General features: G+C 57.7%; 53 protein-coding genes (1 of these 53 running past the window's edge). 40 read left to right on the forward strand and 13 right to left on the reverse strand.

The window, feature by feature from the left end:
- Positions 1–177 precede the first annotated feature (177 nt).
- The 10 genes from JXO48_10195 (at position 178) to JXO48_10240 (ending at position 10,075) form a co-directional block, all read left to right on the forward strand.
- Positions 178–591, forward strand: a complete 414-nt coding sequence (locus JXO48_10195; GenBank protein MBN2284248.1) for a MarR family transcriptional regulator — start codon at positions 178–180, stop codon at positions 589–591.
- A 40-nt stretch (positions 592–631) separates the two neighbouring features.
- Positions 632–1,699 carry a 4Fe-4S binding protein gene (locus JXO48_10200; protein ID MBN2284249.1) on the forward strand — a complete coding sequence of 356 codons (1,068 nt, stop codon included), beginning with the start codon at positions 632–634 and terminating at the stop codon, positions 1,697–1,699.
- Between the two features lie 28 nt (positions 1,700–1,727).
- Entirely contained in the window at positions 1,728–2,468 is a 741-nt protein-coding gene (locus tag JXO48_10205) for an alpha/beta fold hydrolase (GenBank protein MBN2284250.1), read from the forward strand.
- A gap of 9 nt (positions 2,469–2,477) precedes the next feature.
- A complete protein-coding gene (gene thrC / locus JXO48_10210) occupies positions 2,478–3,680 on the forward strand; it encodes a threonine synthase (GenBank protein ID MBN2284251.1) in 1,203 nt (400 codons plus the stop codon).
- Between the two features lie 55 nt (positions 3,681–3,735).
- A complete protein-coding gene (locus JXO48_10215) occupies positions 3,736–4,185 on the forward strand; it encodes a DUF3795 domain-containing protein (GenBank protein MBN2284252.1) in 450 nt (149 codons plus the stop codon).
- Positions 4,186–4,239: 54 nt separating this feature from the next.
- A complete protein-coding gene (locus JXO48_10220; GenBank protein MBN2284253.1) occupies positions 4,240–4,722 on the forward strand; it encodes a hypothetical protein in 483 nt (160 codons plus the stop codon).
- A gap of 76 nt (positions 4,723–4,798) precedes the next feature.
- Positions 4,799–5,716: a hypothetical protein gene (locus tag JXO48_10225; GenBank protein ID MBN2284254.1), complete on the forward strand. Its 918-nt coding sequence runs from the start codon at positions 4,799–4,801 to the stop codon at positions 5,714–5,716.
- 1 nt (position 5,717) lies between these two features.
- Positions 5,718–7,781, forward strand: coding sequence for a formate dehydrogenase subunit alpha (gene fdhF / locus JXO48_10230; protein MBN2284255.1), 2,064 nt, complete (start codon positions 5,718–5,720; stop codon positions 7,779–7,781).
- A 228-nt stretch (positions 7,782–8,009) separates the two neighbouring features.
- Positions 8,010–9,461 (forward strand): PDZ domain-containing protein, encoded by a 1,452-nt coding sequence (locus tag JXO48_10235; GenBank protein MBN2284256.1) that lies wholly within the window; start codon positions 8,010–8,012, stop codon positions 9,459–9,461.
- 38 nt (positions 9,462–9,499) lie between these two features.
- The gene (locus tag JXO48_10240) at positions 9,500–10,075 is read left to right on the forward strand and encodes a VOC family protein (GenBank protein ID MBN2284257.1); all 576 of its coding nucleotides are present in this window, start codon (positions 9,500–9,502) and stop codon (positions 10,073–10,075) included.
- 116 nt (positions 10,076–10,191) lie between these two features.
- Here JXO48_10240 and JXO48_10245 read toward each other — a convergent pair whose 3' ends face one another.
- Together JXO48_10245 and JXO48_10250 are read right to left on the reverse strand one after the other, a co-directional pair.
- On the reverse strand, positions 10,192–10,692 hold the full coding sequence (locus tag JXO48_10245) for a hypothetical protein (GenBank protein MBN2284258.1): 501 nt from the start codon (positions 10,690–10,692) through the stop codon (positions 10,192–10,194).
- 37 nt (positions 10,693–10,729) lie between these two features.
- Positions 10,730–11,476 carry a TerC family protein gene (locus JXO48_10250; protein ID MBN2284259.1) on the reverse strand — a complete coding sequence of 249 codons (747 nt, stop codon included), beginning with the start codon at positions 11,474–11,476 and terminating at the stop codon, positions 10,730–10,732.
- Positions 11,477–11,680: 204 nt separating this feature from the next.
- On the opposite strand from JXO48_10250, the gene JXO48_10255 reads away from it, so the two are divergent.
- From JXO48_10255 to JXO48_10275, 5 genes are all read left to right on the forward strand, one after another.
- Positions 11,681–12,655, forward strand: a complete 975-nt coding sequence (locus tag JXO48_10255; GenBank protein MBN2284260.1) for a hypothetical protein — start codon at positions 11,681–11,683, stop codon at positions 12,653–12,655.
- Positions 12,656–12,829: 174 nt separating this feature from the next.
- Entirely contained in the window at positions 12,830–15,199 is a 2,370-nt protein-coding gene (locus JXO48_10260; protein ID MBN2284261.1) for a DEAD/DEAH box helicase, read from the forward strand.
- Positions 15,196–16,542, forward strand: coding sequence for a ribonuclease H-like domain-containing protein (locus JXO48_10265; protein MBN2284262.1), 1,347 nt, complete (start codon positions 15,196–15,198; stop codon positions 16,540–16,542). Before JXO48_10260 ends, JXO48_10265 begins: the two co-directional genes overlap by 4 nt.
- 102 nt (positions 16,543–16,644) lie before the next feature.
- The gene (locus JXO48_10270; GenBank protein MBN2284263.1) at positions 16,645–17,628 is read left to right on the forward strand and encodes a 4Fe-4S binding protein; all 984 of its coding nucleotides are present in this window, start codon (positions 16,645–16,647) and stop codon (positions 17,626–17,628) included.
- A 69-nt stretch (positions 17,629–17,697) separates the two neighbouring features.
- The gene (locus JXO48_10275; GenBank protein ID MBN2284264.1) at positions 17,698–18,018 is read left to right on the forward strand and encodes a hypothetical protein; all 321 of its coding nucleotides are present in this window, start codon (positions 17,698–17,700) and stop codon (positions 18,016–18,018) included.
- A 108-nt stretch (positions 18,019–18,126) separates the two neighbouring features.
- Here the strand turns inward: JXO48_10275 and JXO48_10280 are convergent, their stop codons facing one another.
- From JXO48_10280 to purD, 9 genes are all read right to left on the reverse strand, one after another.
- Positions 18,127–19,563: a DegQ family serine endoprotease gene (locus JXO48_10280; GenBank protein ID MBN2284265.1), complete on the reverse strand. Its 1,437-nt coding sequence runs from the start codon at positions 19,561–19,563 to the stop codon at positions 18,127–18,129.
- Positions 19,564–19,719: 156 nt separating this feature from the next.
- The gene (locus tag JXO48_10285; protein MBN2284266.1) at positions 19,720–21,117 is read right to left on the reverse strand and encodes a HAMP domain-containing protein; all 1,398 of its coding nucleotides are present in this window, start codon (positions 21,115–21,117) and stop codon (positions 19,720–19,722) included.
- Positions 21,095–21,772, reverse strand: coding sequence for a response regulator transcription factor (locus JXO48_10290; GenBank protein MBN2284267.1), 678 nt, complete (start codon positions 21,770–21,772; stop codon positions 21,095–21,097). Before JXO48_10290 ends, JXO48_10285 begins: the two co-directional genes overlap by 23 nt.
- Positions 21,773–21,796: 24 nt before the next feature.
- On the reverse strand, positions 21,797–22,414 hold the full coding sequence (locus JXO48_10295) for a BON domain-containing protein (protein MBN2284268.1): 618 nt from the start codon (positions 22,412–22,414) through the stop codon (positions 21,797–21,799).
- Positions 22,411–23,679, reverse strand: coding sequence for an NADP-dependent malic enzyme (locus JXO48_10300; GenBank protein MBN2284269.1), 1,269 nt, complete (start codon positions 23,677–23,679; stop codon positions 22,411–22,413). Before JXO48_10300 ends, JXO48_10295 begins: the two co-directional genes overlap by 4 nt.
- Positions 23,680–23,833: 154 nt before the next feature.
- A complete protein-coding gene (locus JXO48_10305; GenBank protein MBN2284270.1) occupies positions 23,834–24,493 on the reverse strand; it encodes a threonylcarbamoyl-AMP synthase in 660 nt (219 codons plus the stop codon).
- Positions 24,483–24,989, reverse strand: coding sequence for a 5-(carboxyamino)imidazole ribonucleotide mutase (gene purE / locus JXO48_10310; protein MBN2284271.1), 507 nt, complete (start codon positions 24,987–24,989; stop codon positions 24,483–24,485). Before purE ends, JXO48_10305 begins: the two co-directional genes overlap by 11 nt.
- Positions 24,990–25,016: 27 nt before the next feature.
- Positions 25,017–26,582 (reverse strand): bifunctional phosphoribosylaminoimidazolecarboxamide formyltransferase/IMP cyclohydrolase, encoded by a 1,566-nt coding sequence (purH, locus tag JXO48_10315; GenBank protein MBN2284272.1) that lies wholly within the window; start codon positions 26,580–26,582, stop codon positions 25,017–25,019.
- A gap of 10 nt (positions 26,583–26,592) precedes the next feature.
- Complete coding sequence (gene purD, locus JXO48_10320) at positions 26,593–27,918, reverse strand: phosphoribosylamine--glycine ligase (protein MBN2284273.1); 1,326 nt, start codon at positions 27,916–27,918, stop codon at positions 26,593–26,595.
- 534 nt (positions 27,919–28,452) lie between these two features.
- Between purD and JXO48_10325 the strand changes: the two genes are divergently transcribed.
- The 19 genes from JXO48_10325 to JXO48_10415 all read left to right on the forward strand — a co-directional run bounded on the left by JXO48_10325 (position 28,453) and on the right by JXO48_10415 (position 48,925).
- A complete protein-coding gene (locus JXO48_10325; protein ID MBN2284274.1) occupies positions 28,453–30,216 on the forward strand; it encodes a sigma 54-interacting transcriptional regulator in 1,764 nt (587 codons plus the stop codon).
- Between the two features lie 573 nt (positions 30,217–30,789).
- Positions 30,790–32,256 (forward strand): 4-hydroxyphenylacetate 3-hydroxylase family protein, encoded by a 1,467-nt coding sequence (locus tag JXO48_10330; protein MBN2284275.1) that lies wholly within the window; start codon positions 30,790–30,792, stop codon positions 32,254–32,256.
- 77 nt (positions 32,257–32,333) lie between these two features.
- Entirely contained in the window at positions 32,334–32,510 is a 177-nt protein-coding gene (locus JXO48_10335; protein ID MBN2284276.1) for a hypothetical protein, read from the forward strand.
- A 21-nt stretch (positions 32,511–32,531) separates the two neighbouring features.
- Positions 32,532–33,827 carry an acetyl-CoA hydrolase/transferase family protein gene (locus tag JXO48_10340; protein MBN2284277.1) on the forward strand — a complete coding sequence of 432 codons (1,296 nt, stop codon included), beginning with the start codon at positions 32,532–32,534 and terminating at the stop codon, positions 33,825–33,827.
- A 151-nt stretch (positions 33,828–33,978) separates the two neighbouring features.
- Positions 33,979–35,130, forward strand: coding sequence for an iron-containing alcohol dehydrogenase (locus JXO48_10345; GenBank protein ID MBN2284278.1), 1,152 nt, complete (start codon positions 33,979–33,981; stop codon positions 35,128–35,130).
- Between the two features lie 85 nt (positions 35,131–35,215).
- Positions 35,216–36,517 carry a 4-aminobutyrate--2-oxoglutarate transaminase gene (gene gabT, locus JXO48_10350; protein MBN2284279.1) on the forward strand — a complete coding sequence of 434 codons (1,302 nt, stop codon included), beginning with the start codon at positions 35,216–35,218 and terminating at the stop codon, positions 36,515–36,517.
- Positions 36,518–36,869: 352 nt separating this feature from the next.
- Positions 36,870–38,060, forward strand: a complete 1,191-nt coding sequence (locus tag JXO48_10355) for an ABC transporter substrate-binding protein (GenBank protein MBN2284280.1) — start codon at positions 36,870–36,872, stop codon at positions 38,058–38,060.
- A gap of 102 nt (positions 38,061–38,162) precedes the next feature.
- Positions 38,163–39,047 (forward strand): branched-chain amino acid ABC transporter permease, encoded by an 885-nt coding sequence (locus tag JXO48_10360; protein MBN2284281.1) that lies wholly within the window; start codon positions 38,163–38,165, stop codon positions 39,045–39,047.
- 18 nt (positions 39,048–39,065) lie between these two features.
- Positions 39,066–40,079 carry a branched-chain amino acid ABC transporter permease gene (locus JXO48_10365; protein MBN2284282.1) on the forward strand — a complete coding sequence of 338 codons (1,014 nt, stop codon included), beginning with the start codon at positions 39,066–39,068 and terminating at the stop codon, positions 40,077–40,079.
- Positions 40,079–40,816: an ABC transporter ATP-binding protein gene (locus JXO48_10370; GenBank protein ID MBN2284283.1), complete on the forward strand. Its 738-nt coding sequence runs from the start codon at positions 40,079–40,081 to the stop codon at positions 40,814–40,816. Before JXO48_10365 ends, JXO48_10370 begins: the two co-directional genes overlap by 1 nt.
- On the forward strand, positions 40,794–41,504 hold the full coding sequence (locus JXO48_10375; protein ID MBN2284284.1) for an ABC transporter ATP-binding protein: 711 nt from the start codon (positions 40,794–40,796) through the stop codon (positions 41,502–41,504). Before JXO48_10370 ends, JXO48_10375 begins: the two co-directional genes overlap by 23 nt.
- Before the next feature lie 294 nt (positions 41,505–41,798).
- The gene (gene gdhA, locus JXO48_10380) at positions 41,799–43,148 is read left to right on the forward strand and encodes an NADP-specific glutamate dehydrogenase (protein MBN2284285.1); all 1,350 of its coding nucleotides are present in this window, start codon (positions 41,799–41,801) and stop codon (positions 43,146–43,148) included.
- Positions 43,149–43,386: 238 nt separating this feature from the next.
- Entirely contained in the window at positions 43,387–44,733 is a 1,347-nt protein-coding gene (locus JXO48_10385) for a citrate synthase (protein MBN2284286.1), read from the forward strand.
- 61 nt (positions 44,734–44,794) lie between these two features.
- Positions 44,795–45,019, forward strand: coding sequence for a hypothetical protein (locus tag JXO48_10390; protein MBN2284287.1), 225 nt, complete (start codon positions 44,795–44,797; stop codon positions 45,017–45,019).
- A 10-nt stretch (positions 45,020–45,029) separates the two neighbouring features.
- Entirely contained in the window at positions 45,030–45,488 is a 459-nt protein-coding gene (locus tag JXO48_10395; GenBank protein MBN2284288.1) for a pyridoxamine 5'-phosphate oxidase family protein, read from the forward strand.
- A gap of 156 nt (positions 45,489–45,644) precedes the next feature.
- Entirely contained in the window at positions 45,645–46,520 is an 876-nt protein-coding gene (locus JXO48_10400; GenBank protein MBN2284289.1) for a pyridoxamine kinase, read from the forward strand.
- A gap of 51 nt (positions 46,521–46,571) precedes the next feature.
- Complete coding sequence (locus tag JXO48_10405; protein MBN2284290.1) at positions 46,572–46,745, forward strand: hypothetical protein; 174 nt, start codon at positions 46,572–46,574, stop codon at positions 46,743–46,745.
- Positions 46,746–47,954: a cystathionine gamma-synthase family protein gene (locus tag JXO48_10410; GenBank protein ID MBN2284291.1), complete on the forward strand. Its 1,209-nt coding sequence runs from the start codon at positions 46,746–46,748 to the stop codon at positions 47,952–47,954.
- A 59-nt stretch (positions 47,955–48,013) separates the two neighbouring features.
- Positions 48,014–48,925, forward strand: coding sequence for a GNAT family N-acetyltransferase (locus JXO48_10415; protein ID MBN2284292.1), 912 nt, complete (start codon positions 48,014–48,016; stop codon positions 48,923–48,925).
- Between the two features lie 18 nt (positions 48,926–48,943).
- On the opposite strand, the gene JXO48_10420 is transcribed toward JXO48_10415, so the two are convergent.
- Positions 48,944–50,392: a glutamate--tRNA ligase gene (locus JXO48_10420; GenBank protein ID MBN2284293.1), complete on the reverse strand. Its 1,449-nt coding sequence runs from the start codon at positions 50,390–50,392 to the stop codon at positions 48,944–48,946.
- Between the two features lie 731 nt (positions 50,393–51,123).
- Here JXO48_10420 and JXO48_10425 point away from each other — a divergent pair.
- From JXO48_10425 to JXO48_10450, 6 genes are all read left to right on the forward strand, one after another.
- Complete coding sequence (locus JXO48_10425; protein ID MBN2284294.1) at positions 51,124–52,581, forward strand: hypothetical protein; 1,458 nt, start codon at positions 51,124–51,126, stop codon at positions 52,579–52,581.
- Between the two features lie 229 nt (positions 52,582–52,810).
- Entirely contained in the window at positions 52,811–53,518 is a 708-nt protein-coding gene (locus JXO48_10430) for an NERD domain-containing protein (GenBank protein ID MBN2284295.1), read from the forward strand.
- Positions 53,519–53,561: 43 nt separating this feature from the next.
- Complete coding sequence (locus JXO48_10435) at positions 53,562–53,939, forward strand: hypothetical protein (protein ID MBN2284296.1); 378 nt, start codon at positions 53,562–53,564, stop codon at positions 53,937–53,939.
- Between the two features lie 361 nt (positions 53,940–54,300).
- Positions 54,301–55,662, forward strand: a complete 1,362-nt coding sequence (locus JXO48_10440) for a TrpB-like pyridoxal phosphate-dependent enzyme (GenBank protein ID MBN2284297.1) — start codon at positions 54,301–54,303, stop codon at positions 55,660–55,662.
- 14 nt (positions 55,663–55,676) lie between these two features.
- Entirely contained in the window at positions 55,677–55,934 is a 258-nt protein-coding gene (locus tag JXO48_10445; GenBank protein MBN2284298.1) for a hypothetical protein, read from the forward strand.
- A 211-nt stretch (positions 55,935–56,145) separates the two neighbouring features.
- Complete coding sequence (locus JXO48_10450; GenBank protein ID MBN2284299.1) at positions 56,146–57,474, forward strand: replication-associated recombination protein A; 1,329 nt, start codon at positions 56,146–56,148, stop codon at positions 57,472–57,474.
- A 10-nt stretch (positions 57,475–57,484) separates the two neighbouring features.
- Here JXO48_10450 and JXO48_10455 read toward each other — a convergent pair whose 3' ends face one another.
- Positions 57,485–57,671 carry the final stretch of a cyclase family protein gene (locus JXO48_10455; protein ID MBN2284300.1) on the reverse strand. The gene runs 599 nt beyond the window's last position, so only the last 187 of its 786 coding nucleotides appear in the window; its start codon lies beyond the right edge, outside the window — the gene reads right to left on this strand; its stop codon occupies positions 57,485–57,487.

The raw sequence follows: 57,671 nt of genomic DNA on the forward strand, positions 1-57,671 counted from the left end.
AGCCCATAACTGCTTAAAAATACTGGATTCCGTGTCAAGCACGGAATGACAAGCCAGAGCAGAATCGACTTTTTGCGAGTGCATCAAACTCCCCGTAAAAAAAGGTTGCCTTCATGGGGCAAAAAAGATAATGTGTTATCTATTAACACGTTAATGGATGGTAATATCTTGAAATCGATGGAATATTTCTATTGTTTTCGGATCGGCGCCCTGGCTCGGAAGATCTACCGGCATTACGGGACACTCTATGGACCGTATGGGGTCACCGTGCCTCAGTCATTCGTCATTTTTGATCTCCTCGCCCATGAGTACAGCAGTGTTAAGGATATCGCCGCGCGGGTCCAGCTCGACAGCCCGGCGGTAACGGGTATCGTGGACCGCCTGGTAAAAGAGGGCCTCGTAAGGCGGGAGGAAGACCCGGCGGACCGCCGCAGCCTGCGTGTGAGCCTGACGGAGAAAGGACGTGCATTGGGTGAGGAATTGGTCCCGCTTGCCGTTTCGTTCAACCGGCAGCTCCATGATGCGCTCAAGGCCGATGATACGGCGGCCTTCGAGCGCTCGCTGAAGCTGCTTGAGGAAAAACTGACCTGAAGGTCTTAAAGAACAGTCATTGTGAACGGGAGGTGCGGTTATGGATGATGTGTACCGGCAATTGCGGAAGAAACTCGACATGTATCCCATCGGGTTTCCTGAAAGTGATGAGGCCTATGCGATCCTGCAGGTTCTGTTCACACCGGAAGAGGCGGAGTTCGCCCTGAAATTGCCCATGATGGATATGAAACTCGACGACATCGCCGCGAGCCTCGGTGAGGGACCCGACGAGGTGAGAAAAAGGCTCGATGCCATGGCCGACCGGGGGACCGTCTTTGTGGCCGTCCGTGATGATATCAGGTATTACCGGCTTCTGCCGTCTGTGGTGGGTTTTTCCGAGACGCCCTTCTGGCCGGGAAAGGAGACCGACAAGACGCAAAAACTGGCGCCTCTCTGGCGGCGGTATTTTTTTGACAAGTTCGGCCGCGAGATCGGGGACCGGGCGCAGTCGATTATGCGGATCATTCCACTGAACGAAACGATCTCGAACGAGGCCCAGGTGACCCCCTATGATGATCTTACCCGGCTGCTCGAAAGGAATGAGTACTTTGCCGTTGCCCATTGCCCCTGCCGTCTCTACATGAAGGGAACCGGCCAGGAATGCGATCATTCACTTGAGGTCTGTCTTCATTTCGATGATGAGGGACGCTACATGGTGGAGCACGGGATGGCGCGTGAGATCACCCGGGAAGAAACGTTGCAGCTCCTGAAAAAATGTAACGAAGAAGGACTGGTGCACTCGACCTATAACATGAAGGGGAAGGTCTACACCATCTGCAACTGCTGTTCCTGCTGCTGCGTGTTTTTCAAGGCCATGAAAGAACTGAAGCTTCCCGGTGCCTTTGCCCGGTCGAACTATGTCAGTTACATTGATCCGGACCTGTGCTCGGCCTGCGAGGTCTGTGCCGACCGCTGTCCCGTGGAGGCCATAACCGTCGATGAGTATGCCGTTGTCGATGAAGAACGGTGCGTCGGTTGCGGTGTCTGTGTTCCCGCGTGCCCCACCGAGGCGATCGTTCTCATCGGGCGGCCGGAAGAGGCAATGGTGGAGCTGCCGGATCGAAAGACCTGGGTGGTGGACCTCCTGAAGGAAAAGGGAGTCCTCTGATAGATTCACCCCTCGATAGCGGTGAGACATGGTTCGAAGGACGGCTGCCGGGATAGTGATGTTGCTTCTGCTGCTTGCGCCGGACGGCGTGTCGGTCGCCGGTGAGGTCCACGGCCGTGAATGCGTCATTCTGCTTCACGGCCTGTTGCGCACCTCCGACTCCATGGAAAGGCTTGCCGGGTACCTCGAGGAGCGGGGCTACCGCGTGCTGAATGTGGACTATCCCTCGCGGGATGGATCGATCGGCGCCCTTGCGGAAGGATATGTAACGCCAGCGGTGCGCCGGTGCCGGGAGGAGGGCTGCGGAACGATACATTTCGTCACCCATTCCCTGGGAGGTATCCTGGTCCGGCAGTATCTGCAGAACGGGACCGTTCCCCCGGGGAGCAGGGTGGTCATGCTCAGCCCGCCGAACGGTGGAACGGAAGTGGCCGATTTCTTCGGGAATGTCTTTCTCTATCACTGGATAACCGGCCCGGCGGGGGAAGAACTGGGAACGGGGGCGGACAGCACGCCGAACCGGCTTGCCCCGATCGATGCGCCGGTGGGGATCATTGCCGGCACCCGCTGTTACAATCCCCTTTTTTCGGTGCTCATTCCCGGAACCGATGACGGTACTGTCGGGATTGAACGGATGAAACTGGAGGAGATGGCCGGTTACATCGAAGTGCCCTGCGGTCATTTCTTCATGATGAACAATGCCGCCGTGATGAGACAGACCGCGTACTTTCTTGAGCGGGGTGTTTTTGACCATGACGGCGGCCGGTAGAGGGAGAACATGAAGGATTGGAACCTGGTATGCACGGGGTGCGGTGCGGTTCTTCCCGTCGCGGATGCCCGTCCCCGGTGTGCCGTCTGCGGAGAACCTCTCGAGGTGGAGGGGGTATCACGGGGGACCGTCAGGGAGGGGAACAGGTTCGGCCAGACCATCTTTGACCGGTATGCCGATTTTCTTCCCTTTTCACCCGATGACCCGCCGGCGGGCATGCGGGAAGGGTTCACCCCGCTGGTGGGGTCAGAGAAAATTGCCGGGGAACTTCCCGTCGGCTCTCTCGATCTGAAGGATGAAAGCCGGAATCCCACCTGGTCCTTCAAGGACCGCGGAACGGCATCCGCGGTCCGGCACGCCCTGGCACTCGGATTCAAAAGGATCGGGACCCTCTCGTCGGGCAATATGGCCGCATCCGTCGCCGCCTATGGCGCCCGTGCCGGTCTTCCGGCGATCATCCTGGTCAGTGCCTCTATCCCCGTTGAAAAGCTGAATCCCATCGCCGTCTATCATCCGGTACTGCTCCGTGTCGAGGGTGATTACGGCGACCTCTATTTCAGGAGCCTCGAGATCGGTTCCCGGGAGGGCATTTATTTTATGAATTCCGATGTGCCCTTCAGGGTCGAGGGGTCCAAGACGATCGCTTATGAGATCTGTGAACAGCTTGGCTTCAATGCCCCCGATTTCGTGGTGGTGCCCACCAGTTCCGGAGGAAATCTGCGGGGAATCATCAAGGGTTTTGAAGACTTTTACCGCTGCGGCCTGATCGGAAGGCTTCCGCGCTTCATCTGTGCCCAGGCGAAGGGATGTTCTCCCATCTTCAATGCCTTCACATCGGGAGAGGAACGGGTGCGGCCGCTGGAAAAGACCGACACCATCGCCCACGCGATCGAGAACCCCTTTCCACCCAGTGGAAATGAAGTGCTCAGGCAACTGCGGGAGAGGAACGGTATCGCCCTTGCCGTCACGGATGACGAGATCCTGAGCGCCCAGGGGCGGCTTGCCGGGGCAGGGGTCTTCTGCCAGCCGGCGGCGGCGGTCCCCCTGGCGGCGGTGCGGCGTCTGTGCGCCGATGGCGTGATAGGAAAGAACGACCACGTCGTCTGCATCGTGACCGGTGGCGGGCTGAAATATACGGCGGTTCTCGACCGCCTGGGGTTCGACGTCCGGACCTGCCGGGCCGGGGAACTGGAGGAGTTGCTGGGAGAGTAAGCTGATAAGTTCATAAGTTCATGAACATGAATACACAGAGGAAGGAGAATGCCGGATGAATCAAGGACGTGAATTGGCGGCGCCATGCGGGTTGTACTGCGGGGTATGCGGAATATTGATCGCCCACCGTGACAATAATGAAAAGTTCAAGGAAAAGCTGGCGCCCGTCTACGGGGTCCGCCCCGAGGACATCAGGTGCGAGGGATGCCTGTCCGAGGATGTGTTCTTTTACTGCCGGGTCTGCCCCATAAAAAGCTGCGCCCGGGAAAAGGGTTTCGAGGGATGCTACCAGTGTGACGAGTTTCCCTGCAAAATAATCGAGGACTTCCCGATCGCCGTGGGGAAGAAGGTCATGCTCCGGGCGGTCCCGGCCTGGCGCGAGCTCGGTACGGAAAGATGGATGGAGGAAGAGGAAAAACGCTATACCTGTCCGAACTGCGGTACAAAACTCTTCCGGGGCGCGAAACGGTGCCGGAACTGCCAGGAACCGGTTGACCTGGATTAAGCGTCGATCTTTTCACCCTTGACCTCTCACGGCCTTTCATGAAAGCATATCGGCATGATCGAGATCACCTGCCGGAAGGCTCAAATTGGACAGGGTGTCGAATATCTGCGCGAGGTCTGTTTCGAATGCAGCGTCTGCAGTCTCCACTGCGTCGTCCAGAATGTGGAAGGATACGACGGGAAGAACACATTCGTCTACGACCTCTTTCAGTCGAATGAGCCCTGGGGGCACCGGGCCCTCTGGGCCTGTTCCGGTTGCCATAAATGTTATGAGACCTGTCCCCAGGATGCAGACCCCCTGCGGGTCATCTCGGTCCTTCGCCAGCAGGCCTTTGTGGAAGGAATCGCGCCCCCCTATGTCTATGACCTGATCACGCTCGTCCTGGAGACGGGGCGGGCCTTTCCGGTGACGAAAAAAACACTAAAAGACCGTGAGAAGCTGGGGCTTCGGGAACCTGAACCGACACCGGTCGATGAGATCGGTCATATTGCCGGGCGAACGGGTCTGCTTGAAAAGCTGGGGAAAAGAGAAAAATGATCCCGTCGTGCCTTCCGGTGAGCGGGCCGTGAACTGACGGTATGTGACCACGCGGGCCCGCCGGGTATGCCAGGTTATGGATGATCAGGGAAAAAGCAGCAAGCGGTTCGCCTTCTTCACGGGTTGTCTCGTGCCGTCCCGGTTTCCCCGTTTCGAGGCCATGGCCCGGGAGCTCTTTCCCGAGCTGGGGATCGAACTGATTGATATCACGGGATTTTCCTGCTGCCCCGATCCCGTCAGGGTCGGCGGCGCCGATCGTTTTACCTGGCTTGTCATGGCGGCACGAAATCTCGCCGTTGCCGCCGGCGCGGGGTTGCCCGTTCTCACCCTCTGCCCCGCCTGCACCGTGACGCTGGCATCGGCAAATGCGGAACTTGAAAGGGACGCGGGTCTCCTGGCCGAGGTGAACCATATCCTGGCAGGCACGGGCCGGTACCTTGCCGGCCCCGTTCGGGTGCGGCATTTTTTGAAGGTTTTCTGGGAGGACATCGGCCTCGACGGCCTCCGCGCCACGGTTACGCGCCCCCTTCACGGGTTTCGCCTCTCCTATCACAGCGGCTGTCATGAGAACAGCCCCCGGCCGGTCATGGAGTTCGACAATCCCTTCAACCCGCAAAAAACGGAACGGATGCTCGATGCCCTGGGAGTGACGGTTGTCGATTATCCTGAAAAATCGCACTGCTGCGGTTCCCCCCTCACGCTTGACGGCAAGCAGGACGATGCCCTGCGAGCCACGGTCCGCAAAGTGGCGGATATGAAGCGATGCGGCGCCGATGCGCTTGCAGCCGGCTGTGCCTCCTGTTTCCAGCAGTTTGAGATCGGCCAGATGATGGCCTCCCGCAAAGGTTGCCTGGAAGAGCCTCTTCCGGTCTTCCATGTTCTTGAGATACTGGCCCTTGCCATGGGGCGAAGCCTCGATGATATCGGTTTCGGCGAGCACAAGATAAAGGGGAGCCGGGAAATGCTGGAAGAAAAACTGGGAGGGACGGTCTGACGTGTTCAGGGATGTTGAGACCATATGTCCCTTCTGCGGTGTCGGGTGCCGCATCGTGCTCCGGGTCGACCGGGGACGGGTCGTCGGGCTCTACCCCGCCGAAAACGGTATAAACGAGGGTAAGCTATGCATCAAAGGATGGAGCGCGCATGAATTCATTCACCATCCGAAACGGCTGACCGCTCCCCTGCTCAGGGAGAAACGGTCCGGCACGTTCCGGACCGTTACCTGGGATGCAGCCCTTTCCCATATCCGTGAAAACCTCAGTGCCGCCCTCGATGCCGGTGGTCCGGCCGCCGTCGGCGTTCTGGGATCGGCCAAATGCACCAACGAGGATAATTACGTCCTCCAGAAGTTCGCCCGCGCCGTCGTGGGGACCCCCCACATCGACCACTGTGCCCGGCTCTGTCATGCCTCGACCCTGACCGGTCTGTCGGAGACCTTTGGAAGCGGCGCCATGACGAACAGCATCGAAGAGCTTGAAAAGGCCGACGTGATGTTCGTCATCGGTTCCAATACAACGGAGCAGCATCCCCTGATCGGCAGGCGGATACTACGGGCCATGCGCGACGGTGTGGCCCGCCTGATCGTGGCCGATCCCCGGCGGACAGACATGGCCCGGTGCGCTCATGTACACCTCGCGCACCGGCCCGGAACCGATACGGCCCTCATTAACGGTATGCTGCGGGTGATCGTCGATGAGGCGCTGGCGGACGATGAATTCATCACGGGCCGGACCGAGGGGTTTGAAGCGTTCCTGGGATCACTCAGGGAATATTCACCGGAGCGCGTTGCCGACATCACGGGTGTTTCTCCGGAGATGATAGTCGCGGCGGCCCGGATGTACGGCACCGCCGAAAAGGCCTCCATCATCTATGCCATGGGTATCACCCAGCATGTGGCCGGGACCGCGAATGTCCGCGCCCTGGCGAACCTCGCCCTGGCAACGGGCAATGTGGGAAAGCCCTCGACGGGGGTCAATCCGCTGCGCGGTCAGAACAACGTGCAGGGTGCCTGTGACATGGGCGTTCTGCCGTCCCATTACCCGGGATACCAGCCGGTGGAGGACGATGGGAACCGTGATCGTTTTTCCCGGGATTGGCGGACGGACCGCCTGCCGCAACAGGCGGGACTGACCCTCTGTGAAATGATGGACGCCGCCCTCGATGGACGGACCCGGTTTCTGTGGATCATGGGCGAGAACCCGGCCCTTTCCGACCCCGATACGGCCCACGTGCGAAGGGCCCTCGAAGCGGCTGATTTTCTCATCGTCCAGGATATCTTTCCATCGGAAACGACGGCCTTCGCTCACGTGGTCCTCCCCGGGGCGAGTTATGCCGAAAAAGAGGGGACCTTTACGTCGACGGAACGCCGGGTTCAGCGGGTTCGTGCAGCCATCGAGCCGGTCGGTTCGGCACGGCCCGAATGGGCGGTGATCGCCGAGCTCGCCCGGCTGATGGGATATGATGGTATGAACTGGCGCTCGGCGGAGGCCGTCTTCGAGGAGATCGCCCGGGTCGTTCCCCAGTACCGGGGCATGTCGTACCTCCGCCTGGGAGGTGACGGACTGCAATGGCCCTGTCCCGACGCAGCGCACCCCGGGACCCCCTTCCTGCACGAACATACCTTCAGCCGGGGAAAGGGACGTTTCATTCCCGTCGAACATGTTCCGCCGCCGGAGCAGCCTGATGAGGAATATCCCCTGGTATTGACCACGGGCCGTTCCCTGTTCCAGTTTCACACGGGTACCATGACCCGCAGGTCTCCGATCCTGAAGGAGCGGCTCGATGAGTCCTACGGAGAGGTCAATCCCGCCGACGCCGTGCGAGCGGGGATCGAAGACGGTGACCCCGTGGTGATACGGTCACGGCGGGGTGAGATCGTCACTACGGCGCGGGTCACGGAAACCGTCCCCGAAGGGACCGTCTTCGTGCCGATCCATTTCGCCGAGGCCGCCGCCAATATGCTGACCCTGCGGGAACTGGATCCCCTGTCGAAGATCCCGGAGCTCAAGGTATGTGCCGTTTCCCTGAAGAAAAGGACGCGGAGTCAGGGTGAGGCGTGAGACGTGAAGCGTTAAGCGTGAGGCGATTTCCCGAAGCATCCAGGACCCCGATTCCACTAATCCACGTAATCCGTAATCCCTAATCCCTAATCCCTAATCCGTAATCCGTAATCCCTGATCCCCGGAACCCGTGGGTTTTTTACGGAGTTTCCCCTTTTATGGCTTGACAGAATGTTCACGACATGCTTTGTTGACCGGCAGGGTCGGGGGTGGGGAAGGGATTCCTTCATGTATAAAAATCGTTGCATTCTGCTTGCCATATTTCTGTTCATATGGTCCATCTTCATTGTGTCCTGCGCGTCGTCTGTCCGGGAGACGAAAAAACCCTGTGACGGCCTGATGGTCCTGACCAATGCTTTTAACCTGATCGAGGAAAATTATATCGATCCCGTCGATACGTCTCTCCTGGCGAATGAGGCGGTCCTCGGCATGGAGGAGCACCTGAAATCACGCAGCAAGTTCGTTTCGGCCAATCACGGCATTAATTTTTACAACAGCCGGAGCGAGCGGGCAAAGGCCCTTGGGTATCTTTCATCCTCATTCAATTATTACGTTTCCGTCGCGGACGGCGACCCCTTTGAACTGCAATATGCTGCCATCGAGGCCATGGTCAAGAGCCTCGATCCCTACTGTTCCTATCTGACGCCTGAGCTGTACGAAGACCTGAGATCGTTCACGCGGGGGAATTACTGCGGCATCGGCATCGAGGTGGCCATGATCGATGGCGTGATCACCGTCGTTTCTCCCATAGACGATACCCCGGCCTATCACGCGGGGGTCGAAGCCGGCGACCGGATCATCGCGATCAACGGTGAGCTGACGGCGGGGTTCACCGTGAACGATGCGTTCCGGGCCCTTCGGGGGCCGGCGGGAACGACGGTCACCATCACGATAGACCGCAACGGCGATCGGCAGAGGAAATTCATCATTCAGCGGAAGGATATTACCATCCAAAGCGTCAAACACCGGATCATGGAGGGCGGCGTCGGCTATGTCAGGGTTGCCGCCTTTCAGGAAACGACGACGACCGAACTCCGAAACGCCCTGCGGGACATACAGGCGGCGGGTACGCTCAGGGGGATCATCATCGACCTGAGAAATAATCCCGGGGGACTCCTTGATGAAGCCATAACCGTGTCCGATATGTTCCTGGCCTCGGGGGTGATCGTGCGGTCCGAGGGGCGGGCGGATTATACGAACCGGACCTACCAGGCGACCCGTGACGGTGAAGAGGCGCTCTGTCCCATGATAATCCTCGTGAACAGGGGAACGGCCAGTGCATCCGAGGTTGTTGCCTTTGCCCTTCGTGATAATGATAAGGCCCTGCTCTTCGGTTCACGGACGGCGGGGAAGGGAACCATTCAAAGCGTGACGGAGCTCTGTGATGGTTCAGCACTGAAGCTGACGATGGCGAAGTATTATTCGGCCAAGGGACGGGCGTTTCAGGAAACGGGCATTATTCCCGACCTGTATGTGGGTGATCGGAAGGAGAGGGAAAAATGCGGTGTTGCCGGAGACGGGGCAGGTGCACCGAACGGGGACGGGCCGGTCTTCATTCTCTATGAAGGGGGCAGTCTCGATCTACCCCTTATGATCGCCCATGCTGCTCTGTCCCGGGGAAAGGGACTTCCCGGGACGGAGGAACTGAAAATGCTTGCCGGTCAGGTCCTGAACCGGTAGGCGCTGTTCAATGACGGTCATGGGGGAGGAAAAACGCCGTGATTTCAAGGATTGACCACGTATCGCTCGCGGTCCGGGACACTGAGTATGACCGGGCCGTTCATTTTTTCCGCGATATCCTGGGCGCCGTGCCCGGTGTCGGGTTCGATGATGAAGGAATGCGGTTTTTCTGGCGCATCTATTCACTCGGTGACCTGTCGCGTATCGAATTGATGAAGCCCACCGGTGAAGGAAGTTTTCTTGATAATTTTCTCGGCGATAGGAACGGCGGTGTTCATCATATCACCCTCGAGACGCCGGATATCGAAAAGGCCCGGGAGATCCTGGACGGGAACGGCATTCCCTATTTCGGATTTCACGATCTCGGGGCGATATGGAAAGAACTCTTCATCCACCCGAAAGACGCCTTCGGCGTTCTCATACAGATCGCCCAGTTCAATCCCGATGACTGGGTCGATGATTCCGTCAAGCTGCCTCCGGGAAGGAAGTTCGAGGTCACGAAAAACGACACCGGATGCATCCTGACCGTCGCCCATCCGGGCGGCGGGACCGCCCGCCTTAAACTCTCACGGGATGAAATGACCATGCTGGCCGGGGAACTTACCGACGGATAAATCCCTCTCGGCCTCCCTTTACGAAAGGGAGGTGAAAAACCTTATCCATAATCCTTCTAATCCCGTAATCCGTAATCCGTAATCCGTAATCCGCAATCCGTAATCCCGATCCCCCCTCATTCCCGCAGCGTCAGGAGCGCACGGATGAGCCGCCGCGCCTCCGTCTCCGAGGGGGTCTCCATCAGGGTCACCTTCTGATATTCACTCAGCGCGCAGGGCGGTATGAACCACAGATCAACGCGGTAGAGCGATTGCTCGCGGTTTTGAAAAAGCCGCACCTCCTGTTTTCCCTTCATTGACAATATTTCTTCGATGGTGACGGGATACCGGGTATACACGGGGATCTCGCGGTCCGCGGGCTCATGTTCAAGAAGCACCCCGCCTCTCACAATGCGGGGTGAATGGAGGGGGCCCTCCGGAACCTCCCACCTCGTTCCCGTTCTGCACGCGTAGGAAAGCTCGGGAGAGATCTTCACGGAGGCGAGAACGTTCAGGGCTTCCTCGCGGGTCATTCCGGGGATGTGCCCATCGGGGGGTATCTCCCGCCATGCCGAGCATCCTCCGGCAACGAGGAGGATACAGAAGTATGCGATACAAAGGATGTACCGTGTCTTCATGGCTTCGACCTCCAGTGGTGACTCCCGGTATCACCGGTCATTCCTGGGCCAGGGGTTTTCTCAGCTTCACCGGCGGTGCCTGTCGCTTCCTGATCTTCATGTTCAGTATCTCAATGCACACCGAAAAGGCCATGGAGAAGTAAATATATCCCTTCGGGATATGATAATCAAACCCCTCCGCGATCAGGGTTACACCGATCAGGATGAGAAAGCTCAGGGCAAGCATCTTGACGGTCGGATGGGAATCGACGAATTCTCCGATCGGGCCTGCGGTGAGCATCATGACCAGGACGGCGATGACGATGGCGAGGACCATGACCGGCACATGCTGGGCCAGTCCCACGGCGGTGATGACCGAATCCAGCGAGAAAACGATATCGAGGACCATGATCTGAACCAGCGTTCCGCAAAAATGTGCCGTCCCGACGGACGCCGCCGGCGATGAGCCCCCTGATTCGAGGCTGCCGTGGATCTCGTGGGTGCTTTTTACCAGCAGGAACAGACCGCCGCCGATGAGGATAAGGTCCCTGCCGGATATGACGTGGTCAAGGACCGTGAAAAGCGGTCTTACCAGCGTCATTATCCATACAATGCAGAGGAGCAGGGCGATCCGGGTCAGCATTGCGAGGGCGAGCCCGATGATCCGAGCTCTCTGGCGCTGGCGCTGCGGCAGGCGAGACACCAGAACGGTGATAAAAATGATATTGTCGATACCCAGGACGATCTCCAGTGCCGTCAATGTCGCCAGGGCGATCCATGCTTCGGGGGAATAGAACCACGCCATTGCCGTCTCCTTGCTTTGTTATGGACCGGAGAGCCGGTCCCCTTTCTTCGTGAGCAGTATGTTCGTCGATAATAGTGGATTTTTTGCAAGCCGTCCATTGCTGTCTGTATTATAATAGGTTCACACGAACGACACCTGCGGGGAGGTATCCGAAGAATATTCGATCGGTCTCTCTGAGAGCAGGCGGGAGAAGCGGAGGGAGCCATGCACTTCAGTATTGTGGTAAACGGTACCGGACACGCCTTTCTGCGTGAATTCGGCTGTTCCTGTGAGCGGTGCCTTTCCGCCGGGCACCGCGCGAACACGTCCGTATCCATTATCGGGAGGAACGAGAAAAGCGGTCTTATCTGCTGGCACGCCCTCGTCGATGTGGGGCTCGGCGTCGTGACCAGCCTCTGCGATCTCTTCCGGCCCGCCGACGCCCGGCTGGACTGGCTGCTTCTGACACACTGGCATCCTGACCATTGTCTTGAGCTGAACCGCCTCGGTGAAACGATGCGCCGGTTGTCCCGCGCGCGGGGAGAAGAGAAATTCAGGCGGATCCCCACCTGGGTGCGGACCGGAACGGCCTGCTGGCTCCAGAAAAATAATTCCTACGAATGGCATCGCTGCCTGAAACCCCTGGTCAGCGGGGAACAATCACCGCCGGGGACGCTTCTCGACCCCATTCCGGTGGAACCTGAGGAACTGGTCATAACGCCTGTCAGTGTTTCTCACGTGACGGCCGATATTGATCACGTCACCTTCAAGGAGACCTTCCATTCAAGCGCATCCTTCGTGGTGGAAGCGGGGAACAGGAAGGCCGTCCTTCTCTGGGACCTGGACAACGGAAATGACTGGATCATGAATCCCGATTCCCGCGAACGCGAGGATGCGGTGAACCTGATGTCCGATGCCGATTATCTTTTCATCGACTGCCTGACCTGGGGGGTCGAAGAGGTCCGTGGACACAATACGGGTCATCTGTCTTTTGGAACGGTCAGGAAATATGCGGCGAAGCTGCGACCGCGGCAGACCTTGCTGGTCCACCTGAGCGGTCACGAGGACGGGGAAGGGGCCGGCCGGGGGTGGTCCGATGAACGCTGGACCGATGAGGCCGGCAGGGTGTGGCGTGAAGAGGGTCTGCCGGGTACGGTCGGCGTTCCGGGCATCGCTGATGAATTTTCGCTGCGGGCCTGAACAGAATGAGGAAAGAAGGCGGTCCGGCGGAAGCATATACCGGTAAGCCACCGATGTATCAATACGATATCACTGAATATATTTCATTCTTGACAGGCCCCGGCTCCCTCCCTATACTCATCCGCAACATCGGTCCTCCGGAAGGGACCGTGAGGTCTGGAACAGGTGCCGTACATGGCGAAACTTACGCTGCAGGAATGGCTGGGTCGTGTTGAGAAAGACCGGCGCTTTCTCGAGAATGTGAGTGCCATTGAACATTTTCCCGCCAGTGAGGGGGAATTTGCCCCGTACCCCGGATGGATACATCCAAAGCTCAGATCCGTTCTTGAAAAGCGGGGGATGACACGCCTGTACAGCCATCAGGCAGAGGCGGTTAACGGCATCCGCGAAGGGCGCAACATCGTTCTGGTGACCCCCACGGCCAGTGGAAAGACCCTGTGCTACAATCTGCCGGTCCTTCAGAAAATCCTTGAAGACCCGGAGACCAGGGCCCTCTATATCTTTCCCACAAAGGCCCTCGCCCAGAACCAGATGCACGAAGCCCACAGCCTTATTGGTGAACTTGGGGAACATATCGGGACATACACCTATGACGGCGATACCCCCGCCGACGCGCGCCAGGCGATCCGCAAGCAGGGGAACATCGTGGTTACTAATCCGGACATGCTTCATGCCGGGATCCTGCCGCATCATCCGAAATGGCAGAAACTGTTCAGCAATCTCAGGTATGTGGTCATTGATGAACTGCATGTGTACCGGGGCGTCTTCGGCAGCCACCTGGCCAATGTGATCCGGCGCCTCGTGAGGATCTGCCGATTTTACGGGACCGACCCGGTCTTCATCTGTTGCTCGGCCACCGTGGCGAACCCCGCCGAGCACGCTGAGCGGATACTGGAACGGCCCGTGGACCTGATCGACAGGAGCGGAGCGCCCTCGGCATCCAAGACGTTCATTCTCTATAACCCCCCCATTGTGAACCGTGAACTCGGCATTCGCCAGTCGGCCCTGACGCCGGCGCGGAAGATAGCCGCCGAACTGATCGAAAACGATATCCAGACCATCCTTTTTACCACGAGCCGGCTCAATGTGGAGGTCCTCACCAAGTATCTCAAGGACCGCTTCGCAAAGGGAAAACCCCGTGATGACCAGTTTGTCGCGGGATACCGGGGAGGATACCTGCCGAACCTGCGACGGCAGATAGAAAAGGGGCTCAGGGAACGGAAGGTCATGGGGGTCGTCAGCACGAACGCCCTGGAACTGGGGATCGACATCGGTGACCTGGAAGCATCCCTCATCGTCGGGTATCCGGGCTCCATCGCCAGCACCTGGCAGCAGTCGGGCCGGGCCGGGAGACGCAGGGGCCACAGCCTGTCGATACTCATGGCCAGGAGCAATCCCATGGACCAGTTCATCGTTGAAAACCCGAGCTACTTTTTCTCCCGTTCACCCGAGCATTGCCGGATAAATCCCGATAATCTGCTCATACTGCTGCACCACCTGAAAAGCGCCGCCTTTGAACTGCCCTTTGAACGGGGGGAGCATTTCGGCGGTGAGGAACTGGAAGAGCTGCTTTCCTACCTCGAGGAGCAGGGTGTCCTGCACCGGGTCGACCAACGATGGCACTGGGCGGCTGAAAGTTACCCTGCCGATGAGATCAGTCTCCGGAGCGTCAACCCGGAGAATGTGGTCGTCGTCGACACGACGATCGCCGGCGATCATAAGGCCATCGCGGAAGTCGACTGGGACAGCGCCTTCACCATGGTCCACGATGAGGCGATATATATGGTCGAATCCCAGCAGTACCATGTGGACAAGCTGGACCTTGAACGAAAGAAAGCCTACGTCAGAAAAGTGGATGTCGATTATTTCACCGACGCGATGACCTACACCAACGTCAGGGTCATCGACGGATTTGATTCGAAGCAGAAGGAGCGGCTCATCGTCGAGCACGGGGAAGTGCAGGTCGTCAGAAAGGTGGTGGGATACAAGAAGATCAAGTTCTACACCTCCGAGAACCTGGGGTACGGTGATGTCTCCCTTCCCGAAAAGGACATGCATACCACCAGTTACTGGTTCACCATTCCCCGGGACCTTCTGCTGGGGCTTCCTTACAATCAGGCGGAGATCATCGATGGGCTTGCCGGTCTTTCCTACGGCCTCCACCATCTGGCGGCGGTGCTGCTCATGGCCGATATCAGGGATATCGATCGGTGTATCGGGGACAAGAGCGGCGAGTGGTTCGTCCGTTACGGGGGAAACCGGCGTCTCATCACGGTTTCTCCGGGAGAGCATGAATCGGACCGGGTACGTTTTGATGAATTTGATCCTACGGTGTTCATTTTCGACGCCTATCCGGGAGGCATCGGTTTCTCAGCGCTCCTTTACGAGCAGCACGACCACCTGCTCGGCATGGTCAGGCGCCTCATCGATTCCTGTCCCTGCAGCCACGGCTGTCCCATGTGCGTGGGGCCCACCCTGGAGGTCGGACCCGTCGCCAAGGAGGCGGCCCGGGCGATCCTCGACGGAATCGCGGTCTTCTCATGAGCACCATAGAACGTATCCGCCGCCTGACGGGCGGACAGAAAAGAACGGATCCAAAGGGGGGACGGTCCGAAGAACTGGAAGAGCTCCGCAGGCGGATCGATGCGGTCATGTCCCGCCGGCCCGGTTCTCAATCCCGTACCCGCCCCCTTGAGACCGACGCGTCATTCGGTTGTGACGGGGTCATTGACGGGGAAGAACTGCACAATGACGGCGGGACGTTCTTCGCCACCCTGAAACGGGTGACAAGCGGTAATCCTCACGGCTTTCGCTGTCCCGATGAACTGACCGGTCTCGACATGCGCAGGGCGGCCCTTCTCACGGGCGATCTTCAGGTCTCTGCCGCGGCCGTCACCGATGCCCTCTTCCTTGATACTGAAACGACGGGTCTCGCCGGCGGCGCGGGGACCATGGCCTTCCTGATCGGGCTCGGCTGGCTCGAAGGTTCCGCCTTCGTCACGGAACAGCTCTTCGCCCGCGATTTCCGGGAGGAACGCGCAGCCCTTTATCACCTGCGGGAACGGGCGAAGGAGAAGCGGTTCCTGGTTACCTTCAACGGGAAATCCTTCGACGTGAATCTCCTGGCGAACCGCTTTATCATGAACCGGATGCCCGACCCGCTTTCCGGAATGCCTCACCTCGACCTGCTCCATCCGGCGCGGCGGCTCCTGGGCCATCGCCTGCCCGACAGCCGCCTGGTCACCATAGAAGAGAAGGTCCTTGGGTTTGAACGGGACGGCGATGTCCCGGGACATGAGATCCCGCAGCGATACTTTGACTGGCTCAGGCTGCACGACCCCCGGCTCATGGCCGACGTCTTCGAGCACAACCGCCTTGACGTGGTTTCCCTGGCCGTTCTCATGGTTCACCTGGCGGAATTGCTCGGTTCCGATGCCGGGGGTGTGGAGCGGGACCATGGAGACATCCTGGCGGCCGCACGGCTGCTGCTCGACCGGAAACACCGGTCGGTGGCGCTGGAACACCTGGAGATGCTCCTGTCCTGCTGCCGGGATGCCGGTGTCAGGTACGAAGCCCGCATGATGCTGTCACTGTTTCACAAACGGGAAGGACGGTGGGATCGGGCCGTGGAGCTTTGGGAAAGCATGCTTCAGGAAACGCCGGCCGATGTCTTTGCCTCCGTCGAACTTGCCAAATGGTACGAACACCGGGTCTGCGATTTCGAGCGCGCACTGGCCCTGGTCAGCAACGTGCTGGACGGGAACGATTCCCTTGAAGGACCCCTGGCGGACGCTCTCCTCCACAGACTTGACCGGCTCAGACGGCGCAGGGAACCCGGCCGACAGGGAGAAAAAAACGGTACCCCTTCAGGTAAAAAGCAAGAATAAATAATGTGTTGACCGGGGGTGGTGAGTCATCTATCATGATCCTGCCGTAACAGTTCGCATACCGGTCGGGCATTGTTGAACCCGGGGGAACGGAGGAAAACAATGAAGATACTGGTAATCGCCGGTTCCATCGTGTTTCTGCTCGTTCTCTTCTGGCTCTGGGTTGAGCGGGGGCACCTCCTGCTTCCCGGGACGTGGCCGGCCCTGAAATGGCTTGGTTTCAGAAGAACGCTCACGCAGGGACTCCACGGGATCTGGTACGGCCGTCACATCGTTTCCTACCTGAATTTTCTTCGCATGCTTGCGTACCGGTTCGGGCCCGAAGGCAGGTACGCCCGGTGGCTCGCCGATTCCTATCATGGAAAGATACTGCCGCCGGAACTCGCTCGCTCGATCATCACGGTCAAGGAGAACGTTCCGCTCCAGGACCTGGGGACACGGGTGATCCCTTACGCCAGAGCGCGTGACATCGTGCTCAAGGCGCCGGTCGATATCGTCGTGACACAGTGCGGCTGCAAGGCGCTTCATGCGGCCAGGGGAAACCCCTGCAGGATGGTGCAGCCGCCGTATATGACCTGCATGCTCGTGGGGAAGCCCCTGACCGATTTTCTTCTGGATCATAAGCCGGAAAACACGAAGAGGATAAGCCGGGATGAGGCGCTTGCCCTGCTTGAAGAACTGCACGATGCGGGTCTTGTCCACACCGCCTGGTTCAAGGACTGTATCAAGGACCAGTTCTATGTGATCTGTAACTGCTGCTCCTGTTGCTGCCTGGGCTTTGAAATGGGGTCCCTGGGAATCCGGCAGCTCGCTTCATCTGGATATGTGGCCGCCGTCGATGCCGAGCTCTGTGAAGGGTGCGGGGTGGCCCTCGAGTGGTGCCCCTTCGACGCCATCGAGATACAGGATACGATATCCGCCGTTCGATGGGATGCCTGTATGGGATGTGGGATCTGCGTGGCGAAGTGTCCCCATGAGGCCCGCCGCCTCATCACCGACCGGCGCAAGGGGCTTCCCCTGGATGTACGTACCCTGCCGTCATCCTCAGGAGAGATAATGGATAGCACCGGCCACACAGTGTCATGAGCAGGGACGGCCGAAGCAGTGGCCCATTCCCTGTTGGAAGGTATAATGAATAACCCGCGGGAGGAACCAATGAGTGAAGAAAAACAAGGCAGTATCGTGATGGGAATGGTGTGGATGCTGGTGATCTCCCTGCTTCTCTTCTGGGCACCCCTCATCGGGCCGCTGGTGGCGGGGTTTGTCGGCGGGAAACGGGCCGGCGGGATCGGAGCGGCCTTTGTGGCCGTCCTGCTGCCCGGTATCATCGTGGGTTTTCTGCTGTTTGTCTTCGCCTCGAGTCTGACGGGTGTCCCGCTCATCGGCGCCCTGGCGGGAATGGGTGCCTTTATCCTGTCATTGAGCGGCATCGGGCCGCTTCTGATAGGCGCCCTGATCGGCGGTGCCTTTGCCTGAAAGTGATAAGGAGGGGGTGTACCCCGCCGGGGGGCGGCGGGGTACACCATTGCCAAGGAGATAATCGCCGATAGTGAGGCATCAGCGCGGCAATGAAATGAAACCGTTCTATTTCGTTATTTTTACCGCCATGAATCCACCGCGGCCTCTTTTTACGAGCAGGTTGATCACAGCTCCGTCGGAGACCTTCCGAACTTCTTCCTGAAGATCGGAGAGAGATGTCACGGTAACCGTGTTCACCCCCTTTATGAGATCACCGGGGCGAAGGCCGGCCAGCTCGGCCTTGCTTCCGGGGGTGACCTCGGTCACGACGACGCCCTTTTCGTTATCCGGGTATCCAAAACGGTCGGCCAGTTCAGGTGACATGGTGGAGACCGCGAACCCCAGATTACCGTAGTCGTTCTCACTTGCCGCCGCCGAGACCACGTCATCGGTCCGTTTTGCCAGCGTGACGGTGAAATGCTTCTCCGCGCCGTCACGGAGCACTGTTACGTCCACCTTCTTTTCAACGGGAAGGGCGGCCACGGTCCGGGACAGCTCCTTCGCGGAGGACACGGTCTTGCCGTCTATGGATGTAATGATGTCTTCCGCCTTGACCCCGCCTTTTTCAGCCGGGCTGTCTTCAAATACTTCGGTGATCAGGACGCCGTTGCGGTCGCCTGTTCCGTAGTACTCCCGCAGTTCCCTTGTCAGGTCCTGTATGCCCACACCAAGCCAGGCGCGCGTGACCTCTCCGGTATCCTTCAACTGGGAAATGATCTCCCGTGCCAGGTTGATGGGGATGGCGAAACCGATCCCCTGGCCGTTGGCGATGATGGCGGTATTGATGCCCACCACCTCACCCTTCATGTTCACCAGGGGGCCGCCGCTGTTGCCGGGGTTGATGGATGCGTCGGTCTGAATGAAATCATCGTAGGGGCCCGAGCCGATAACCCGTCCCTTGGCGCTGACGATCCCCGCCGTTACGGTCTGTTCGAGTCCGAAGGGGCTGCCGACGGCAACGACCCAGCTTCCCACGTCGAGCCGGTCCGAATCTCCCAGACACAGCGGTTTCAGGTCCTTCGCGCCTTTAATCCTGATCAGCGCCAGGTCGGTATTGGCATCCCGGCCCACGAGCTCTCCAGTGTATTCCTCCCCGGTCGAGAGTTTGACCGTCATCGTATCGGCATTGTCTATGACGTGGTTGTTGGTGACGATGTATCCGTCACCGTCAATGATGAACCCCGACCCGAGTCCCTGCCGTTTCTTGAGGGGGCTTCGTTTTCTGTCCTGGAACTGTTTGAAGAACTCTTCAAAGGGATGTCCCTCAGGAAAGGGGTTGCCGCGGAAGAAATATGAAATGTCATCACTGCCCTTGACGGCTTGCTCCGTTCTGATATGTACCACGCCCGGCTTTACCTTCTCCGCTATGCCGCTGAAGTTGGCCGGTACCATCGGCGTGCCCGTGTCCGCCGGTTTCGCCGCTCCCCATGACCCGAACCCGGTGACACACAGGAACATGATGAGAACCATGCCGGCTATTACGGTTTTTGATCGTGTGTTCATGAGTGTCCTCCCTGAAATGATGATGTCATAAAACCGGTTGCAATGATGGGATGACAATACCGGAACAACCTTACCGGAAGATGACGGATACATTACAAAATGGTAATCTTCGACGGGCCGCTGCCGGAGTGGTGCTGGGATGGAAGGGGGAATTCATCACCGGAGCGTGACGATGAAGGTGCTGCCCTCCCCGGGTCTGCTTGTCACGGTGATGTCGCCTCCGTGTGAGCGGGCGACGGCGCGCGCAAGGCTCAGACCAAGCCCGATGCCGCGCTCCGAGCGGCTTCGGTCACCCCGGTAGAAGCGTTCAAAGATGTGGGGGAGGTCATCGGAAGGAATGCCGATCCCCGTGTCGGAAATCCGGATGGTTGCAGATCCTCCTGCACAGGTGACGGCGGCCGTTACCGACCCTCCCGTTGCGGTGTACTTGATGGCGTTGTCGATCAGATTGGCGATCATACGCTGCAGTTTTCTTATGTCTCCCCGGTAGGGACAGCTGCCGGAAATATCGGTACGGAGGATGACATTCTTGTCTTCGGCGATGGGCTGAAGCAATTCACAGGCGTCCTCGACAAGCCGGCACAGGTCAAGGTCCTCCACGCTGGTCGTTTCAACCCCTGCCTCGACCTCCGAAATGACGAGCATGGTGTTGATCATATCCAGGAGCCGGTCGCACTCCTCGATGATGCTTGCGGCCATTGATTCATAATCCTCGAGGGAGGTGCCCGTCGTCATGGTGACCTCGGCGATCCCCCTGATACGGGTGATGGGGCTTCTCAGGTCGTGGGCGATATTGTCGCTCATTTCCTTCATGCCCGTAACAAGCTTTTCGATTCGGTCGAGCATCTGGTTGAAAGTGGTGGCGAGCTGGGCGATCTCGTCTCCCCGCCTGTTGACGGGGACCCGCGTTTCAAGATCGTCCTTCGATATGCGACGGGCTGTGGATGTTACGGCCTCGACACCGGAGAGGGCGCGCCGGGCCATGAACCAGCCGATGGCCGCCGACGCGAGGAGGAGGATGGACATGGTGATGATAAATATCCTTTTGAAGGCCTCGATGAACTGGCTCTGGAGCTCCATTGCCTGTCCTATCTGGAGGACCATGCCCCGGCCGATGACACTGTACAACACGCGCACCTTTTCCCTGCGGTCCGGGATCGAGATCGTTTCGTAGAAATGAGGTGTGCCCTTCAGGATCTCCTCTATGGCATTCAGGTTGACCCCCAGGGCCTGCCAGTAGGACATGTTTGTCGATGAGAATACCCTGCCGTCCCGGTATAGGAGACGGAAGAAGGTTTTTTTGACACCGCCCGCCCGTGATTCGGCGACGGCGACGCTCTTGACGGCTTCCAGCCCCTCGGTACGCAGGAGCGTGGAGAATTTGCCCACCTGGTTCAGAAGTTCGCGGTCGGTCTGCTCTTCCATGACCGTCGTGACGAGAAAGTAAAAGAAGAAAAAGGCCAGGATCGAGGAGAGAGTGAAGATCGCCGCGTACCAGAGGGTCAGACGGAATGCCAGTGTATGGCGGAGATCAGTCGGACGCTTTGAGGACATAACCCGCACCCCGCACGGTGTGTATGAGTTTCGTGTCGAAATCCTTGTCCACCTTATCCCGCAGGCGACAGATCCGCGCCTCAACCACGTTCGTCATGGGATCGAAGTTGTAGTCCCAGACATGTTCCATGATCATCGTCCGGGAGACCACATTCCCGGCGTTGCGCATCAGGTATTCGAGAAGGGAAAATTCCAGCGGCTGCAGGTCGATCTTCCGATCTCCCCGGAAAACCTCCCGTGTCAAAAGATTGAGGGAAAGGTCTTCCACGGTGAGGCGTGTTGGTTCCGCCGTTCCGCCGGCCCGCCGGATGAGGGCCTGGATACGGGCAAGGAGTTCCGTGAATGCGAAAGGTTTTGTCAGATAGTCATCGCTTCCCGTCCGAAGACCCTTGATGCGGTCCTCAACGGTTCCCCGGGCGCTCAGAATGATGACGGGTGTGTTGATCCCCTCGCCTCGTATTTCCCTGATCAGGGACAGGCCGTCCCGTTTCGGGAGCATGATGTCGATGACGGCCGCATCGTAGGGTTCCGTCAGTGCCAGGTTCAGACCCGTTTCACCGTCGGCGGCGCAGTCCACGGCATAGCCGGCCTCCTTCAAACCCCGGGTGACAAAAGAGGCTATCTTGCGGTCATCTTCCACGAGAAGGATTCTCATTGCCGATGGTCCCCCGTAACCATATCAGGGCGCTTTCACGATGATATTGTCGATGACCCGGCGTGTTCCCGGTGTCTCCCTGGCGATATCGATGATCTTTCGCTTCAGATCGGCCCCGGCAACGATCCCCGAAAGCGAAACGACACCCCCGTAGACATCGACGTCAATGTTCAGTGAGCGGACGCCGGGTTCGGAGATCAGTTTCGCCTTGATCCGGTTTCCCAGGATGGTGTCGTCAATGACCTGGCCGGCCGTCCGGGAGCCGATCTGCAGGTCGTTCTTCACGGATCTGACGCCGGGGACCGCCGCCGCCGTTTGAAAGGCCCGCGTGGCCTCTTCCTGTGTCTCCACCATGCCCGTGAGGGTGACAATGCCCTCGAGCACGTCGACATCGATGTTCCGGGCCCTGACCGCCGGTTCGTCGATCAGTCTCGCCTTTACTTCCGTAGACAGGGCGGCATCATCCACTATCCCGCCGGCGGTCCGCTCATCGGTCGAGACCTTGTACGCACCGGTGGCGCCCGTTCCGATCAGGACCGGCGCGCACCCCACCAGGAGGGACAGAAGGACCGCCCCCATGATCCGCAGTATTGGTTTCACGGTGAACACCCCCATTTTTTTGTCATGTATTGTTCGTTTCATTTCCGGTGCCCCCTGTCGGCTTTCTCATGAGCGGAAGAACCGGCGAGCGCGGCTTCCTTCACCACGTCGGCGATCTTTCTGTGTACGGCCGGATTCATGAAATTGGGGACGATATCGTACTTTCCCGAAAGGTCCGCCAGCGCCTCGGCGGCGGCGAACTTCATGGGATAGGTGATCCGGGTAGCCCGGGCGTCGAGGGTTCCCCGGATAAGCCCCGGAAAGACGAGGCAGTTGTTGATCGTTCTCCCGTCAAGGCCGACGGCGGCTCCCGCGCTGATTGCCTCGGCGGGGAATATTTCCGGTATGGGGTTTGCGAGTGCCAGAACGATGGGCTTCCGGGACATGCTGTGCACCATCTCTTTCGAAACCAGCTTCGGAGAGGAGACACCGATAAAGATGTCCTTTCCCTTGATGATGTCGGAGAGGGTCCCCCGTTCCTTCTTTTCATTGGTCCGTGCCGCCAGGGCCCGCTTGTAGGGGTTCATGCCCCGTTTCCGCCCCCGGTAGAGGGCGCCGGAACGGTCGCAGACGGTGATGTTCCGGAACCCGTATTCAATGAGCATGGTGCCGGTGGCGATGCCCGCGGCGCCCGCGCCGTTGATGACGATACGTACCGTCTCCTTCTTTTTACCCGTTATCTGAAGACAGCGGATCAGTGCGGCCAGGACGACCGTGGCCGTGCCATGCTGATCATCGTGAAAGACGGGCACTGAGACCCGGTCCTGAAGTTTTTCCTCCACCTCGAAACACAGCGGTGCCTGGATGTCCTCGATCATGATGACGCCGAAGGTCTTGGATATGGCCTCAAGGGTGTCCACGATCCGGTCCGCGTCGTCACTGTCGATCAGGATCGGTGTGCAGCTGACACCTCCCATCCTGTTGAGAATGACCGATTTCCCTTCCATGACGGGCATCCCGGCGAGGACGCCGATATTTCCCAGGCCGAGGATGGCTGAGCCGTTCGTGGCGATGCAGGCCGAATTGCCGATCGTCGTGTATTCGAAGACCGCCTCCGGATTATCCATGAGGTATCGGCACGCCTGAGCCACGCCGGGCGTGTAGATAAGGCGCAGGTCACTCAGGGTTTCCATCTTTACCGTGGGTGTGACGGCTATCTTTCCGCCCCGGTGGACATTGAGCACCTCGTCTTCAATGGATATGACGGTGTACCCCTTGAGCTTCTCGATCGCCTGGACGGTATCGGTGAACTGCTTTTCCGAGTCGAAATAGGCGATGATGTCCCTGGTAATATGCTGCGACGTCATGTGGACCTTTGTGATATCTCCCAGCATGGCGCCGTGCTTTCCCAGTTCCATGGCCACTCTCCCGAACGAACTGGGGACATCGGGGATGCGAAGCCGCATCTTCTTGACCAGCTTGAACGCATACCGTTCCAGTTCTTTCATGACCGGTCTCCTTTCAGTTCCCGCGGGTCGCGGTTGTTCCGAGGGGGACGACCTCGCCGATACGTGCCGCGGAAATGACACCCTCCCGCAGGATGACGGCGGGAGCGACGGTTATGTCCACGATCGTTGATCCCCGCCCCCCGGGAGAAGCTCCGCCGTCGACGACGGCATCGACCAGAACACCCAGGGAACGGATGACATCGCCGGCGGTGGAACATTCCTTTTCGTTCGAGATGTTAGCGCTCGTTGCGGTGATCGCTCCTCCGAGGCGGCGGGCGAGTTCCGCCGGGATGGGGTTCGGAGAGAGGCGGATGCCGATCTTTCCCGTGTTCGCCGTCAGGACGCCGGGAAGCAGGGATGCCGCGGGGAAAAGGATGGTAAGCGGCCCCGGCCAGAAATGGTCCATCAGCCGCCGGCCTTCATCGCTGATCGTCCGGACGTATCGTTCAGCATCGGACCGCTGCCCGATAATGAGAGGGATCGGCTTGCTGAAGGTTCGTCCCTTGATGAGGTAGAGCCGGCGCAGGGCGCTTTCGTTGAGCGGGTCCGCGCCGAGGCCGTAAAATGTCTCGGTCGGGTAGGCGATGACCCCGCCCTCCTGCATGATACGGGTTGCTTTTTCCAGCAGCGACGGGTCCGGATGGTCCCCGTCGATGGGAATCCTATCGGGCATCGAGCCGTTCCTGATCCTTCTGAATGTTTTCAGCGAGGGTTTTCCTGTAGGCAGCGAGTTTTTTCTTCAATGCCCCGTCCTCCAGGGCCAGTATCCTGACGGCCATGAGGGCGGCGTTCTTTGCGCCGGCTTTTCCCAGCGCCATGGTTGCCACGGGGACGCCGCCGGGCATCTGGACCGTTGAGAGCAGGGCGTCAAGCCCCTTGATCGGCGATGATTCGATGGGTACACCGATAACGGGGAGTGCCGTCTGGGATGCGATGACACCGGCGAGGTGGGCCGCCGCGCCGGCGCCGGCGATGATGATCCTGATACCCCGCGATTCGGCCTTCCCGGCGAAGGCCGTGGTCCGCTCCGGTGAGCGGTGCGCCGATGTGAGGACCATCTCGTGAGCGATACCGAACTCTTTCAGGAGCGATGATGCTTCCTCCATGACGGAAACATCGGAATTGCTTCCCATGACGATGCTGATGACCGGTTTTTCCTTTTTTTTCATTTCCCTGCTCCCTTCATCGCCGGGTTTCTAATGCCTGAAATGACGTTTTCCCGTAAAGAGCATGGCTATGCCGTGCTCGTCGGCTGCCTGGATCGATTCTTCGTCCCTGATGGAGCCGCCCGGTTGAATAATGGCCGTGATGCCCGCCTCGGCGGCGGTGTCGACAACGTCTCTGAAGGGGAAGAAGGCATCGGAACCGAGGACGGTCCCCTTCGTGGGTGCCTGGGCCTTCATCAGGGCGATCTTCATGGAATCGATACGGCTCATCTGGCCGGCACCGACACCCACGAGCCGGTCCTTTGCGGCAATGACGATCGCGTTCGATTTGACGTTCTTTACCACCCGCCAGGCGAAATCGAGGGCCTGGTATTCCTCTTCCGTGGGCTTACGCTTTGTGACGACCCGGGCATTGCGAACGTTGTCGGTATCCAGGTCCCGGTCCTGCACCAGCAGGCCGCCCGCCACGCGGCGGAAGTCGAGCTCGCCCACCCGTGGGCCTGCGGGGGGATCGATGGCCAGCAGCCGGAGGTTCTTTTTGGATTGCAGTATTTCCCGTGCCTCGGCGTCAAAGCCGGGGGCGATGATGACTTCGAGAAAGATCTTTCCAAGTTCCTCCGCCGCCGCCTTGTCGACGGGACGGTTGAAACTGACGATGCCGCCGAAGGCCGATACGGGATCGGTCTGAAAGGCCTTCAGAAAGGCCTCGCGGAGGTCGCCGTCCGAGGTCGCGGCACCGCAGGGATTGGCATGTTTCATGATGATGGCCGTGGGTGCCGTGAATTCGGACACCATCTGCCAGGCCGCGTCGCTGTCCATGATATTGTTGTATGACAGTTCCTTGCCCTGGAGTTGCCGGGCGTTTGAGATGACCGACGCCGAGAGATCCGGCTCGCCGTAGAAAACGGCCTTCTGGTGTGGATTTTCGCCATATCGAAGGTCCTGGACCTTCCGGAACTGCATGGTCATGGTATCGGGGAATTCTCTTTTGGCGCCGGTGATGTCTGTTCGTCCGAGATAGTTCGAAATGGCGGCGTCATAGCGGGCGGTCAATTGGAAGGTCTTGACGGCCAGGGAAAAATTCGTTTCCTCGGAAACGCTCCCCTTTCGTTCCTTCATCTCATCGAGCACCCGGCCGTAGTCGACGGGGTCGGTGACGACCGTGACGAACCGGTAGTTCTTGGCGGCGGCGCGCAGCATGGTCGGCCCGCCGATGTCGATGTTTTCGATGGCGTCCTCGAGGGTGCACCCCTCGTGCCGCACCGTGTCCTCGAACCGGTACAGATTGATGACCACCATGTCGATGGGCACAATACCATGCTCGGCGATGGCCTTCATGTGTTCCTCGTTGTCCCGCATGGCAAGCAGCCCGCCGTGCACCTTCGGATGGAGCGTCTTCAGGCGCCCGTCCATCATTTCGGGAAACCCCGTGTAATCGGAGACATCGATAACGGCGATCCCGTTTTCCCGAAGCTGGGCCGCCGTGCCGCCCGTTGAAAGGATCTCCACGTCGAATTTTTTCAATTCCCTGACAAATTCGATGATACCGCTCTTGTCCGTGACACTGACCAGCGCCCGTTTGATCTTTGTTTCCATTGACACTCCTCTATCCTCGTATTTGCTTCATGTGCTGAATTCTTTTTTCGATCAGTTCCTTCGTGCCGATATCCGGGCGGTGATCCACGGGCCCGCTGATCGCCGATACGGCCGATTCAGCCTTTTTCTCGGCCCCGTCCAGGTCCCCCGCTATCCCCACCACGCCGACGGCCCGCGATGTGGTCATGAAAAGCCCGTCATCGCGACGGTCCACCGAGGAATAGTAGAGATTCACATCCTGCACGTTCTCCACCTCTATTTTCGCAGAGGTGGTCTTCGCGTCGGGATGGTCCTTTGGCAGGCCATATCCCCGGGGCACGACGTATTTGCATACTGTGGCTTTCTTTTCGAACTCCACGGGCAGCCTGTCGAGCGTTCCGTCGATGACGGCCCGGCAGAGTTCCACAAAATCGGTGCGGAGCAGGGGCAGGATGTTCATCGCCTCGGGGTCCCCGAAGCGCGCGTTGTACTCGAGAAGCCGCACGCCGTCCCGGGTGATGATGAAGCCGCCGTACATGATCCCCTTGTAATACTCGCCGGTTTCCCGGTAAATGGCGTCGGCTACCCTCCGGGTGATATCAAGACCGGCTTCAACATCCTCCCGCCCCATGAAGGGAAGTAAATGGTCCTCCATTGAATAGGAACCCATCCCGCCCGTGTTCGGACCCCTGTCCCCCACGAAGCGTCGCTTATGGTCCTGCACCGGTGGTGTGGCGACGACGGTCTTTCCGTCACAGAGACACTGTAATGAAAATTCCTCGCCGTCGAATTTTTCTTCCACGATGACCGAGGCGTGTTCGCTGAGTATCGACCGGCACTGTTCCAGGGCTTCCTCTTTGCTCTGAAAATGATCACCCTGGACCAGGACGCCCTTTCCCCCCGTCAGGCCGTCCGGTTTGATCACCACCTGTTCGAGTTCGCTCATGAACCCGGCGATGCCCTCGAGGGAATGAAAGACCCTGAACCGTGGGTTCCCGGGAATGTCGTATTTTTTCAGCAGCTCCCGCGTGAAGGATTTCGATGTTTCCAGCCGTGCCAGGTTCCTGGTGGGGCCAACGGCGGGGATACCCCGCGCCGCCAGCGCGTCGACGACGCCCCTGTCAAGAGGGTCCTCCGGGCCGATACAGGCGAAATCCACGGCATGCTCGACGGCGAATCGCGCGATGGCGTCCGGGTCGTCATAGGTTCCAAGCCGGACCGCCTTCGAGAGCGACGCGATGCCGGGGTTGTTGGATTTCATATATGCGTACAACACCGGATCATGACCGGAACGCATGATGCGTTCCGCCATGACGTGCTCCCGCGCGCCGTTTCCGACCAAGAGAACCTGTACCATGTGCGTCATACCTCCTGTAGACCTGCCGTTACCATTCCTGTCGTTCAATTGGATGTGATCAGATCGATCATAGAAAATCACCTATATCCAAAAAGACATTATTCGTCAATGATTGACAACTTCGGGGATCGGGATTGGGGATTACGGAGTAGAAGGATTATGGATTAGATTTTTCACCTCCCTTTTGCAAAGGGAGGCCGGGAGGGATTTTTGTATGTAAAATCCCCCCAACCCCCCCTTTGTCAAAGGGGGGCTCTGGGTACGTTACTTTATCAAAGGGGGGCTTTCGGTTTGGTGCTTTACCAAAGGAGGGGCTTTCAGTACGTTACTTTATTAAAGGGGGGCTTTTCACTTTGCCACTTTGCCACTTTGTCGCTTTGCCACTCTTCCCTCGCGTCTACCGTTCCAGCGACCTGTCGGGAAACATCATGATCGCCCTGCGAAAAACCTGTTTGACAAACATGGCATGAATGCTGCAAAGTACTCCGATATTGGTGGCTGGTTGATGAGAACGGCAATACCGGTGGTGCATATATGATGCTGAAAGACAGCCCGGAATTCCTGATGAAGATCATTCCCGATACGTTCTTCCGGGCATTGATCGATTCCGCCTATTTCGGAATTCTCGCGGTCGACCGGGAGGGGGGTGTGTTCTACGCCAACCAGGCGGCGAAAAAACTCCTGGGCTATGAGGATGTTACGGACTTCGCATCAATGCGTATCGCTGACATGGATGCCCAACTCTGGGAGGATTACAGAAAGATCATCGGCACGGGGGTTCCCCAGTTGAACGTGCCCTATAGTCACCGGGGCAGTAACGTGATCAGTCACCGTACGCCCATTGAAGCGGAAGGTGAGATAATCGGGATCGTCAGCGTGTTCCAGAGCCTCGAGGAGTATGAGAAGCTTGCCATGGACATATTCAGGGTCAGGGAATATGCCGACGAAATAGAAGCGATCATCGGCTCGTCGTACGACGGCATCTACGTGACCGACGGAGACGCCAACACGATCAGGGTCAACGCCGCCTATGAGAAGATCACCGGTATCAAGGCCGCCGAGGTGCTGGGAAGGAACATGCGGGACCTTGTCAGGGAGGGGTATTATGACGAGAGCGTATCACTGAAGGTCCTCGAAAAGCGGGAGACCATCACCATCCGCCAGACGCTGAAATCGGGCAAGGAGATACTGGTAACGGGCAATCCCATCTATGACGAGGCGGGCAACATCAAGATGATCGTTACCAACGTGCGGGATATGACGGAGCTGGTCGAGTTGAACAAACGCCTGGAAGCGTCGCTGGGGTTGACGACGGCCTACAAGGAGCGGCTCCAGGAACTGCAGCGATCGGCCGTCCGGCAGAGCGATCTGATACGGGTGTCCGAGGCCATGCTCCATGTCTATGATCTGGTTGAGCGGGTATGCATGACGGACGCGACGGTCCTGATATACGGTGAGACCGGCGTAGGTAAGGACCGGGTGGCCGAGGAGATACACGACAAGTCGAAGCGCTCCGAGAGCGGCATATTTGTCAAGATAAACTGCGGTGCCATTCCCGAAACGCTCCTCGAAAGCGAACTGTTCGGCTACGACAAGGGGGCTTTTACCGGGGCGAAGCGGGAAGGCAAGGCGGGGCTCTTCGAGGTGGCCGACGGGGGGACGCTGTTCCTCGATGAAGTGGAATCGATGCCGCTGGTCCTGCAGTCAAAGCTGCTGCGGGTGCTTCAGAACTTCGAGATCACCCGGGTCGGTGGAACTGTGCCGAAAAAGGTCGACGTCCGCCTGATCTGTGCCTCGAATCAGGACCTGAAGGAACTGATCGAAAGAAAGGAATTCAGGGCGGACCTTTACTACCGGCTGAACGTGGTCCCCATTTATGTCCCGCCCCTGCGGGAACGGAGGGACGACATTCCCTACCTGATCAATCTTTTTCTCAAGCAATTCAATGAGAAACACGGGAGGAACATGATGCTCAGTCGTGATTCCTTCGACATGCTCTGCCATTATAACTGGCCGGGGAATGTCCGCGAACTGGCAAACGTCATCGAGCGGCTCGTGGTCGTCACCTCGGACAGCATCATTTATCCCCATCACCTTCCCCTGGAGTTCTGCGAAAAGGTCCGGTATGACACGCTGAGCGGCGACGTAACGCTCAAAGAACACCTGGAAAAGGTTGAAATGGCGGTCATCAGGAACGCCGTCGAAAAATATGGAAGTGCCAGAAAGGCGGCACCCCATCTCGGCATCGATCCCTCCACGCTCACGCGCAAGCTGAAAAAAAGCACCACTAACGGTTAATTAAAAAGGAAACAATCCAGAGTGCCGCCTGGATCAAGGCCCCGGTCGTGGCGGCAGGCATCTCGTCGGGCGTCAATTTGTCGTCGTCCCTGTCATAATGACCTGCCATGACCGGATGTCGAAAACGGTTTGGGGTGCTTACCCACGAGATGCAATTCTGCATCGGGGTTCTCACCTGTCGCGATTTGGGTGTTATGTAATTAAATCAGATGGCTGTGAGATGCTCACGCTATGCGGTGCACGCCCGTTGCATTCCTGCATCAATAGTGTGAAAAAGAAGATATTTTCCCTGATTTCAATGACATGTTTTTTTCATCATCCCCTGTTGATGCATTGCTGCATTATTCTTTTTTTCACTTTCCTGTGGATCGATGAGGAACGGGTTGCCCCGTAAGAACGGTAACCCTTTGTATTTTAATCACTATTGTGGAATGAGCCGGCCGGACCGATTCTGTGGCATGATAATTGTAGGACCTTTTGCAGCGTTACAGAATGCCGGCGGTCCGCTGGCGCGGTTCGGCCGGTTCAGAAATATAAACCGTTTTTTCACAGCATTTCCGAAGGAGGCTCTGTATGAGTAAATTAATGAATGCCAAAGAATATGAGGAAAGCCTTCGAAAATTGAATTTGAAGGTATACATGTTCGGTAAACGGGTCGAGAGCCCCGTTGATGATCCGATCATCCGCCCTTCCATGAACGCCGTGGCAATGACCTATGAGCTTGCCCACCGGCCCGAATATGAAGACCTGATGACCGACACGTCTCACCTCACCGGAGAAAAGGTAAACCGGTTCTGCCACATTCACCAGTCGGTGGGTGACCTGGTAAAAAAGAGCAAAATGGGTCGCCTCCTTGGCATGAAGACCGGTTGCTGCTTTCAGCGCTGCGTGGGCATGGATGCCTTGAACGCCCTTTCCATCACCACCCACGCGATCGATCAGAAGTACGGCACGGAATACAACAAACGCTTTTTGGAGTACCTGAAGTACGTACAGGAAAACGACCTCACCTGTGACGGTGCCATGACGGACCCGAAAGGTGACCGGAGCCTGGCGCCCCACGCGCAGCCCGATCCGGACGCCTTCATGCATGTCGTGGAAGAACGTCCCGACGGAATCGTCGTGAGCGGCGCGAAAGCCCATCAGACGGGCGCCGTCAATTCCCACGAGATCATCATCATGCCCACCATTACTATGCGGGAGGCCGATAAGGATTACGCCATTTCCTTCGCCCTGCCGAGCGATGCCGAGGGTATCACCTACATTATCGGCCGCCAGTCCTGTGACACCAGGAAATCGGAAGGGATGACGCTCGACCGCGGCAACATGCACTACGGTGGTCACGAGGCGCTGGTCGTCTTCGACAAGGTCTTCGTTCCCTGGGACCGCGTGTTCATGTACAAGGAATATGACTTCTCGACCCAGCTGGTGGAGAATTTCGCCGCCTATCACCGGCAGAGTTACGCGTGCAAGGTCGGTGTCGGCGATGTCCTGATCGGTGCCACCCAGACAGTCGCAGAGTATAACGGTGCCGATAAGGCTTCCCATGTGAAGGACAAGATCGTCGAGATGAACCACCTCAACGAGACGCTTTACTGCGGCTGCATCGCCTGCGCGTCCGAAGGTCACAAGGAGCCGAGCGGCACCTATCTGGTTGACGTGCTTCTCGCCAATATCCACAAACACAACGTCACCCGTTTCCCTTATCAGATAGCGCGGCTTGCGCAGGACATCGCCGGCGGCCTGCTGGTCACATTGCCTTCGGCGGCCGATTTCGCATCGCCTGAAGTGGGGAAATTGATGGAAAAGTACTACAAGGCGAAAGCCGATGTGCCCACGGAGCACAGAATGAGGATTCTGCGGCTTATCGAGAATCTGACGCTCGGTACGGCGGCAGTGGGGTACCTGACGGAGTCGATGCATGGTGCCGGTTCTCCCCAGGCGCAGCGGATCATGATTACCCGGATGATCAACCTTGAATTGAAAAAACAAACGGCGAAGGAACTGTGCGGGATAGAGAAGGGGGATCACCTCAGCTGAAAATCGGTCTTAAGTACTGTGGCGGATGCAGGGCACAGTATAACAGGGTTAAGACCGTCGAATATATACGATCACGATTGGGGGACGATGTTTCATTCGTTCCCCCCGATCGTGACGATCTCGATTTTGTTCTGATCGTGGCGGGATGTAAAACGGCCTGTGTCGATGTCTCACCCTTTGAAGGCCATCCCATCCGCTACATTACGAGCGAGGAAGATGCGGAGCAACTGATTGCTGATTTGCGCAAGGATTAAATCAAGGAGGTCACGAGACTGATGTGCTGGGAGGAAATATACAAAAGTAAACTGACCACCGCGGAAGAAGCGGTGAAACATATCAAGTCGGGCGACCGGGTCGTCGTCGGCCACGCCTCGGGGTCACCCGAGGTACTCCTCAAGGCAATGGTGGAAAACAAGGAAGCCTATGAGGACGTTGAGATCGTACACATGGTCGCCATGGGTCCATCTGAGTATTGCCTGCCTGAAAACGCCAAGCATTTCATCCACAACTCACTTTTTGCGGGCGGGACATCCCGCAAGGCCATTCATGACGGGCGGGCCGTCTTCACACCGTCCCACTTCAGCCAGATACCGCGCCTGTTCCGGAAGAAGGTGCTCCCCGTCGACGTCACCCTGTGCATGTTGTCATCTCCCGATGAGCATGGCTATTGTTCGTTCGGTATTTCCGTCGATTATACGAAACCAGCGGCGGAGAGCTCGAAGATCGTGATAGCCGAGGTGACGCCCCATATGCCGAGGACGCTGGGTGACGCGTTCATCCACGTATCCCGGATCGATCATATCGTTGAATGCGACTCGAAACCGATCGTTCTGCAGCCGCCGAAGATCGGCGAACTCGATGAAAAGATCGGCGGGTACTGCGCCGAACTGATCGAGGACGGTGCCTGCCTGCAGCTGGGTATCGGTGCCGTTCCCGATTCGATCCTGAGCTTTTTGAAAAGCAAGAAAGATCTGGGGATTCACACGGAAATGTTTTCCGACGGTGTTGTTGACCTGGTGAAAGAAGGGGTCATCAACTGCTCCCGAAAGAATTTTCATCCCAACAAGATGGTGGCGACCTTTTTCATGGGTACCGAGAAGCTGTACAACTTCGTACACAATAACCCCATGGTGGAGATGTTTCCCGTTGATTACACCAACAACCCGGCCAATGTGGCACGCAATGACAACGTGGTCTCCATCAATTCCGCCCTGCAGGTGGACCTGACGGGCCAGGCCTGCTCGGAGTCGATCGGATACAAGCAGTTCAGCGGGACGGGCGGCCAGGCCGATTTCGTGCGAGGTGCCGCGTGGTCCCATGGCGGGGTCTCCATCCTTGCCTTCCACTCGACCGCCGCAAAGGGGACCCTGTCGAGGATCGTCCCCCATCTCGACGAAGGCGCCATCGTGACCACGACGAGGACGGATATCCATTATGCCGTTTCGGAATACGGCATCGCCGAACTCCGGGGGAAATCGGTTCCCCAGCGCGCGGAAGCACTTATCAGTATAGCCCATCCGGATTTCAGGGCCGATCTGAAGAAGGAATTCTCACGGATCTATAACAGATAGTCAGTGTTCTCGATGGCGGTAACGCGACCCTTTCCTTGCGGGAGCGCATCCCGCCGGTGACCATGCCGGCGGGATGTTTCCGTGAGCCATCGATTCGATACATCCGCCATGCCGGCGGAACAACTACATACTGCCGAGAGGAGGAAACAGCATGGTTCATGTCTTTACGACCACACCCAGGATCGTAATGGGCCCCGGTGCCATCAAGACCATCGGGGAAGAAGTCAGGAACCGGGGTGTCAGAAAGGTCCTGATCGTGACCGATAAAGGGGTTGTCGGTGCCGGCCTGACAAAGGCCGTTGAGTCGTCGCTCAAGGCCGCAAAGGTCAGCTACGCGATATTCGACGGCGTTGAACCGGATCCGCGCTATGAGATCGTCGCCGACTGCGTTGCCATGGCAAAGAAGGAAAAGGCGAAACTGCTCATCGGTCTGGGCGGCGGAAGTCCCATTGACATCGCCAAGACATCGGCCGTCATGGTGACGAACAAGGGACCCATCGGCGCGTACTTCGGCGTCAACCTGATCCCGAAACCGGGACTGCCCACCATCATGGTTCCGACGACGGCGGGTACGGGCAGCGAAGTGACGCCCATCGCCATTCTTTCGGACGAAGGGGAAAAACTGAAAAAAGGCGTCGTCAGTCCCCACATGTACCCTGCGGCAGGCATTCTTGATCCGGAACTGACCGTCGGTCTTCCGCCGCATGTCACGGCGGCGACGGGAATGGATGCCCTCATTCATGCCGTCGAGGCCTACACGTCGATCAACGCGACGGGCATGACCGACATGTACTGTATCCGGGCGATCAGCCTCATTTATAACAACCTGCGAACGGCATACGCCAAGGGCGATAACATGGCCGCCCGGACGGCCATGATGGAAGGTGCCCTTCTGGCGGGTATCGGTTTCGCCAATGCGGGCGTCACGGCCGTCCATGCCTTTGCCTACCCGATCGGCGCCGAGTTCCATATCCCTCACGGGATCGCCAACACCCTGATGCTGCCCCATGTCATCCGTTACAACGTGCTGGGCAATCTTCCGAAATTCGCCGGCCTTGCCGGTCCCTTCGGGATCCCCACGGCGGGTCTCGACGACCTGCAGATAGTGGACCGCGTCATCGCGGCGATCGACCGCCTGGCGGACGATATCAGGGTCCCGCGGCATCTCGCCGATTACGGGGTGACAGAAAAGGACGTGCCCATGCTGGCGGAAGGCGTGATGAAAGTGACCCGGCTTCTGGCGAACAATCCGAGGACGTTGCTCCTCGAGGATGCCAAGGCGATCTACCGGGCGGCCCTGTAAGAGAATATCGCCTCAGGGCGGTCTCCGTGTATGGGGCCTCCCTGGGTCTTTATACGGAATTATTGAATCTCAGGAGGAAGAATTAATGGACAATACAGCTCTTGTGGACAAGCGATCGGCATCGCTCGCGAAGTCATTCGCGGGCGGGAAACCGGCCTTTGCGGCATTCGGAAAAGGCGCCCTTCTCACCGACGTCGATGGACGTGAGTACATCGATTTCGCCGGCGGCATCGGTGTCATGAACATTGGGCACTCCCATCCCAGAGTGGTCGCCGCCATTCAGGACCAGGCCGGGAAATTGACCCACTCCTGCTTCATGGTCGTTCCCTATGAACCTGCCGTCAGGCTGGCCGAGCGTCTGTGCGCCCTCACTCCCGGCTCATTTCCGAAAAAGGCCTTTTTCGTCAATGCCGGCGCCGAGGCGGTGGAGAACGCCGTCAAGATATCACGGTATTACACAAAAAGGCAGGGGATCATCGTTTTTGACAATGGTTTTCACGGACGGACCCTGCTCACCATGACCATGACAAGCAAGGCGAAGCCTTACAAATTCGGTTTCGGGCCCTTTGCGCCGGAGATCTACCATGCGCCCTACGCCTACTGCTACCGGTGCCCCTTCGGCCTGGAGTATCCGAAATGCGGAGTATACTGCGCCGATTTTCTGAAAAAGGAATTTTTTATTCGGTGTCCCGCGGAAACGACGGCGGCGGTCATCGCTGAACCGGTGCAGGGCGAAGGCGGATTCATCACGCCGCCGCCCGAGTATTTCCCCAAGGTCGCCGAGATCTGCAAGGAGAACGGCATCCTCTTTGTTTCCGATGAGATACAGGCCGGTATGGCCCGGACGGGTGGAAAACTCTTCGCCATCGAGCACTGGGGTGTCGAACCCGACATAATGACCATAGCGAAGAGCCTTGCCGCCGGCATGCCGTTGAGCGCCGTCGTCGGCAGGGCGGAGATTATGGATTCGATCCATCCCGGCGGCATCGGCGGGACCTACGGCGGCAATCCCGTGGCCTGCGCGGCGGCCAACGCCGTCCTCGACGCCTATGAAGAGGAAAACATGCTCGAAAAGAGCGAAGCCCTGGGCAAAAAACTGTGGGCGGCCTTCACGGGGATGCAGAAGAAATACGAGATCATCGGGGACGTGCGCGGCAAGGGTCCCATGATCGCTCTCGAACTGGTCAAGGACCGCGCGACGAAAGAGACCAATGCCGAGGCTGCGGGCAAGATCGCCGCCTATGCCTTTGAGAAGGGACTGATCCTCCTTACCTGTGGTCCCTATGCCAACTGCATCAGGTGCCTGATGCCGCTGGTCATCACCGATGAACATCTCGACCGGGGGTTGGCGATCATCGACGAGGCCTTTGCCTCCCTCGAGAAGTAGAAAATGACCGGGGCGGCGCCTCCTCGGGAAGGCGCCGCACCCGATCGAAAGGGATCTTTGAAACACGATAAGGCTGTTGCCGGTATTCTTCCTTGCAGAGGATACCTGTTCGCGCAGCAGAGGGATAAACGGACATAAGGGTTCCGGATATGGCCGGCGGTGCATTGGGCCATGACGATGGCTCGAGGATCGGCGATGTTGATATGCGCAATCCGGTGCATTCGGATAACCAACCTCTTCAGTGGGAAGGGGCAACTTCACTATAGCTATAAGGAAGGAGAGCGGTATGAAGAAAGCGAGTTGGTGGCGAAAAGGATTTGTCTGGTTTGTAACCCTGACCTTGAGCCTTGCCATGGTCGTATCGGTGGGAACACCGGCGATGGCAAAGGAAAAGGTCATAAAGATCGGGAACATTCTTCCCCTGTCAGGACCCTCGGCATCGGTTGGAATCCAGGGCAAGTATGCACGGGAGCTTGCAACGGAGATGATAAACGAAGCCGGCGGGATCAAGTCTCTGGGTGGTCTGAAGCTCGAGAACATCTATGTTGACAGCAAGAGCGACCCCACCGTGGGTGTCACGGCGGCGGAGAGGCTCATCAATACCAATAAGGTAAATATTCTGTCGGGATGCTGGAACTCGGCCGTCACCTATCCCTCAACGCAGGTGGCCGAACGTTACGGAATTCCCTTCATCGTGCCTGTTTCCGTTCGGAACACCATCACGGAGAGAGGGTTCAAATATACCTTCAGGATCGCCGCGAAGGACGCCTGGTGGACCCGTGACCAGTTCGGTTTCCTTGAAGATATGAAGAAAAAGACCGGCGAGCAGCTGACGACCATGGCCTTCGTCTACGAGAACGGCGACTGGGGTGTCGGCATGGCCGAGTCATGGCGCGAACTGGCAAAACAATACGGCTACAAGGTCGTTCTCGACGAACCCTATCCCAGCACGGCCAGCGACCTGACACCGGTCGTCATGAAGATCAAGAAGGCAAACCCCGACGTCCTGCTTCTGACCTCGAACGCATCCGACGCCATTCTGCTGACGAACACCATGGCCGAAATGAAAGTGAAAACGAAAGCCGTTATCGGAACCGGCGGCGGCCACGCGGACCCGATGTTCCGGAAGAACTGCGGCAAGAACGCCGAATACATGTTCGACGTCGTTGAATGGGAAGCCGACCTGAACAAGACCGGCATTCCCGAGTTGAACGCGGAGTTCAAGAAACGTCACGGCTATGACCTTGCCGGTGAGAGCGTCGATGCCTTCGTGTCGGTCTTTGTCATCGCCGACGCCCTGGAGCGCGCCGGTTCGCTGGACCCCAAGAAGATCAGAGAGGCCCTTGCGGCGACAAAACTGTGCTCGGGCCCCGGCATGATCGTTTCCTATGACTGCGTCCAGTTCGATGAGAACGGGCAGAATATTAATGCCGGTATCGTGATGGTCCAGTACCGCATGATCGACGGGAACCTGGAACGGGTTTCCATCTGGCCTGAAAGCGCCGCGAGAGCCGGGTATGAAGCCATATTCCCCATGCCCTGAAATGGGACACGCTGCTGCGTAACATTGAAATGAACGTTGCCGGGTCCGGCCGGACGAGACCCGGACCCGGCAACCGCCATCATGAATCGAAATGAGGAAACTATGGATGCAATTCTTCAAGCAATCGTAAACGGTACGCTTACCGGCTCGATTTACGGTCTTGCTGCGCTGGGTCTGACCCTGATCTTCGGTGTCATCAAGGTCATCAACTTCGCCCACGGGTCCTGTTTGATGGTCGGTATGTACGCCGCCTACTGGGTGGTCCTTCTGACGGGGGTAAATCCTTATGTGGCCTTGATAGTCGTTGTTCCTTTTCTCTTCTTCTTCGGCTATTTCCTGCAGGATATCGTGATCAAGCCCGTCCTTGAAGCTCAGAGCGATGTCAGGGAACCAACGGAGGTCATTATCGTAACGACCGGTGTCTGGTATATTCTGGACAACCTGACCTTGATGCTCTTCGGAGCTGAATACCGGGTCGTTCAAACGTCTATTTCTGGAACATCCTTCGAGCTCGGCGAGCTTATCGTATCAGCGCCGAAACTCTACGGATTCATCGCCACGATCATTGTTTCCGTGGCGGTTGTCTGGTTTCTCAACAGCACGAAAATGGGAAAGTCCATCCGTGCGGCCTCTCTTGACCGCGAGGCGGCGAGCCTCATGGGAATCAACCAGTACCGGGTGTACAACATCGCCTTCGGTATCGGAACAGCGATCATGGGTGTCGTCGGTTGCGTATTGATTCCTTTCTATTATGTCTTTCCGACGGTCGGTGTCATCTTCGACGTCAAATGTTTCATCATCGTCGTTCTGGGAGGTCTGGGCAGCATTCCCGGCGCCCTGGTGGGTGGTGTCATTATCGGTCTGATCGAGTCTATCGGTGCTCAGTTCATGGCATCAACCTGGACCGAGTTGATCGTGTATGTCGTCTTCCTGGCGGTTCTCTTCATCAGACCCGCGGGGCTGTTCGGATCAAAGCTGGACTGGTAGGAAAGGAGACAAACAACCATGAAACGAGAAACACTGGACAAGATACTCAAAATTGTGCTGGTAGCCGGTGTGTTCACCTTGCCGCTCTGGATGAACAGTCCCACCTATCTCCAGATCCTGATCCTGCTTTTCTGGTATGCCTACCTGACCACGTCATGGAACCTGGTCGGCGGCTGGGCCGGTGTGTTGCCGCTGGGTCATTCGGCCTACATCGGGATCGGTGCCTACACGTCAACGGTACTGGCCATGCATTACGGTTTGAGCCCCTGGATCGGCATGTTCGTCGGGGGTATACTCGCCTCGATCGTAGGAATCATTATCGGTGTTCCCACTCTGAAGCTCAGGGGAGCCTACTTCGCGCTTTCGACGATGGCCTTCGGCGAGGGCGTGCGTGTCCTTGTGGAGAATACGAACAAGCTGGGACCCTTTGCGATCAATGGTCCCCGCGGTATCTGTATTCCACTGCAGAACGGATTCTGGAATTTCCAGTTCATCAGCAAGGTTCCCTATTATTATATAATCCTCATCATGCTTTGCGTGGCCCTCTTTGTGACGTGGTACATGTCCCGGGTCAGGATCGGATACTATCTGAACGCGGGCGGTGAAGAGCCCGAAGCGGCGGAAGCGCTTGGTGTGAACGTCGCGAAGTACAAGGTCATCGCCATGGCCATCAGTTGCTTCATGACGGGGCTCGCGGGGACTTTTTACGCGCAGATGGCGCTCTACTTTTACCCGAAGGCGATCCTGGGACTCGATCTGTCCTTTGAGATCGCCTTTATCGCCCTCATCGGAGGCCGCGGTACCCTGGCCGGCCCCGTTCTTGGCGCCCTGGTCCTCAGACCGGTGACCGATTTCTCGCGTATCTACTTCAGTTCCATACTCCCCGGTCTGCACCTGGTCATATACGGACTGGTCCTGATCCTGGTCATGATCTACCAGCCGAGAGGCATCCAGGAGCCGCTGAGTAAGGCCTATGACTGGTTTCTTGACAATATGACGGGTACTGCTCGAGCAAAGGGGGTGAAGTCATAATGGCAACAATGCTTGAAGTTAAGAACGTATCAAAACATTTCGGCGGTTTGAAAGCGGTCGATCAGGTCTCCCTTTCAATAAATGAGGGAGAGATCTTCGGTCTGATAGGGCCGAACGGTGCGGGAAAATCGACGCTTTTTAACTGTGTGGCCGGCTACTATCCTCCCACGTTCGGTGAGATCCTTTTCAGGGGTGAATCCATCACCGGCCTGCGGCCCTGGGACATCTGCAAGAAGAGGATCGCCAGGACCTTTCAACTGGTGAAGCCTTTCAAGATGAAAAGCGTCCTTTACAATACCATGGTGGGGGCCTATGTGCGTTCCACCAATCCCGCCGAGGTCAGGGACATGGCACTGGAGATCCTGGAGGAACTGCAGTTGGCCGATAAGAAGGATGTGCTGGCGAAAAATCTTACCATAGCCGACAGGAAACGTCTTGAACTGGCCCGCGCGATGGCGACGGATCCCGAGATGCTGCTTCTGGATGAATGCATGGCGGGTCTGCGGCCGAACGAGGTGGATGAAACGCTGGATATCATTCGCGGTATTCGGGACCGCGGGGTCACCATATTCGTGATCGAGCATATCATGCGGGCGATCATGTCCCTCTCCGACCGGATCACGGTTATTCAGTTCGGCGCGAAAATAATGGAAGGCACGCCGGCAGAGGTTGCCGCCGACGAGAGAGTCATTAAAGCATATCTGGGGGAAAGCTATGTCGCTGCTGGAAATAAATAAAATCACATGCTTTTACGGGGACGTCCAGGTCATCTACGATGTATCGATGCATGTCGATGAAGGTGAGATCATCAGCATGATCGGCGCGAACGGTGCCGGGAAGTCCACCATTCTGAAATGTATCTCGGGCCTGATGAAGGCAAAAACGGGAACGATCACCTTTGATGGTCAGCAGGTTCAGAATCTTCGCCCGGAAAAGATCGTCGACAGAGGCGTGATACATGTTCCCGAGGGAAGACGGCTGTTCCCCCTGATGACGGTGAAGGAGAATCTTGAGGTTGGGGCCCACAATCCACGGGCCTATCCGCACAGGGAAGAGACCATCAAGGATGTTTACAAGTTATTGCCGCGCCTGCAGGAGCGCGAAAAACAGCTCGCCATCACTCTGAGCGGCGGTGAACAGCAGATGGTCGCCATCGGCAGGGGCATGATGGCGATGCCGAAGATCCTGATGCTTGATGAACCCTCCCTGGGGCTTGCCCCGGTCTTGATCCAGGAAATATTCCAGACGATCAGGAAGATCGCAGAACAGGGTACGACGGTATTGCTTGTCGAACAGGACGTGCAGCATTCTCTCAGCCTGAGCGATCGGGGGTATGTCCTCGAACACGGGCGGGTCGTGCAGGAAGGTCTTGGTTCCGAGTTGCTGAACAATCCGAACATACGGGAAGCGTATCTCGGTATATAGCTCACAAACGATCTCTTCGATCCCGGCTAACGGGAAGTGCCGGGATCGAAGGGAAAACCGCTTCCCGTGGTCCTGGGGGAATAAGTCCTTTCAGATGGATAGGTGAATTATCGGTGATCGTGATCGCTGTTCGCCGGTTTTTACGAAGAAATGCATCTGAAAAATGTATTATCGGTGTTTTTGCTTGCCAACGCTTCAAGGGGTTGGTAAAAACGCCCCTTGTTCGGCTTCCCACATGAAAAAAAAGAGGGAATGGATCAATATTGAGTACATGTTTCTAAAAGGAGAACAGCTATGAAAGAATTTATCAAGATGTGTGAGGAGTGTAATCCGGGTGAGGTTGAGTTTTTGCAGGCCGTGGCGGAGGTGGCTGAGTCGCTGAAGCCGGTCATCGATCGTCATCCTGAGTATCGGAAGGCGAAGGTCCTGGAGCGGATGGTGGAACCGGAACGGACCATCATATTCCGGGTGCCTTGGGTCGATGACAGGGGTGAGGTCCAGGTGAACCGAGGGTACCGTATCGAGATGAATAGCGCGATCGGTCCTTACAAGGGCGGGTTCCGGTTTCATCCGTCGGTGAATCTGAGCATTTTGAAGTTTCTGGGGTTTGAACAGGTGTACAAGAACGCCTTGACCACGCTTCCCATGGGTGGCGGAAAGGGCGGGTCGAACTTTGACCCCAAGGGAAAATCGGACCTTGAGGTGATGCGGTTCTGCCAGAGCTTCATGACCGAGATCTTCCGGCACCTGGGTCCGAACACAGACGTTCCGGCCGGTGACATCGGCGTGGGCAAACGGGAGATCGGCTACCTGTTCGGGATGTACAAGAAATTGCGGAACGAGTTTACGGGAGTCCTGACGGGCAAGGGCCTTGAGTGGGGCGGCAGTTTGATCCGCCCCGAAGCGACGGGGTACGGCTCCGTGTACTTCGCGGCGGAGATGCTCGCCACGCGGAACGAGACACTGGCAGGGAAGACCTGTCTGGTGTCTGGTTCGGGAAACGTTGCGCAGTACACGGTTGAGAAGCTGCTCGAGCTGGGGGCGAAGGTGGTGACCCTGTCGGATTCGGCGGGCTATATTTACGATGAGAGCGGCATAACGCGCGAGAAGCTTGACTACGTGATGTATCTGAAGAACGTGGAGCGCGGCCGGATGAAGGAATACGCCGCGAAGTATCCTGAGGCTGTGTATACGCCGGTGGACCCCGATCTTGATTATAATCCGCTGTGGGATCACAAGGCGGACTGCGCCTTTCCGTCGGCGACGCAGAACGAGATCAGCGGCAAGGATGCCCAGCACCTGATCGACAACGGGGTATACGTGGTAAGTGAAGGCGCGAACATGCCGACGGCTCCCGCCGGTGTCGATCTTTTTGTGGAGCACAAGCTGCTCTATGGTCCGGGCAAGGCGGCGAACGCCGGTGGTGTTTCCGTGTCCGGTCTTGAGATGACGCAGAACAGCCTGCGATTGAACTGGTCCCGCGAGGAGGTTGACTCCTATCTGCTGAGGATCATGAAGAGCATTCACAGGGCCTGTATGGATGCGTCCGAAGAGTACGGGACGCCGGGCAATTACGTGAACGGGGCGAACATTGCCGGGTTTGTGAAGGTCGCCGAGGCAATGATGGCCCAGGGGATCGTGTAACACCGCAATCCATCGGCGGCGGTCCAACCCTGATCTCATGACCGCCGCCGATCTTTGACTGTGTCGGTTGTGTTCCAGGAAAGGCTCCGGGGCGTTTGATAGGCCGCGGAGCCGTCATGTTTTTCACTATGGCGGAACCTCCAGTCGATGACCCCTTCGTGTTCTTCGTGTGCCTGCGTTGAGAATTCGGAATCGACGTTGTTGACTGATGTGAATCCGGGATGTTTGGAGGTTGATCATGAAAGATGTTTCTGCGGCGGTTCCTGCAATTGACGGGAGTCCCCGGGAGGACTCCGCCACACTGATCGTCGACGGGAAAATGCACCATATCCCCATTATAGCGGGGACCACGGGGGAACGGGCGCTCGATATCAGCAATCTCAGGCGGGATACGGGCCTGATCACGCTGGACACGGGCTTTGTAAATACGGGAAGCTGCGAAAGCGCCATCACTTATGTCGACGGCGAACGGGGGATTCTGCGATACCGGGGGATCGATATCGAGCAGCTCGCCGAACGATCCAGTTTTGTCGAAACGGCATATCTCCTCATCAACAATACGCTTCCCACGGCCGATGAGCTTCATGCCTTTTCGGAACTGCTTACCCAGCACTCGCTCATTCACGAGGATATGCTCGATTTCTTCCGGCATTATCCGCCGCGGGCCCATCCCATGGGGATCCTTTCCTCCATGGTGACCGCCCTTGCCGCCTTTTACCCGGACCTGCAGGCCGAAACGGCCGTCGAGGGGATCAATATCACCGTGGCGCGGCTCCTTTCGAAGATGAGGACCCTCGCCGCTGTGTCATATAATATTTCCATCGGACACAAGGTGATCTATCCCCGGTATGACCTGAGCTACTGTGCCAACTTCCTCTACATGATGTTCGACACGCCCGTGAAGAACTATGTCATCGATGCGGACATCGTTCGAGCCCTTAACGTCTTCTGGATACTTCATGCCGATCATGAGCAGAATTGCTCGACCACGGCGGTGCGCCTCGTGGGCAGCGCCCGGGTGAATCTCTACGCGGCGGTGGCAGCGGGCATCTCTGCCCTGTGGGGACCGCTTCACGGAGGAGCCAACCAGGCGGTCATGGAAATGCTCCAGGATATTGAACGGTCCGGTGGTGATATACGGCCCTTCATTGCCCGGGCAAAGGATCGGAAGGACCCCTTCAGGCTTATGGGATTCGGCCATCGCGTCTATAAAACCTTCGATCCGCGGGCGCAGATAATGGAAAGCATCTGTGAGGCGGTTCTCAGTAAGCTGAACATCGAGGACCCGCTGCTCGATATCGCGCGGAGGCTCCGCGACGCTGTTGCCGGCGATCCCTATTTTATCGATCACCATCTCTATCCGAACGTTGATTTCTACAGCGGCATTTTCCTGCGGGCGATACGGATCCCTCTCAACATGTACACCGTCATGTTCGCCATCGGACGGCTGCCCGGATGGATCGCACAATGGAAGGAGAGCCTCGACGATCCCAAGCGGAAGCTGGACCGGCCGCGGCAGGTATATACGGGTCCTGAGAAACGGGATTATATCCCTCTGGACCGCCGGGACCCGGAACGGATGTAAGCGATCGGCTACCGGCACCGGACATGATAAGAAAATGTGTCTTCCACAGGGGATGTGACGGATGAAAAGAAGAGCGGCCGCAGGTGCACTGATGGTCCTTGTTCTTCTGTTCTTCATGGCGACGGTGACGGCGGCCGCCGTTGATTCCCCGGACATGGCCGGCGGTTCCGGAAATGCCGTTGAAGGGGAGCGGGTCCATGACCCCGTGACACCGCTTCGCGTCATCTCCGTGATCGTCATGGCCCTTTTCCTCGCGTGGTATATCCGGCGAAAAATGAAGCTCTGAGGTACGGTGTATGAGAAGAAAGGACAAGGAGATCACGGAACGAAACGTCATTGATTCGATCATTGCCCGTGCCGATGTCTGCCGTCTGGCGCTCTCCGGTGACAACAACCCCTACCTGGTGCCGCTCTGCTTCGGCTATGACGGGACCTGCCTGTACTTTCACAGTGCCGGGGAGGGAAGGAAGATCGACATGCTCCGCAGGAACCCGGCGGTCTGCTTCGAGATGACCGTTGACTGCAAACCCGTGGAGGGCGCCAGGTCATGCAACTGGACGATGCGCTTCATGAGCGTCATCGGGTTCGGCAGGGTGTCGTTCATCGAGGATGCCGACGAGAAGCGAAGGGCACTGGGCATCATATTCTCGCGCTATTCAGACGCTCCCTTTGCCGCCGATGAGCCGATCATTGAAAAAACCCTTGTATTCAAGGTGGACATTACGGATATATCTGGTAAAAAATCGGGATATTGAGTTTTGTCGCCTGAATGTTCTCCATCGGCCGCTTCGCGGGGAGTTCACCTTTGAACGGCCCGTCGTCCCGACCGGGGGTCGCTCACGGATCGGCGGGGAACCACCGAAACGTGCCACGCCGGGCATCCGGAGGAGTTCAGGGCGGGGAAGGGGGTCTTGATGAAAAATCCTGTTCAGCGGGTCGCCGCGATCCATGACCTGTCCGGCTTCGGGCGCGCGTCGCTCACCGTGGTGATACCGATCCTTTCGACCATGGGCATCCAGGTCTGTCCCCTGCCGACAGCGGTGCTTTCAACGCACAGCAAGTTTTCAAATTTCTATTTTGTCGACCTGACCGAACATATCGAGCGGTTCATCAGCCACTGGAAGGAACTGGAACTGTCCTTCGACGCCGTATACAGCGGGTTTCTCGGGTCGCACCGCCAGATCGGTATCGTTATCGATTTCATCGATTATTTTCACCGGGAGGATCAACTCGTTGTCGTCGATCCCGTCCTGGGAGATGACGGTGCCCTGTACGGTCCTCTGGGGATCGACATGGTCGCGGAGATGCGGAAGCTGATCGGAAAGGCCCACGTCATCACGCCGAACCTGACGGAAGCGTGCCTGCTCCTGGATGAACCGTACCGGCGTTCATTTCCGATCGAGGCGGCGAAGGACATGATCGTTCGGCTGTCGGAAAAGGGCCCCCGCATCGTCATCATTACCGGTATCCCGGAAGAGGAAGGAAGCCGCATGACGTCGGTGATTGCCTACGACCGGAACAGTCGGCGGTTCTGGAAGGTCGTCTGCGAGTACCTGCCGGCCACCTATCCCGGTACCGGCGATGCCTTCACCAGCGTCATCGTGGGCAGTCTCCTGCAGGGTGACAGTTTGCCGATCGCGCTGGACCGGGCCGTCCAGTTCATTTCCCTCGGTGTGCGTGCAACCTTCGGATATCTGTACAATACCAAAGAGGGCATTCTGCTTGAACGGATACTGAGTAATCTTCGCTCAAGCGTGCAGATCAGCAGTTACGAAATACTTGATTGAGTGACCCGGCAGGTCCATGACCGGGTGTGAGAGAAGGCGGGAGGGGACCCCGTGAAAAAGTATTATCTTTTCATCTTTGTCGTTCTGGGCGCCGCCGACCTGATATACGGTCTTGTCAAGCCCGACCGCCTCAGCGTGCTTATCGGTGCCGTCATGGTGTTCATCGCCCTGTCGGTTTTCTACAAACAGGTAAAACAGGAAAAGCGGGAAAAGAAAGAGGGTTGAATGGCGAGGAGAAGGCAGAGCTCAGCGACAGAGAACAGGGCTCCCGGCCCCGGGACGACGTCCGTCTGGGCAGGTGAGGAAGGACCCTTCTGGAAAGGTTCGACGCAGGTCCCCATCGTACCGAGCGTTTCATTCGGCTATGATGATCTCGACCGGTGGATGGAGGTCGGTGCCGGAAGAAGGGGAGGACACATCTACAGCAGGAACACGAACCCCACGGTCCGGGTATTTGAAGAGAAGATCCGTCTTCTTGAGGGAGCTGAAGCGGCAACGGCCTTTGCGACGGGAATGGCGGCCGTCAGCAATACCCTCTTTGCCCTGCTGTCACCGGGGGACCGTGTTGTCTCCATCAAGGACAGTTACGGCGGTACCAACAAGCTTTTCATCGAGTTCCTGCCCCGCTTCGGCATAGAGGTAACCCTCTGTGAAACCACCGATCATGATGAGATCGAGCGGGAGATCGCCGCCGGATGCCGCCTGCTCTACCTGGAAAGCCCCACCAACCCGACCCTGAAGATGGTCGACATCGCCCAGCTTGCCGACGCGGCGAAGCGGCGCGGCGTGCTGGTCGTCGTCGATAACACCTTCGCCACGCCCATCAACCAGAAGCCATTGAAACTCGGCGCCGACCTGGTGGTCCACAGCGCTACCAAGTTCCTCGGCGGTCACGCCGACGCCCTGGGCGGCGCCCTCTGCGGTCCCGCTGATCTGGTCGAATCGGTCTTCCATTTTCGTGAGATCAACGGGGCGATGCTGGACCCGCAGTCCGCCTATCTTCTCCTGCGCGGCATGAAAACCCTTCATCTTCGCGTCGCCAGGCAGTGTGAAAGCGCCATGAAGATCGCCCGCTTTCTTGAATCCCATGATCTGGTGGAACGGGTCTTTTATCCGGGCCTTGAAAGTCACCCACAGCATGAACTGGCACGGCGGCAGATGAACGGCTTCGGCGGCATTCTCAGTTTCATGCTGAAAGGTGATTTTGACGAGGTGCGAAAATTCCTGCCGCGCCTGCGGTATGCCCATCGGGCGGCCAACCTCGGTGCCGTCGAGACGATCGCGGGACCGCCGGCGGTCACGAGTCACGTGGAGTGCACCCCGGCTGAGCGGGCGGCTATGGGTATCCCCGAAAGCCTTATTCGCTACTCCGTGGGCATCGAAGACGCTGAAGACCTCATGGACGATCTTGCCGCGGCCCTCTCCGGGAGGTGAGGGACATCACGGCTCATCACCGGCATGAGGGAATTTCCGAAGGGGATGAAGAAGAGACCATGGATGTCGTTTTTCGTCACGCGGGATCCGATGATATCCCCGGCGTGGCCCGCGTATACCGTGAGGCCGTGTCGGAACTCAACCGGACCAGGGGGTTTGAATATCGTTCGCTTCGAGATCTGCCGGTAAACCCTTTTTACGCCTATTCGTTGAAGTATGAACCCCGGGGGTTCCGGGTGGCTGAGCACCGCGGTGAGATCGTCGGTTCCGCCATCAGCTGGACCCGCGGCACCTTCTGGTTCCTTTCCCATCTCTTCGTAAAACCTTCCTGGCAGAATCACGGCATCGGCAGGACCCTCCTGGAGGAGGTCCTTTCCGCCGGAACGGGTTCGGAGGGAATGGAACGGGGGGTTGTCACCTATGCCTATAATCCCGTTTCCCAGAGGCTTTATGACTCATTCGGCATGGGCCGGCGGGAGATCATATACCGCTTGACCGGCACGGCCGGACGGCTTCCCGCGTTCCTGAAAGCGGAGCACCCCCCGAAGGGATATGAGGTAAAAAAAGTGTCTGCCCGGGGCTCACGGGAACTGTCGCCAGTGGACGAACAGGTGCTGGGAATGGTCCGGCAGCGCCATCACCGGTTTTTCCTGTCCGGACCGGGCGTGAGTTGTTATGCCTTTCTGCGGGGAGGGGCGATACGAGGCTATGTCTATATCTGGCCGGACGGCCATGTGGGTCCCCTCGCGGTCCTGAAACCGTCCCTCCTCATGAAGGTGCTGCGTTTTTCACTTGCCCGCGCCGGGGGTGCCGGCGGCCGCCTGTCAATGCTCGTGCCGGCGTCCAACAGAGAAGCACTGAACCTTCTCCTCACAGGTGGTTTCAAGGTACAGTATCCTCTCTGTTTCATGTCTTCCCGGCGCCGGTGGAAATGGGACCGCTATTTCTTTCATTCCCCCGGTATGATGTGAGCCGGCGCCGCCCGAGGGCTACGCCGCAAGAAGCGCTTCGATCCGCCTGATGGACTCATCCCTGCCCAGGGCGTCCACCAACGTGGGTATGTCCGGGCCGTGACAGCTTCCGAAGAGGGCCAGCCGGAGCGGGAAGTAGAAATCCTTTCCCTTGATGCCCAGTTCTTTCATCGACTGTTTTACCAGGAGGGAAAGCTCCTCAAGGGTCCAGGCGCGCTGTTTTTTCAACGCCGCCGCCCAGAACGCGTATATCGCCTGAGATGGATCGCCGGTGATAAATTCCAGGTCCTCTTCGGATAAGGTCGGGTCCTCGTAGAACATGCGGGCGTGGTTCACAATATCCGACAGTCGTGAAATATAATCACGGGCAATGGTGATGACCTTGAGATATTTTGCGTCCTCACCGATGTCGATCCCCGCATTCTCGAAGTAAGGCTTTGCCTGCTCGGCCACGTATTCCAGCGGAAGGCGGCGAATATACTGGCCGCCCATCCAGTTGAGCTTCTCTATATCAAAGATCGCCCCCGCTTTGTTGATGCGGTCAAGGGTGAAAACCTCCTCCAGTTCCTTCAATGTGTACAGTTCCCGGTCGTCGGGACCATGCCAGCCCAGGAGGGCGATAAAGTTCAGCAGCGCCTCGGGCAGGTATCCCGATGCGAGATAACTTTCAACGGCCACGTCACCCTGCCTTTTGCTCAGCTTGCTCCGGTCCGAGTTGAGCAGCAGGGGCAGATGGGCGAACTCCGGTGGCTGCCACCCGAAGGATTCGTAAAGATACAGATGTTTCGGGACGCTTGAAAGCCATTCTTCACCGCGGATGACATGGCTGATACTCATCAGGTGATCGTCGACGACGCTGGCGAGGTGGTAGGTGGGGAAACCGTCGGATTTGAGCAGCACCTGGTCGTCCATCTGTGAATTGTCCATGGCCACCTTGCCGCGGATGATGTCGTCAAAAACGACCCGTCCTTCCCGGGGATATTTGAGCCTGACGACCCGGGGAACATCCTTTTCCAGGTTTTCATCAACCACGCGTCGCGGTAGGTCGCGGCATTTTCCGTCGTACATGGTGGGCCGCTTTGTTTTCCGCTGCATCTCCCGGAGTTCGTCGAGGCGCTCTTCCGTGCAGAAACAATAGTAGGCATGCCCGCTTTCAATAAGTCTGTCCGTATATTCCCGATAGAGTTCAAGCCGTTCCGACTGGATATAGGGACCCGCATCTCCACCGGCATCGGGGCCTTCGTCATAATCGAGACCAACCGCTCTGAGCGTGCCGATCAGATTTTCCAGCGCTCCCGGGATCGAGCGTTTCTGATCCGTATCCTCGATCCGAAGGATGAATTTTCCCTCTCTGCTTCTGGCGAAGAGATAATTAAAGAGGGCCGTCCGCAGGCCGCCCACGTGCAGATACCCCGTCGGGCTTGGCGCGAATCGCACCCTGACTTCTTTTCCGTTGTCTGTTTTCATCACAGAGAAATTCCTTTGCTGTTACCGAGATGGCCGCCATTATAACCCGGCCGGCCGAGAACCGCAATCATCATGAACAGTGCCACCCCTGTGTTTTGCATACCCTGTGCCCGGGATGGAGGCTTCACAGGAGGGCCTCATAGTCCATCGGCCGTGATCTTGTCAAGGAAAACAACGAACACCGGGACGGTCCCGCGCCTCGGTGGTGGACACACACCCCGGCACCGCATCAATTTGACATGGTTTACGCCAATCTGGCGTATGTGTCGAAAGGAGTGGTGCGACCATGCATCATCTCTCAAGAGAGGAAAATGCGTCATTTGTCACTGTATATTCGATAATTACAGGCTTTGTGCAATGATCGGGAAAAGATGATGCAAAAACGCAATGACCGGTCATGAAAACAAAATATAATCGTGATAACAATATGTTACTGACCATCTCGCCAGCAGGTGATGCAGCGAAGCATCACTGGTTCGGGGACATGGGAAACGGTCCCTTGTGAATGAGCCCGTGTGGTTTTTGTAACAGCATAAAATCACTGGATTTGTTGATTTTTTATGACAGTGCCCCGGATGGCATGAATATTGATATATACCCGGCAAGGTGTTGGATCTTCCCGACACCGCCAAGGCCTGAGTTGATTCGATTATTGTGATGGTGACCAAAGGGCTTTCTAACATGTAATTTTCAGGATCGGGAATTGAATTCCCGCATGGAGGAGGAAAGAAATGAGAAAAGAGAGAGAGTATGGAGGGATTCAACCGGGAATCCACATTGCCGGACCCCTGACACTCAGAATCCCGTTTGTTCACTACCGCTTTGAGTGGGCCGACTACATCCAGGGTCTCCTGATGTGTACGGTCTGCCTTTCAATAATTCCCGTGCTGACCGGCAAACTGGGTATGTCCTTCGAGGTGGCGCTCGCCATCGTTATTTTGAACGGGACCCTCTATCTGGCACACGTAACCTTTGGTGATCCCGTTGTACCGGGATGGGTCACACCGGCGATCCCGCTCTTGATCGCATACTGCGAAACCTTTGCCCCCGGTGTTGAGCGGATGCAGGCCCTGATCGCCTTTGAGATGACCTTCGGTCTTTTCTGCGTCCTGCTGGGTGTTACGGGGCTGGCGAAAAAGTTCATTTCGCTTATTCCCAACGCCGTGCAGGCCGCGATCCTCCTGGGTGCCGGTTTCGCCGCGATCATGCTGGTGTTCAAGCCCGGTGAAGGTCTGAAGAGCTTCGATTCCTATCCCTGGACGATCATCATCTGTATCGGTCTTGCCTACTACCTGCTGTTCTCGGGTCATTTCAAGAAGATCAGAAACAAGAACAAGGTTCTCTACTATCTGTCCAACCTGGGCATGATGCCCGCCCTGGCCCTTGCGGTCATCGTCGGTCCCCTGGTCGGCGAAATTCCCTGGCCCACCTATGAAGCGAAGATATTCACCAATCCGGATTTCGGTTCACTGCTCAGAGACTGGACCATGTTGGGGGCCATTCCGGTACCGCCTTTCAAGATGTTCATCACGGGCCTTCCCATGGTTATCAGCGCTTACATCGTCGTGTTCGGCGACGTTATTCAGAGCCAGGCCCTTCTGGAAGACGCCCAGCGGTATCGCCCCGATGAGGACGTAGACTACAACCCGAACCGGTCGCACATCATTTTCGGCGCCCGTAACCTGATCATGAGCGTCTTCGGCCCCGATATCTCCATGTGCGGGCCCCTGTGGGCGGCCATGCAGGTCGTCGTCTGCGAGCGTTACAAACACGGCCCGGTGGCAATGGAATCCGTCAACGGCGGCGCCGGCTCGTTCCGGTGGGGTACCTGGACGGGGTACTTCCTGGCCCCCATTCTTGCGACGGTGAAACCGATACTTGGCGTGGGACTGGCCTCGACAATGCTCATCCAGGGGTACGTCAGTGTCAGGATCGGTGTTCTGAAAGCGCGCTCCTTCAACGACCTTGGTATCGCCGGTGTGGCCGGCGCCATTCTGGCGACCCGCGGCGCCGCCTGGGGTCTTGGTTCCGCCATTCTCCTCTGCCTGCTCATTTACCTGGGAACGACCCTGGATCACGCCTACATGAAGGATGAGCCGATATTCCCCTTCGACAGCCCCGAGAAGATCAAGGCTGAAGTGGCGAAGCATATTGAAGAAAAGAAACTGCATGACGCAGGGAAAATGTAACAAGTAGTACCGAAACAGAGTGTTTACACTGCAACATCGTCTGCCCGCCCATAACCCTCCGCCTCCCCCGCAGAAGGGGGAGGCAGGGCGGGTAACGCCCTCCGGATACGGCCAGGAAATAACGACTGGCATTAATTACCGTAACAGTATATATATTCTGCATAAATCGGACACGGAATGGGTGCTTTCAAGCTGCTGATCATAAGGTACGCGGAAGGGAGCGGTAACCATGGCCTACATCGAGGGATATCCCGGAGAAAAGATCGAAACCACTACGGGAAAGCACCTCGGATTCATCGTCATCGTGGTGGTCCTGCTGGTGGGGTTCCTGGCGTACAGTGCCGATGACTGGCGGGAGGAGATACCCTCGATCATTTTAACCGTCTCCATTGTCGTCGCCGTTATCCTCTTTGTTTCCTATAAAATAAATCCCCTGGGATGGCGCAGGATCTTCAGAAAAGAACGGGTGGAGGAATCTCTGAGGATGGACCGCCTGATCGCCGACCGTCTTGCGGAACTGGACGACTCCCATTTCATCTTTCATGACATCACCTTTGAGCTCTTTCACGTGGAGAACCTGGTCATCTGTCCCGGCGGCATTTTTGTGATAGAGAAGCTGGAGTCGCCCGATGCGCTTGCCGTGCGGGGGAAAATACTCTTCGCCGGTGATGAGCCTCTTGATACGGTGACGGGAAACCTGTGGCGGGTTTGCCACCTGATCAACATCGTCATGGAAAAGGGGTTCAAGGAAGATATCATGCCGCAGCCCCTGCTGGTGAGGCCCGGCGAAGCCTCGGTCAACATCGGTGATTTCGACGGCATCATCATAACGACCCTTGATGGAATGATTAAGGCCGTCGAGGGCCGGCACAAGAAAGCGATCGAGCAGGAACTCGTCGAGAGATTCGCGTTCTACATGAAAAAGCGTTACACCTGAGCGCGCCCGCCGCGGTCATGCCTGAAACGGAAAGGATGAGATCGTGCAGAAAATACCCTTTAAGCAGTTTCCACCGTCGGTGAAGAGGGGGATCATTTTTCTCTTCACCGCCTGGGGAGGCTTCATTCTCGTCCAGTTCGTTATGCTGGGCCAGCTTCTGTTCATTCATGACACGGTGGGGCTCTTCTGCTGTTTCATGGTTTACGCGCTCAGGGACATGGGGCGTTATTTCTGCGTCGTGGTCAATATTCTCATGATCGCCTTTCTTGTGTATCTCCTGACGGCCATGGAGCAGCCCCACCTTCTTTTCCTGCTGCTCGCGGGGTGCAACATCGTCCTCTTCGCCCTTGCCACTTTTTTCATCATGACCAGGGAAACGGCGGCATTCTTCAAAGATAGGAGCGGTGCGAGTGGGGGGTAGGGGTACGGATTATGGATTATGGGGATTACGGATTACGGGGTACGGATTGGGGATGGTGATAAAATTACGCTTGACGGGCCGGGTTTCCTGTGATATCGGTTTTCGAAATTTCCGGTTTGAAAGGTTTTGAACGGATCATGAAGAGGGCGTTGATCCATAGACTGTACTGGTGGTGGCAGGTGATATAGGCCTGCTCCCATACGCTCTCCCTTGACAACATGATGAGAAAAGAGCCGTGGGTGTGGATACGGTGACCCCCACGGCGTTTTTGTATATGCGAGCCACGGGGCGTCCCGTGGCTTTTTTTATGTGTAAGAGATGAAGAGGAACTATCAGTGAGAGCATGAAAGGAGGAAAAGGAATGAAAGAGGTAAAAGTATTTCTCAATGAAAGCGAGATGCCCCGGCAGTGGTACAACATCCTGTCCGATATGCCCGTACCCCTGAGGCCGCCGCTCCATCCGGGAACGGGGCAGCCGATCAGTCCCGATGACATGGCGGCGATCTTTCCGATGAATCTCATCGAGCAGGAGATGAGCCCGCAGCAGTGGATCGATATCCCGGAAGAGGTTCTTGAAAAATACCTCATCTGGCGGCCCACGCCGCTGTGCCGGGCGTATAATCTCGAAAAACTGCTCGGCGCGCCGGTGCGGATCTATTACAAGAACGAGGGGACGAGCCCCGCGGGTTCCCACAAGCCGAACACCGCGATCGCCCAGGCCTATTACAACAAGGCTTTCGGCATCAAGCGGCTTTCCACGGAAACGGGTGCTGGCCAGTGGGGGAGCGCTCTCAGCATGGCCTGCTGCATGTTCGGTTTGGAATGCCGCGTCTTCATGGTCCGTGTCAGTTATGACCAGAAGCCGTACCGGCGGATAATGATGGAGACCTGGGGTGCCCAGTGCTTTCCGAGTCCCAGCGATATCACCGAAACGGGGAAAAAGGTCCTTGCGGAACATCCCGATTCGCCGGGGAGCCTTGGTATCGCCATCAGCGAGGCGATCGAGGATGCCGTCGGAAACGGTGATTCACGGTATTCTCTGGGAAGCGTGCTGAACCATGTCCTGCTCCATCAGACCATCATCGGCCTGGAGGCGCAGCGGCAGCTCGAGAAGATTGGTGAGTATCCCGACGTGGTCATCGGCTGCGCCGGCGGCGGCAGCAATTTCGCCGGTATCGCGCTTCCCTTCTGCCGGGACAAGATCAACGGAAAGGACATCTCCATCATCGCTGCGGAACCGTCCTCCTGTCCGACCATCACCCGCGGTCCCTACGCCTATGACTTCGGTGACCTGGCGATGACGACCCCGCTGCTCCCCATGCATTCCCTGGGTCATGATTTCGTGCCCGCTCCGATACATGCCGGAGGTCTCCGGTATCACGGCATGGCGCCCATTATCAGCCATCTCGTGAAGGAAGGTGTCATCGAAGGCAGGGCGTACCATCAGCTTGAGACCTTTGACGCCGGCATCAAGTTCGCACGGACCGAAGGGTTCATTCCGGCGCCCGAAACGGACCACGCCATCGCGGCGGTCATTGAAGAGGCATTGCGGGCGAAGGAGGAGGGGAAGGAAAAGGTCATTCTCTTCAACTGGAGCGGACACGGGCTGGTCGATCTCGCGTCATACGACGCCTATCTGGCGGGGAAACTGTTCAATTATGAACTTCCCGACGAGGAGATCGAGCGGGCCCGTAAGGTGGTCGGCCAGTATCCGAGACCCTGACGAGGATGGATGACATGTCAGATTATGATTCAAGGATGATCCGGTGTCTTAAACTCGGGGGCGAGGTTACCTTCGCTTACTGCCGGCGCGAGCAGGGCGGCCTTCCCTGCTCGCGTATCATCGGCTGCTGGCGCGGTATGCTCCCCGTCGAGGACTATCTGAAAAGCGCCCTGTCGCCGGAGGAAATGGCCCGATGCTTCGGGCAACTGCCGAAGGATCGCATCACCACGATGTTTGAGATCGTCGATGCGGTGAAGAAACAGGGGAAATAGGCGGCCTGTCGCGTGGAGTCGGGTCCTTTTGGTGTGTCCATTGAAACGGGGCGTTACAGGGATCGCACCATGATGAACCCGTTGCGATTCGCGTTGTAATTCATTGCCCTTCGAATCGAGTTTCTATATGATGATTCGGTATTGCACGGGTGTCCCGCACCATCTGGAAACCGACGGGTACTCTGTGCAGGGTTTATGAACGGGGTGTGCCATGGATTTGAACCGTCCGCTGGCAGACAGGATGCGTCCCCGCGTCCTCGATGAATTTGTCGGACAGCAGCACCTGCTTGGGAAGGACAGCCTCCTTCGAAGGGCAGTCGAGGAGGACCGCCTTTTCTCCATCATTTTCTGGGGGCCGCCGGGTTCCGGAAAAACGACGCTTGCCCGGCTCGTGTCGGCGGAGACGGAGTCGCACTTCGTCACGTTTTCGGCGGTCCTCTCGGGAGTGAAGGAGATCCGGGGCGTCATCGCCGAGGCGCGGTCACAGCTTGAGGAACAGGGCAGGAAGACGATCCTCTTCGTCGATGAGATCCACCGGTTCAACAAAGCCCAGCAGGACGCCTTTCTCCCCCACGTTGAGAGCGGCCTGATCACGCTCATCGGTGCCACCACGGAGAATCCCTCTTTCGAGGTCATTGCGCCGCTGCTTTCCCGTACCCGGGTCATGGTGCTGGATCCCTATTCTGAAGAGGAACTGACCCTTATCCTGGAGCGGGCCCTCCATGACCGTGAACGGGGACTGGGGTCGCTGGGGTTGTCCATCGACGATGACGCCCGGGAACATATCGTCGCCACGGCCGACGGTGACGCCCGGGCGGCGCTGAACACTCTTGAGGCGGCGGTCCCCCTCGTTGGGGAAAGCGGAACGGCTCCGGGAAGGATCACCCTGAAGATTGCCGAAGAGGCGCTTCAGCGGAAGGCCCTCCGGTATGATAAGGGGGGCGAGGAACACTATAACCTGATATCGGCCTTTCACAAGAGCCTCAGAGGAAGCGACCCCGATGCGGCGCTTTACTGGCTGGGACGCATGCTCGAGGCCGGTGAAGATCCCCTGTACATCGCACGGCGCATGGTCCGCTTCGCCTCGGAGGATGTGGGGAACGCGGACCCCCAGGCCCTGGGCATAGCCATGGCGGCCATGGAGGCCTTTCATTTTATCGGGCTTCCCGAGGGAGACCTGGCACTCGCCCAGGCGGCCGTGTATCTTGCCACGGCACCGAAGAGCAACTCGCTTTACGCGGGGTTCGGCAGGGTCAGGGAGGCCATCAGAACGACGGGGGCGCTCCCCGTTCCGCTCCATATCAGGAATGCCCCGACCCGGCTCATGAAAGGCCTGGGTTACGGGAAAGGTTACCGGTACGCCCATGATTACCCCGAGGCATATACGCCTCAGGAATACCTTCCGGAAAAACTTCGCGGCCAGCGATACTACACACCCACCGAACGGGGATATGAGAAGATCATCAGGGAACGGCTCGAAAAGTGGTACCGGCTGCGTGACAGGACCCGCGGCACACGTGAAAAGGACGACACAAAGTAACTCCCGTGGGTCATGGCTCTTCGATGATCGCCACCGGCCGCACCCAACCGGCGCTGGCGGCCCTGATATTCACCGGGAAGCAGCAAACCCTGAATCCTGAGGATCTTCCGATCGCCGAAAGGTTCGCCATCTTTTCCATGTGACAGTACCCGATCTCGATCCCCGCGAAGTGCGCTTCCCAGATGACCCGGGGGTCA

Source organism: Deltaproteobacteria bacterium, from assembly GCA_016933965.1.
In the GTDB taxonomy this organism is placed as follows: domain Bacteria; phylum Desulfobacterota; class Syntrophia; order Syntrophales; family UBA2210; genus JAFGTS01.

Coding starts and splice junctions, on each gene's coding strand:
- JXO48_10195 (MBN2284248.1), top strand. CDS start 178: ATGGAATATTTCTATTGTTTTCGGATCGGCGCCCTGGCTCGGAAGATC.
- JXO48_10200 (MBN2284249.1), top strand. CDS start 632: ATGGATGATGTGTACCGGCAATTGCGGAAGAAACTCGACATGTATCCC.
- JXO48_10205 (MBN2284250.1), top strand. CDS start 1,728: ATGGTTCGAAGGACGGCTGCCGGGATAGTGATGTTGCTTCTGCTGCTT.
- thrC (MBN2284251.1), top strand. CDS start 2,478: ATGAAGGATTGGAACCTGGTATGCACGGGGTGCGGTGCGGTTCTTCCC.
- JXO48_10215 (MBN2284252.1), top strand. CDS start 3,736: ATGAATCAAGGACGTGAATTGGCGGCGCCATGCGGGTTGTACTGCGGG.
- JXO48_10220 (MBN2284253.1), top strand. CDS start 4,240: ATGATCGAGATCACCTGCCGGAAGGCTCAAATTGGACAGGGTGTCGAA.
- JXO48_10225 (MBN2284254.1), top strand. CDS start 4,799: ATGGATGATCAGGGAAAAAGCAGCAAGCGGTTCGCCTTCTTCACGGGT.
- JXO48_10235 (MBN2284256.1), top strand. CDS start 8,010: ATGTATAAAAATCGTTGCATTCTGCTTGCCATATTTCTGTTCATATGG.
- JXO48_10245 (MBN2284258.1), bottom strand. CDS start 10,692: ATGAAGACACGGTACATCCTTTGTATCGCATACTTCTGTATCCTCCTC.
- JXO48_10250 (MBN2284259.1), bottom strand. CDS start 11,476: ATGGCGTGGTTCTATTCCCCCGAAGCATGGATCGCCCTGGCGACATTG.
- JXO48_10255 (MBN2284260.1), top strand. CDS start 11,681: ATGCACTTCAGTATTGTGGTAAACGGTACCGGACACGCCTTTCTGCGT.
- JXO48_10260 (MBN2284261.1), top strand. CDS start 12,830: ATGGCGAAACTTACGCTGCAGGAATGGCTGGGTCGTGTTGAGAAAGAC.
- JXO48_10265 (MBN2284262.1), top strand. CDS start 15,196: ATGAGCACCATAGAACGTATCCGCCGCCTGACGGGCGGACAGAAAAGA.
- JXO48_10270 (MBN2284263.1), top strand. CDS start 16,645: ATGAAGATACTGGTAATCGCCGGTTCCATCGTGTTTCTGCTCGTTCTC.
- JXO48_10275 (MBN2284264.1), top strand. CDS start 17,698: ATGAGTGAAGAAAAACAAGGCAGTATCGTGATGGGAATGGTGTGGATG.
- JXO48_10280 (MBN2284265.1), bottom strand. CDS start 19,563: ATGAACACACGATCAAAAACCGTAATAGCCGGCATGGTTCTCATCATG.
- JXO48_10285 (MBN2284266.1), bottom strand. CDS start 21,117: ATGTCCTCAAAGCGTCCGACTGATCTCCGCCATACACTGGCATTCCGT.
- JXO48_10290 (MBN2284267.1), bottom strand. CDS start 21,772: ATGAGAATCCTTCTCGTGGAAGATGACCGCAAGATAGCCTCTTTTGTC.
- JXO48_10295 (MBN2284268.1), bottom strand. CDS start 22,414: ATGAAACGAACAATACATGACAAAAAAATGGGGGTGTTCACCGTGAAA.
- JXO48_10300 (MBN2284269.1), bottom strand. CDS start 23,679: ATGACGTCGCAGCATATTACCAGGGACATCATCGCCTATTTCGACTCG.
- JXO48_10305 (MBN2284270.1), bottom strand. CDS start 24,493: ATGCCCGATAGGATTCCCATCGACGGGGACCATCCGGACCCGTCGCTG.
- purE (MBN2284271.1), bottom strand. CDS start 24,989: ATGAAAAAAAAGGAAAAACCGGTCATCAGCATCGTCATGGGAAGCAAT.
- purH (MBN2284272.1), bottom strand. CDS start 26,582: ATGGAAACAAAGATCAAACGGGCGCTGGTCAGTGTCACGGACAAGAGC.
- purD (MBN2284273.1), bottom strand. CDS start 27,918: ATGGTACAGGTTCTCTTGGTCGGAAACGGCGCGCGGGAGCACGTCATG.
- JXO48_10325 (MBN2284274.1), top strand. CDS start 28,453: ATGATGCTGAAAGACAGCCCGGAATTCCTGATGAAGATCATTCCCGAT.
- JXO48_10330 (MBN2284275.1), top strand. CDS start 30,790: ATGAGTAAATTAATGAATGCCAAAGAATATGAGGAAAGCCTTCGAAAA.
- JXO48_10340 (MBN2284277.1), top strand. CDS start 32,532: ATGTGCTGGGAGGAAATATACAAAAGTAAACTGACCACCGCGGAAGAA.
- JXO48_10345 (MBN2284278.1), top strand. CDS start 33,979: ATGGTTCATGTCTTTACGACCACACCCAGGATCGTAATGGGCCCCGGT.
- gabT (MBN2284279.1), top strand. CDS start 35,216: ATGGACAATACAGCTCTTGTGGACAAGCGATCGGCATCGCTCGCGAAG.
- JXO48_10355 (MBN2284280.1), top strand. CDS start 36,870: ATGGTCGTATCGGTGGGAACACCGGCGATGGCAAAGGAAAAGGTCATA.
- JXO48_10360 (MBN2284281.1), top strand. CDS start 38,163: ATGGATGCAATTCTTCAAGCAATCGTAAACGGTACGCTTACCGGCTCG.
- JXO48_10365 (MBN2284282.1), top strand. CDS start 39,066: ATGAAACGAGAAACACTGGACAAGATACTCAAAATTGTGCTGGTAGCC.
- JXO48_10370 (MBN2284283.1), top strand. CDS start 40,079: ATGGCAACAATGCTTGAAGTTAAGAACGTATCAAAACATTTCGGCGGT.
- JXO48_10375 (MBN2284284.1), top strand. CDS start 40,794: ATGTCGCTGCTGGAAATAAATAAAATCACATGCTTTTACGGGGACGTC.
- gdhA (MBN2284285.1), top strand. CDS start 41,799: ATGAAAGAATTTATCAAGATGTGTGAGGAGTGTAATCCGGGTGAGGTT.
- JXO48_10385 (MBN2284286.1), top strand. CDS start 43,387: ATGAAAGATGTTTCTGCGGCGGTTCCTGCAATTGACGGGAGTCCCCGG.
- JXO48_10390 (MBN2284287.1), top strand. CDS start 44,795: ATGAAAAGAAGAGCGGCCGCAGGTGCACTGATGGTCCTTGTTCTTCTG.
- JXO48_10395 (MBN2284288.1), top strand. CDS start 45,030: ATGAGAAGAAAGGACAAGGAGATCACGGAACGAAACGTCATTGATTCG.
- JXO48_10410 (MBN2284291.1), top strand. CDS start 46,746: ATGGCGAGGAGAAGGCAGAGCTCAGCGACAGAGAACAGGGCTCCCGGC.
- JXO48_10415 (MBN2284292.1), top strand. CDS start 48,014: ATGGATGTCGTTTTTCGTCACGCGGGATCCGATGATATCCCCGGCGTG.
- JXO48_10420 (MBN2284293.1), bottom strand. CDS start 50,392: ATGAAAACAGACAACGGAAAAGAAGTCAGGGTGCGATTCGCGCCAAGC.
- JXO48_10425 (MBN2284294.1), top strand. CDS start 51,124: ATGAGAAAAGAGAGAGAGTATGGAGGGATTCAACCGGGAATCCACATT.
- JXO48_10430 (MBN2284295.1), top strand. CDS start 52,811: ATGGCCTACATCGAGGGATATCCCGGAGAAAAGATCGAAACCACTACG.
- JXO48_10440 (MBN2284297.1), top strand. CDS start 54,301: ATGAAAGAGGTAAAAGTATTTCTCAATGAAAGCGAGATGCCCCGGCAG.
- JXO48_10445 (MBN2284298.1), top strand. CDS start 55,677: ATGTCAGATTATGATTCAAGGATGATCCGGTGTCTTAAACTCGGGGGC.
- JXO48_10450 (MBN2284299.1), top strand. CDS start 56,146: ATGGATTTGAACCGTCCGCTGGCAGACAGGATGCGTCCCCGCGTCCTC.